46 protein-coding genes, 1 tRNA gene and 1 pseudogene (1 of these 48 running past the window's edge) are annotated in these 42,500 nt (G+C 68.5%); 16 read left to right on the forward strand and 32 right to left on the reverse strand.

The annotated features are described in order from the left end of the window. Window positions 1-233: pseudogene (locus OPU67_RS08305) on the reverse strand (hypothetical protein); the annotation flags it as partial. On the opposite strand from OPU67_RS08305, the gene OPU67_RS08310 reads away from it, so the two are divergent. After that, window positions 219-650, forward strand: coding sequence for a LysR substrate-binding domain-containing protein (locus OPU67_RS08310; RefSeq protein WP_267619072.1), 432 nt, complete (start codon window positions 219-221; stop codon window positions 648-650). The pseudogene OPU67_RS08305 and the gene OPU67_RS08310 overlap by 15 nt on opposite strands. Here the strand turns inward: OPU67_RS08310 and OPU67_RS08315 are convergent. The 8 genes from OPU67_RS08315 to OPU67_RS08350 form a co-directional block, all read right to left on the reverse strand. Next, window positions 617-1,543, reverse strand: a complete 927-nt coding sequence (locus OPU67_RS08315; protein WP_267619073.1) for a DMT family transporter — start codon at window positions 1,541-1,543, stop codon at window positions 617-619. The two genes, OPU67_RS08310 and OPU67_RS08315, sit on opposite strands and share 34 nt — an antisense overlap. Beyond that, window positions 1,540-2,625: an alkene reductase gene (locus tag OPU67_RS08320; protein ID WP_267619074.1), complete on the reverse strand. Its 1,086-nt coding sequence runs from the start codon at window positions 2,623-2,625 to the stop codon at window positions 1,540-1,542. Before OPU67_RS08320 ends, OPU67_RS08315 begins: the two co-directional genes overlap by 4 nt. Further along, the gene (locus OPU67_RS08325) at window positions 2,622-3,203 is read right to left on the reverse strand and encodes a DMT family transporter (RefSeq protein ID WP_267619075.1); all 582 of its coding nucleotides are present in this window, start codon (window positions 3,201-3,203) and stop codon (window positions 2,622-2,624) included. The genes OPU67_RS08320 and OPU67_RS08325 overlap by 4 nt, the downstream gene beginning before the upstream one ends. Next, a complete protein-coding gene (locus OPU67_RS08330; RefSeq protein ID WP_267619076.1) occupies window positions 3,187-3,327 on the reverse strand; it encodes a hypothetical protein in 141 nt (46 codons plus the stop codon). The genes OPU67_RS08325 and OPU67_RS08330 overlap by 17 nt, the downstream gene beginning before the upstream one ends. 90 nt (window positions 3,328-3,417) lie before the next feature. Next, window positions 3,418-4,362, reverse strand: a complete 945-nt coding sequence (locus tag OPU67_RS08335) for a helix-turn-helix transcriptional regulator (protein WP_267619077.1) — start codon at window positions 4,360-4,362, stop codon at window positions 3,418-3,420. 73 nt (window positions 4,363-4,435) lie between these two features. Next, complete coding sequence (locus tag OPU67_RS08340) at window positions 4,436-5,338, reverse strand: helix-turn-helix domain-containing protein (RefSeq protein ID WP_267619078.1); 903 nt, start codon at window positions 5,336-5,338, stop codon at window positions 4,436-4,438. Then, entirely contained in the window at window positions 5,325-5,702 is a 378-nt protein-coding gene (locus OPU67_RS08345; protein ID WP_267619079.1) for a hypothetical protein, read from the reverse strand. Before OPU67_RS08345 ends, OPU67_RS08340 begins: the two co-directional genes overlap by 14 nt. A gap of 120 nt (window positions 5,703-5,822) precedes the next feature. Continuing rightward, window positions 5,823-7,526: a patatin-like phospholipase family protein gene (locus tag OPU67_RS08350; protein ID WP_267619080.1), complete on the reverse strand. Its 1,704-nt coding sequence runs from the start codon at window positions 7,524-7,526 to the stop codon at window positions 5,823-5,825. A 208-nt stretch (window positions 7,527-7,734) separates the two neighbouring features. Here OPU67_RS08350 and OPU67_RS08355 point away from each other — a divergent pair, with 208 nt between their 5' ends. Beyond that, entirely contained in the window at window positions 7,735-9,633 is a 1,899-nt protein-coding gene (locus OPU67_RS08355) for a hypothetical protein (protein WP_267619081.1), read from the forward strand. Window positions 9,634-10,222: 589 nt separating this feature from the next. Here OPU67_RS08355 and OPU67_RS08360 read toward each other — a convergent pair. From OPU67_RS08360 to OPU67_RS08410, 11 genes are all read right to left on the reverse strand, one after another. After that, window positions 10,223-11,377: a methyl-accepting chemotaxis protein gene (locus OPU67_RS08360; protein ID WP_267619082.1), complete on the reverse strand. Its 1,155-nt coding sequence runs from the start codon at window positions 11,375-11,377 to the stop codon at window positions 10,223-10,225. A 66-nt stretch (window positions 11,378-11,443) separates the two neighbouring features. Continuing rightward, window positions 11,444-11,821 carry a response regulator gene (locus OPU67_RS08365; RefSeq protein ID WP_267619083.1) on the reverse strand — a complete coding sequence of 126 codons (378 nt, stop codon included), beginning with the start codon at window positions 11,819-11,821 and terminating at the stop codon, window positions 11,444-11,446. A 102-nt stretch (window positions 11,822-11,923) separates the two neighbouring features. Next, complete coding sequence (locus tag OPU67_RS08370; protein ID WP_267619084.1) at window positions 11,924-12,241, reverse strand: hypothetical protein; 318 nt, start codon at window positions 12,239-12,241, stop codon at window positions 11,924-11,926. After that, window positions 12,241-14,529 (reverse strand): chemotaxis protein CheA, encoded by a 2,289-nt coding sequence (locus tag OPU67_RS08375; protein WP_267619085.1) that lies wholly within the window; start codon window positions 14,527-14,529, stop codon window positions 12,241-12,243. Before OPU67_RS08375 ends, OPU67_RS08370 begins: the two co-directional genes overlap by 1 nt. Next, window positions 14,520-14,954, reverse strand: coding sequence for a response regulator (locus tag OPU67_RS08380; RefSeq protein ID WP_267619086.1), 435 nt, complete (start codon window positions 14,952-14,954; stop codon window positions 14,520-14,522). Before OPU67_RS08380 ends, OPU67_RS08375 begins: the two co-directional genes overlap by 10 nt. Next, window positions 14,951-15,826 (reverse strand): CheR family methyltransferase, encoded by an 876-nt coding sequence (locus OPU67_RS08385; RefSeq protein ID WP_267619087.1) that lies wholly within the window; start codon window positions 15,824-15,826, stop codon window positions 14,951-14,953. The genes OPU67_RS08380 and OPU67_RS08385 overlap by 4 nt, the downstream gene beginning before the upstream one ends. A 2-nt stretch (window positions 15,827-15,828) precedes the next feature. Next, complete coding sequence (locus OPU67_RS08390) at window positions 15,829-16,431, reverse strand: HEAT repeat domain-containing protein (RefSeq protein WP_267619088.1); 603 nt, start codon at window positions 16,429-16,431, stop codon at window positions 15,829-15,831. Continuing rightward, window positions 16,419-17,540, reverse strand: a complete 1,122-nt coding sequence (gene cheB, locus OPU67_RS08395; protein WP_267619089.1) for a chemotaxis protein CheB — start codon at window positions 17,538-17,540, stop codon at window positions 16,419-16,421. The genes OPU67_RS08390 and cheB overlap by 13 nt, the downstream gene beginning before the upstream one ends. 28 nt (window positions 17,541-17,568) lie before the next feature. Then, complete coding sequence (locus OPU67_RS08400) at window positions 17,569-19,170, reverse strand: chemotaxis protein CheW (RefSeq protein ID WP_267619090.1); 1,602 nt, start codon at window positions 19,168-19,170, stop codon at window positions 17,569-17,571. A 41-nt stretch (window positions 19,171-19,211) separates the two neighbouring features. Further along, window positions 19,212-21,176: a methyl-accepting chemotaxis protein gene (locus tag OPU67_RS08405; RefSeq protein ID WP_267619091.1), complete on the reverse strand. Its 1,965-nt coding sequence runs from the start codon at window positions 21,174-21,176 to the stop codon at window positions 19,212-19,214. 1,087 nt (window positions 21,177-22,263) lie between these two features. Further along, window positions 22,264-22,354, reverse strand: a tRNA-Ser gene (locus OPU67_RS08410). Between the two features lie 270 nt (window positions 22,355-22,624). Between OPU67_RS08410 and OPU67_RS08415 the strand changes: the two genes are divergently transcribed. The 4 genes from OPU67_RS08415 to OPU67_RS08430 all read left to right on the forward strand — a co-directional run bounded on the left by OPU67_RS08415 (window position 22,625) and on the right by OPU67_RS08430 (window position 25,859). Further along, window positions 22,625-23,437, forward strand: a complete 813-nt coding sequence (locus tag OPU67_RS08415) for a DUF1134 domain-containing protein (RefSeq protein ID WP_420708982.1) — start codon at window positions 22,625-22,627, stop codon at window positions 23,435-23,437. A gap of 62 nt (window positions 23,438-23,499) precedes the next feature. Continuing rightward, window positions 23,500-24,678 carry an aromatic amino acid transaminase gene (locus OPU67_RS08420; RefSeq protein ID WP_267619093.1) on the forward strand — a complete coding sequence of 393 codons (1,179 nt, stop codon included), beginning with the start codon at window positions 23,500-23,502 and terminating at the stop codon, window positions 24,676-24,678. A 9-nt stretch (window positions 24,679-24,687) separates the two neighbouring features. Then, the gene (locus OPU67_RS08425; protein ID WP_267619094.1) at window positions 24,688-25,236 is read left to right on the forward strand and encodes a GNAT family N-acetyltransferase; all 549 of its coding nucleotides are present in this window, start codon (window positions 24,688-24,690) and stop codon (window positions 25,234-25,236) included. A 122-nt stretch (window positions 25,237-25,358) separates the two neighbouring features. Beyond that, window positions 25,359-25,859, forward strand: a complete 501-nt coding sequence (locus OPU67_RS08430; RefSeq protein WP_267619095.1) for an MGMT family protein — start codon at window positions 25,359-25,361, stop codon at window positions 25,857-25,859. Between the two features lie 7 nt (window positions 25,860-25,866). Here the strand turns inward: OPU67_RS08430 and OPU67_RS08435 are convergent, their stop codons facing one another. The 7 genes from OPU67_RS08435 to OPU67_RS08465 all read right to left on the reverse strand — a co-directional run bounded on the left by OPU67_RS08435 (window position 25,867) and on the right by OPU67_RS08465 (window position 30,482). After that, complete coding sequence (locus OPU67_RS08435; RefSeq protein ID WP_267619096.1) at window positions 25,867-26,253, reverse strand: VOC family protein; 387 nt, start codon at window positions 26,251-26,253, stop codon at window positions 25,867-25,869. Window positions 26,254-26,347: 94 nt separating this feature from the next. After that, the gene (locus OPU67_RS08440) at window positions 26,348-26,971 is read right to left on the reverse strand and encodes a riboflavin synthase (RefSeq protein ID WP_267619097.1); all 624 of its coding nucleotides are present in this window, start codon (window positions 26,969-26,971) and stop codon (window positions 26,348-26,350) included. Between the two features lie 22 nt (window positions 26,972-26,993). Continuing rightward, window positions 26,994-27,977: a bifunctional diaminohydroxyphosphoribosylaminopyrimidine deaminase/5-amino-6-(5-phosphoribosylamino)uracil reductase RibD gene (gene ribD, locus OPU67_RS08445; protein WP_324255361.1), complete on the reverse strand. Its 984-nt coding sequence runs from the start codon at window positions 27,975-27,977 to the stop codon at window positions 26,994-26,996. Next, complete coding sequence (locus tag OPU67_RS08450) at window positions 27,974-28,438, reverse strand: hypothetical protein (RefSeq protein WP_267619099.1); 465 nt, start codon at window positions 28,436-28,438, stop codon at window positions 27,974-27,976. Before OPU67_RS08450 ends, ribD begins: the two co-directional genes overlap by 4 nt. Before the next feature lie 222 nt (window positions 28,439-28,660). Further along, window positions 28,661-29,395 carry a M48 family metallopeptidase gene (locus OPU67_RS08455; RefSeq protein WP_267619100.1) on the reverse strand — a complete coding sequence of 245 codons (735 nt, stop codon included), beginning with the start codon at window positions 29,393-29,395 and terminating at the stop codon, window positions 28,661-28,663. Next, window positions 29,392-29,874, reverse strand: coding sequence for a YcgN family cysteine cluster protein (locus OPU67_RS08460; protein ID WP_267619101.1), 483 nt, complete (start codon window positions 29,872-29,874; stop codon window positions 29,392-29,394). Before OPU67_RS08460 ends, OPU67_RS08455 begins: the two co-directional genes overlap by 4 nt. Then, a complete protein-coding gene (locus OPU67_RS08465; RefSeq protein ID WP_267619102.1) occupies window positions 29,862-30,482 on the reverse strand; it encodes an SCO family protein in 621 nt (206 codons plus the stop codon). The genes OPU67_RS08460 and OPU67_RS08465 overlap by 13 nt, the downstream gene beginning before the upstream one ends. A 161-nt stretch (window positions 30,483-30,643) precedes the next feature. On the opposite strand from OPU67_RS08465, the gene OPU67_RS08470 reads away from it, so the two are divergent. From OPU67_RS08470 to OPU67_RS08490, 5 genes are all read left to right on the forward strand, one after another. Then, the gene (locus tag OPU67_RS08470; protein ID WP_267619103.1) at window positions 30,644-31,204 is read left to right on the forward strand and encodes an ankyrin repeat domain-containing protein; all 561 of its coding nucleotides are present in this window, start codon (window positions 30,644-30,646) and stop codon (window positions 31,202-31,204) included. A 1-nt stretch (window position 31,205) separates the two neighbouring features. Further along, window positions 31,206-31,868 carry a COQ9 family protein gene (locus OPU67_RS08475; protein WP_267619104.1) on the forward strand — a complete coding sequence of 221 codons (663 nt, stop codon included), beginning with the start codon at window positions 31,206-31,208 and terminating at the stop codon, window positions 31,866-31,868. Window positions 31,869-32,104: 236 nt separating this feature from the next. After that, entirely contained in the window at window positions 32,105-32,635 is a 531-nt protein-coding gene (gene ssb / locus OPU67_RS08480; RefSeq protein ID WP_267619105.1) for a single-stranded DNA-binding protein, read from the forward strand. A 167-nt stretch (window positions 32,636-32,802) separates the two neighbouring features. Next, window positions 32,803-33,201, forward strand: coding sequence for a hypothetical protein (locus OPU67_RS08485; protein WP_267619106.1), 399 nt, complete (start codon window positions 32,803-32,805; stop codon window positions 33,199-33,201). A gap of 17 nt (window positions 33,202-33,218) precedes the next feature. Next, a complete protein-coding gene (locus tag OPU67_RS08490) occupies window positions 33,219-33,401 on the forward strand; it encodes a helix-turn-helix transcriptional regulator (RefSeq protein WP_324255359.1) in 183 nt (60 codons plus the stop codon). Between the two features lie 161 nt (window positions 33,402-33,562). Here the strand turns inward: OPU67_RS08490 and OPU67_RS08495 are convergent, their stop codons facing one another. Together OPU67_RS08495 and OPU67_RS08500 are read right to left on the reverse strand one after the other, a co-directional pair. Next, window positions 33,563-34,060: a YceD family protein gene (locus tag OPU67_RS08495; protein WP_267619108.1), complete on the reverse strand. Its 498-nt coding sequence runs from the start codon at window positions 34,058-34,060 to the stop codon at window positions 33,563-33,565. A gap of 32 nt (window positions 34,061-34,092) precedes the next feature. Next, window positions 34,093-34,620, reverse strand: a complete 528-nt coding sequence (locus OPU67_RS08500; protein ID WP_267619109.1) for a ubiquinol-cytochrome C chaperone family protein — start codon at window positions 34,618-34,620, stop codon at window positions 34,093-34,095. A 235-nt stretch (window positions 34,621-34,855) separates the two neighbouring features. Here OPU67_RS08500 and OPU67_RS08505 point away from each other — a divergent pair, with 235 nt between their 5' ends. The 4 genes from OPU67_RS08505 (at window position 34,856) to OPU67_RS08520 (ending at window position 37,814) form a co-directional block, all read left to right on the forward strand. After that, a complete protein-coding gene (locus OPU67_RS08505; protein ID WP_267619110.1) occupies window positions 34,856-35,380 on the forward strand; it encodes an outer membrane protein assembly factor BamE in 525 nt (174 codons plus the stop codon). 44 nt (window positions 35,381-35,424) lie between these two features. Further along, window positions 35,425-35,997, forward strand: a complete 573-nt coding sequence (gene hslV, locus OPU67_RS08510; protein ID WP_267619111.1) for an ATP-dependent protease subunit HslV — start codon at window positions 35,425-35,427, stop codon at window positions 35,995-35,997. 93 nt (window positions 35,998-36,090) lie between these two features. Further along, on the forward strand, window positions 36,091-37,389 hold the full coding sequence (gene hslU, locus OPU67_RS08515; RefSeq protein ID WP_267619112.1) for an ATP-dependent protease ATPase subunit HslU: 1,299 nt from the start codon (window positions 36,091-36,093) through the stop codon (window positions 37,387-37,389). Continuing rightward, a complete protein-coding gene (locus tag OPU67_RS08520; protein ID WP_267619113.1) occupies window positions 37,389-37,814 on the forward strand; it encodes an ACT domain-containing protein in 426 nt (141 codons plus the stop codon). The genes hslU and OPU67_RS08520 overlap by 1 nt, the downstream gene beginning before the upstream one ends. A 21-nt stretch (window positions 37,815-37,835) precedes the next feature. On the opposite strand, the gene OPU67_RS08525 is transcribed toward OPU67_RS08520, so the two are convergent. Next, window positions 37,836-39,803, reverse strand: coding sequence for a prolyl oligopeptidase family serine peptidase (locus tag OPU67_RS08525; protein WP_267619114.1), 1,968 nt, complete (start codon window positions 39,801-39,803; stop codon window positions 37,836-37,838). A gap of 350 nt (window positions 39,804-40,153) precedes the next feature. Between OPU67_RS08525 and OPU67_RS16340 the strand changes: the two genes are divergently transcribed. Further along, entirely contained in the window at window positions 40,154-40,303 is a 150-nt protein-coding gene (locus OPU67_RS16340) for a hypothetical protein (protein WP_324255360.1), read from the forward strand. Between the two features lie 3 nt (window positions 40,304-40,306). Here the strand turns inward: OPU67_RS16340 and OPU67_RS08535 are convergent, their stop codons facing one another. Then, a complete protein-coding gene (locus tag OPU67_RS08535) occupies window positions 40,307-42,160 on the reverse strand; it encodes an ABCB family ABC transporter ATP-binding protein/permease (RefSeq protein WP_267619115.1) in 1,854 nt (617 codons plus the stop codon). Between the two features lie 45 nt (window positions 42,161-42,205). Further along, window positions 42,206-42,500, reverse strand: partial view of a retroviral-like aspartic protease family protein gene (locus OPU67_RS08540; protein ID WP_267619116.1) — the 3' portion only. Its footprint extends 683 nt past the window's final position; only the last 295 of its 978 coding nucleotides appear in the window; the start codon falls outside the window, past its right edge; its stop codon occupies window positions 42,206-42,208.

The following is a 42,500-nucleotide window of genomic DNA, read 5'->3' on the forward strand; positions in this document are numbered from 1 at the left end:
CACCACAGCAGCGCGCTCGCCGCCAGCCAGGCCAGGAACCACGGCCATGCCGGCCCGCGCCGCTTGGGCGCCGGGCGGGCCGTGGGCGCGGTCTGCTCCGCCGCCCAGCGCGCGGTGGCCGTGCGGGTCTCGCTGGCGCGCACCGTCGCCAGCGAACCGGAGGCAAGGACAGGCACAGCGTAGCTCTCCTCCCCCTCGCGCCCCGGCTGGACGATGGTGTGGACCCCCGCCACGCGCGGCCAACAGGCGGCACACCCAGCCGGCCCCGCCCGCGGATCGACGGCCAGCGCGACTGCACGCCCTGCCGGATCGCGAACGCTCAGGCGGTCGCCTACACCCGCTACGAATCGACCACCTGGACCTTCCGCCACATCTCGGGGACCGAGGCATCGGTCACGGTCGGGGGGCGGCTGCGGGTGACGGCGGCGGAAGGGCTGCGGGCTGCGGTGCTGGCCGACATGGGGCTTGCGGTCGTGTCCGAATGGATGTTCGGCCGCGAGATCGCGAGCGGCGCGGTGGTGCGCCTGCTGCCGGAGTGGTCGCTGCCCTCGATCGACCTGTGGGCATTGTTCCCGAGCGGGCGGCTGGCGAGCGCCAAGGCGCGCGCCTTTGCCGATTATGTCGCAGGGGTTATGCGGGAGGCCTCCTGATCGGGCGTTTCGGGCGCGGCGCGGCTGAGGCACCATGCGGTCGCGAAGGCCACCCCGAGAATCATCGCCCCGCCCCCCGCCTGTGCCAGCGACACCGGCTCGGCGTAGAACAGGAGGCCGCCCAAGGCGGTCAGCAGCGAGATGAGCGGGAAGGTGGTCGCTGCCACGCCTGCGGTGACGCGGTGCAGCCCGTGAATGAAGAGCACGGTCGCGACCGCGTGGATCAGGATGCCCGACACGACCAGCGGTGCCAGCACCGTGAGCGATGCGAAGCGCGGCAGTTCGGCGAGCGGCCACAGCGGCGCCGAGAGCCCGACGGTTACCACCGCGACGGTCTGCACCGCCACGGCGAGCGCGATCGGCTCGGCCGTCTGTGCGAAGCGCCGGGTCGCCACGGTATCGAGCGCCGCGGCGCCGACGCCTCCCAGCGTCAGGAGAATGCGCGCCAGCGATGCCTCGTCCCCCGGCCCGGCGGCTTGCGTCACGAGCACCACGCCCAAGGTCGCCACCGCCGACGAGGCCATGGTCAGCCCCGATGGACGCTCGCCCAGCAGCGGCCAGGCGAGCAGCACCACCAGCACCGTCTCGAAGGCGAACAGCAATCCGCTGAGGCTGACCGGGATCAGCGCGAGGCCTGCAAAGGTCAGCATATAGGCGAGGCCCGGCTGGAGCACGCCGGGCCAGGCGCAGCGCCATATCCGGCCGCGCGGCATACGGCCGAGCAGCGCCGCCGCGATCCAGCTGACGATGGTGGCCGAGAGCACCTGCACGAACACCACGGGAAGCGGGGGCAGGGTCTCGACCGCCTGCTTCGACACGAGCACGCCCACTGCCACCGCCAGCGCAGCGGCGATGATCGCGGCGAGCGCGCCGAGGCGGCTGTCGCGCTTCACCCAGCGTAGAACGGGTAGTCGATATACCCGTCCCCGCCCCCGCTGTAGATACGCGCGGCGTTCAAGGGGTTCATCGGCAGGTCCTCGCCTAGGCGGCGCGGCAGATCGGGGTTGGCGATGAACAGCCGCCCGAAGGAAGCCGCGTCGATCTCGCCCGCCTCCAGCGCTGCCCGCGCGCGGGGGCCGGTGTAGCTGCCGTTGGCGATGTAATTGCCGCCGAAGGCCTTGCGGACCACCTGCGGATCGACGATCCGGTCGAAGGGATCGCCGCGCGGGTCGCTCGGCTCGACGCAGTGGAGATAGGCCAAGCCGCGCTTGCCGAGCTGCTCGGCAAGGTAGCCGAACAGCGGTGCGGGGTTGCTGTCGCTCATGCCGTTGATGGTGAGCGAGGGCGAAAGGCGGATGCCCACCCGGTCCGCGCCCCAGACGCTGACGACCGCGTCGGTCACTTCCAGCGTCAGCCTGGTGCGGTTCTCGATCGAGCCGCCATACCGGTCGGTGCGGTGGTTGGTCCCGTCCCGCAGGAACTGGTCGAGCAGGTAGGCATTGGCGCTGTGCACCTCGACCCCGTCGAACCCGGCGGCCTTGGCATTGATCGCGGCGTGGCGGTAATCCCCGACGATGCCGGGGATCTCGCCGGTCTCCAACGCGCGGGGGACCACGAAGTCCTGCGGGCCTTCGTCAGTGAAGGCGTGGCCCTGGAGCCCCACCGCACTCGGCGCAACCGGCAGCCCGCCGCCGGGCTGAAGCGAAGGGTGCGACAGCCGCCCGACGTGCCACAGCTGGAGCATCATCCGGCCCCCGGCGGCGTGAACGGCGCTCGTCACCCCGCGCCAGCCTTCGACCTGCTTGTCGGAATGGATCCCCGGCGCGCCCGCATAGCCCTTGCCCTGCGGCGAGATGTGGGTCGCCTCGGAAATGATCATCCCGGCGGTCGAACGCTGAGTGTAATGGGTCTGCTGGAGTTCGTGGGGCGCGTCGTCGGCATTGGCGCGGGTGCGCGTCAGCGGGGCCATGACGATGCGGTTGGGCGCTTCGATAGCCCCGTAGCGGATCGGCTGGAACAGGGGGTCGTGGGTCATTGCTGGGCTCCTCCGGCAGCAGGTGAGGCGGGCGCCGGGCGGTTCATGGCGACGGCGACGATAAGACCGAGTGTGGCAAGCGCGGCCCCGGCGATTTCGAAAAAGTGAGGTGCCGTGCCGCTCGGAAGGCTGGCGAGCGCCAAAGTCAGCACCGGGACGATGGCGGGGAACAGCCCGGCCCTCGACGCGCCGAGCCGCCGGACCGCGACACCATAGGCGATCACCGCGATGGCGCCGGCGGCAAGGCCCTGGACCGCCACTTGTGCCAGCAGCGTGGCGGGGGGCAGCGCCGCGATGCGGCCGAAGTCGCCCGCGATCAGCATGGCGGGGATGACGAGCAGCGCGGACAGGGTCGAGACGGCGGCGGTTACCGCCAGCGGACCAAGCTCCCAGCGCTTGATGAGGATGGTGAAGCCGGTCCAGCCGAGTCCGGCAGCGACGAACATGAGGTCGCCGATCCACACCATGCCGCCGCCCATCGCGTCGGCTTGGCTGGCAATGACGATCAGGCCGGCGACGATCAGTGCGGTGCCGGCGAGTTTGGCCGGGCCGGAGCGCTCCTTAGGTGCCCAGCGCATTCTGCGACAGCGCGAAGGTCGCATAGAGGTTCGGCACGAAGCCGAGCTGGCCCTTGAGCGCGTCGAACAGGCCCTGGTTTGCGGGGCTGACAGTGTCGCGGGTCGGAACGGTGAAGCTGGTCATGGGACGATCCTTTGTTGGCCCGGCGGGATGCCGTGGCCCACAAGTGCCCTGACCCGGCCCGGACCGGCAGACCGCCCGTGGCGATAGCTTCTATGCCTCCGGGGAATGGCCGGAGGCGGCGTCCGTCGCCGCGGCGCCCGGGAAAGCGGTTTGACAGGCCCGCTGGAGATCGTGCGCGCCCGCGCGGCCGATGGCGATGCGGCGGAACTGGCCGGGGGTCAGCCCCGTCATCTTCTTGAACGCGGCATTGAAATGGGCCTGGTTCGCAAAGCCACAGGCAAGCGCCACCTCGACCAGCGGCACATCGCGCTGCCCGAGGTGTGCGCGGGCGCGGTCGATCCGCATCCTCAGCACGAACTGGTAGGGCGTGACCCCGATATCGCGCTTCATCACCCGGCACAGATGGCCGACCGACATCTCCGCCACCCGCGCCAGATCGAGCACGTCGATCGGCTGGTCGATGTTGTCGCCCACGAAGCGTTCGAGCTCGTCCAGCTTGCGGCGGGTGATGTGGATCCGGCCGGGCGCGGCTGCCCGGTGCGGCGGATCGGACGGGGGGCTGCCGGCGTTGACGCAGGCGATGAAGCTCTTGAGCAGCCCGTCATGGGGAAGCGGCGTTTCGGGGCCGGGCGTGCGCAGGCCATCGGCAAGGTAGCCCGCCACCGCCACAAGATTGTCGCTCGCAAGGCCGATCACCTCGCGAAAGGTGTGGGCGGCGTCCCCTTCTAAGATCGCGGGCAGCGAGGCATCGCAAACGAAGATCGGCACCACCCTGTGCGGGACGGGCGGTAGGCGCAGGTCCTCGTCCCCGTCGAGGCGCAGGATCGAGACCGTTCCGCCCGGCAGCGCCAGCGTCGTCTCGCCAGCGCCACCGAGCCGCTGCGTGATGACGGCGCGGCGGGCGGCGAGGATCAGCCAGCCCCGCGTCCCGGCAGACACGCCATTCGTCCCTGCAGGGGTCGGCCAGCACGCCAGCGCATCGCCGCGTGCAAGCAGCATCCTGACTGTCAATCCGTCCGCGAAATCGTGCTGCATGGTGACCGATCCCTTTGACCCCGTCACCAGCCTACCCGGTCGCGCACGGCAGCGCGTCCATCATCCTATCGGCTTACACGATCCGATCACCGCCGTGGCCGCGCACCGTCGCCTGATACTGCGAAGGCGACATCCCGCACGACTTCCTGAAGGCCGCTGAGAAGTGCTGAAGCGAAGAGAATTCAAGCAGGTGCGAAAGCTCGGTGATCGAGATCGATGTCTCGCGCATGAGCGCCTTCGACCGTTCGATTTTTCGCTCGATGATCCACCGATAGGGCGGCATCCCGAACTCGACCTTGAACACGCGCATGAAGTGCGGGACCGACAGGCCGCTGACGGCGGAAAGCTCCGAAAGCGCGAACTGACTGTAAAGGTTGGCTTCGATGTAGTCCGCCACCTGCTTCATCCGCGCGCGCTGGGGGCGTGCGTCTGCCAGTTGCGGCACCTTGCGGCGATTGATGTTCGACCATGAATGCAGCAGCTCGGCGGCGACGGCATAGCCGACCGAATCCGCCAGCAGGCGGTTCGTGGGCAGGTTGTCCTTCAGCAGCACCGCCCGGCGCGCGACTTTCACAAGGCCCGGCGCGGGGGCGTTCCTGGGGTCGATGAACTCCACCGCACCGCGCCGGAAATCATCGCCCAGTGCCTGTTCGAACAGCGTCTCGGACACCAATATGCGCGCGAACTGGCAGGTCTCCGCGCGGTAGCGGATCGCATAGTCGACCCCGCCCAGTCCCAGATTGGCGGTGCCTGGCGTGCCCCATGCCGCGTAGCTTGTCGAGCCGTGCTGGTTCTCTACCCAGATGCGGCCCGACAGATGCACGCAGACCAGCAGCATCTTGTCCGGAAGGCAGGCCATTACCTCGCTCAGTTCCTCGCGATCGAGGAAGCCGTGGCTGACGATCACCTCGCCGGTGACGCCGATCGTGTCGCTCGCGCCGTAGAGGCCCGGCCAGCGGAGTTCAGGTAATCCCATGCCCCGTCACATCCCCGTCCCGATGCGCCCCCGGGGCCGAGGATGCATCATATCGCGCCCAGAAACGCAACCGGTTTACCCCCAGATCGGCGATCTCCGCAGCGATGGCGGGGATATCCAGCAAAACCGTCGCTGCGAGGTCGCTTTGCCCGGAGACGATGTAAAGCAGCCGGCGATCGCGCGGACCGATGCTCTGCTGGAAGATCCCGGCTGCGCAGCACGCGGACAGAAATGCCTGATCGGCCGCCTCGTAGAAGCGCAGTTCGTCGGCGCCGATACCCGGTTTGAGGGTTACCGTGGCGAGCCAGTTGTTGCAGGCCGTCTCGCCTTCATTCGCCAATCCGCCATCGATGCGCTTGCCCATGTCGGCACCTCGCTTGCCATGAGCGCCTCTGGCACGCCGAGGCACCCCGCGTCTTTCGCGTTCCCGGCATCGTCGCGCGGCGCCGGCGGCCTGCCGCCTAGCGTCACCCAGGCCTGCGCGTCAGTCGGCCGGGCCGGCAGCGGGCACGCCTGCGCTTTCGCCCACGGGCAGGGTCCACCACGGCCCCCCATCCCTTTGCGCCCGCTGCACGCCTGTCAGGAGCAGGCAGCGCATGAAGGTCGGGTCGAACATCATCGCGTTGCGTTTGGGGCACCTGGGGCCGAAATTGACGGGGCCGGGGGCGGCGATCCCCTCCGCGGTGCTGAGATGGATGGGCCCAAGCGGGTTCTGGAGCCTGAGCGACGCGATCGACCCGACCTCGAGCTCGTTGACCATAAGGTCATAGGCGCGCAGCGCCTGCGGCTCGGCGCTCTTGACCGCGTCGACAGCGGGATCCTTCTCCCGGGTCGTCGGGCCATTTCGCAGCACGTAGAGCCCGGGCAGCGCCGCCGCGCGGGCGCGAAGCGCCATGAGGCGTTTGCGCGCGGCAAGCTCCTCCTGCATCACGGATGCGAGCGCCGCCTTGGCCGCCTCGACCTGCGCCGATGCTTCCTCGATCCGCGTGCCCAGCGCGAGCCGCTCGGGCGCGGCGCGCTTCGTACCCGGCGCGTCGCGCCGGGCGAGCAGCTCGGCAAGCTGCGCCTCCAATCCGATCACCACGCCCTGCTGCTGGATCAGCTTGTCCGAGGCGCTGACAAAGGCATCGAGCGCGGGGGCCAGATTGACCGCCTGCGCCGCCTTGGCGCCGACATACTCGGCGAACACCGACCGCCGCACGCCGCCGTCGAACAGCGTGTTGGGCGCAGGGTCGTCAGCGCTGCGCCCCGTTTCGCTGTTCACGACCCGCATCTGCTGGTGGAACACCGGCATCGCCGCCGAGGCGAGGCTGGCCGCCAGCAGACAGCGCGATGCGCGGGCGATCGACAGGTCCTCGCCGGCGCGATCCTGGCGGATCTCGCGGAGCATCTCGTTGACGTCGACCTGCTTGAACTGTCCGTCGGAGGCATCGACGAACCCGATCAGGGCGTCGACCCGCGCGGTATCCACTCCCCGGTAAAGCTCCGCGATGAAGCTCGTCTTCGGCTTGCCCAGCCTGTCCGTGTCGAAAACCTCGGTGAGGTGCCGGCGCAGCGGGTTCGTGCCCGCAACCGAACCCTTGAAGACGGCGCGCACGAAGCCGGTGTTGTCGACAAGGTCGCTCTCCCTGGCGGGAAGGTAGCTCTTGACCAGCTGGCCCAGCGCGGCCGTCCGCAGGTCCTTGGTGCGGCCGGGATCGAGCACGATCATCAGCAGGCTTGCCTGCAAGCCGCCGGTGCTCACTCCGGTGATGGTGCGGATATCCAAGGCATCGAGCTTCGCGAAGTCGATCGCGTCCGGAACGATGTTGCCCGCCGCATCATGGCACGGCAGCGCGCCGCCGTGCCGGTCGGTAACGATGTCGCGCGGACAGGCCAGCCCGAGAAACAGGCCCGCGCCGTAAGCGCCCCACTGTCCGCCGCCCGACAGCAGCAGGATGTTGCGGGGCGGTTCGGCCACAAGGCCCAGCCCGCCCGCCGTGCCCGTGAGGGGCGGCGCGAAGAGATCGTCGATCGCCTTGACGGCGGTGGCATTGGCGGAGCCGGTCGAAGGCGTGGCCTGAGTGAGGATCGCGCCCGGAAGGCCAGGGTCGCGTTCGATGCTCTGGATGACCGAGCCCAGCGACATCGGCTTGGCGAAATCGTCGAACCCGGCGCATCCGACATCCTGCCCCCCGCGCGTCGACATGCAGCCGCTCAGCGCCGCCGCCGCCAACATCGCAATCGTGGTCTTCATCCGCCGCATGGAATGCCCCCCTGTTCCCCTCGCGTCGCCGGTTGTTTTGCCACCCGCACCGCGCGATGCAAGCACAACACATTCCTTGGACGGCGCGCATGGAATTGGTGCAATAGAGGCGCACGCCGCCAGCAGTCGGCGCACATGGGGGGACATACAGATGCCGAGTACGACGCTCGAAACTTTCGCCGCCTGGTCGAACTACCATCTCACCATTGGCGACCAGCCCGGTCCCGGACAGCCGCCGGCAATGACCGTCAAGCAGCAGCGCCGGCTGCACTGTGCCGATGTTGCGGATCTCGCGGTCGAGGAGACGATGAGCCAGACGTCGGCACTGCTGATGGAGGCGCTGCACGATATCGCCAAGATGCGCAGCGAGCAGGGCCCGCTCAACCCGGTCCCCGGGCCGTTTGCCTCGGGCGTGGTGGGGCGCGGCTGGAGCTTCGCGCCGCTGATCGGCACGCCGACCTCGCAGATCGTCGCCGACGGGCTCAGCTGGTTCAGGATGCTGCCCGACGAACTGCGCCCCGCGCAGGGCCCCGCGCGGGGCGCCACGCTGTGCGTGTGCGGCGGGGGCACGCGGCTGCGCGAACTGGTGACCTGGGCCGAGCGCGAGGGCCATTCGATCATCACCAGCGGCACCCATCTCGGGCCGACCATCGCCGGCGGCTTCGGCACGGCCAGCCACGGATCGCGGCTCGGCCACGGCGGCTTGCAGAACCTCGTGCGGGGGATGCACATCGTCACGGGCGAGGGGGACCACGTGTTCCTCCAGCACCCCGACTTCCCCGTGCTGGGCGACGCCGCCATCGCGAGCCTGGTCGCCGAAGTGCGCGCTGACGGCGGGCCTGCGCGCCCCGTCGCCTGCCGCGCGATCACCGATGCGGCGCATTTCGAGAACGCGCTGGTGCACCTCGGCTGCATGGGGATCGTGAGCGCGGTCGTGGTCGAACTGACGCCCAAGGAAGACCTTGCGGTGATGGCGTGGAAGCATCCGATCGACGCGGCATGGCTCGAACGGATCGCCAAGGGCGATTTCCAGGGGATCGCCGACCAGATGAACGCCGACGGCCGCGAGCCCTTGTTCTACGAGCTGACGATCGATCCGCAACCGGGCCCGGACAGCCGGGGCGGGGGCGGGGAGGCCGGGTCGGAGCTGGCGACGCACCTCCTCTACTTCGCGGCAGAGGGCACCGCGCCCCTGTCGATGCCCGGGCGCCGCCCGGTTCCGGCCGATGCCGTCGTCTCTCTCGCCAAGAACCTCTTCGCGCTGTCGCCGGACAAGGGGCCGCACGACTTCCTCGGCGACCCCCTCGAGGGCGATCCCGATCCCGACATCCTCGCCGCGCTCCGGACCCTCCTGCAAGGCGCCTCGAGCATCTTCGAGGAATACCTCGCGCAGGGCGGATTTGCCGCTCCGGCGCAGCCCTTCGACCCGGCGCAGGCGATCAGGCGCGGCAGCTGGGGCGAGATCCACGGCGACGAGATCACCGGCGCGGTTCCCGGCGCGCTCTACAACGCGTCCTTCGCCATTCCCCTCGCCGACGTGCCGGCAGCGGTCCCGGCCATCCGCAAGGCGGTCGCCGGACTGAGCCCCAGCTTCGTGTTCACGCTGCGGTTCCTCAAGAATCCGGCGGGCAGTCTCGCCTTCACCCGCTTTCCCGAATGCGCGGTGATCGAGATCGACGGTCTGTCGCCGCTCATCTGCGACATCGTGCTCGCGGTGTTCCGCAAGCTCGGCCCGGTCGATCCGCGCCTTGAGCGCGGCCTGCAGAAGCTCAGGGACACCCTGCCCACCGCCGCGTCGCTGGTGCGCAAGGCGCTCGATGCGGCAGGGATCGAGCATTCGCTGCACTGGGCGAAGCTGGGCGGTCTCGACGCGGCCAAGGTCGCCGCCGATTTCGGCCCGCGCCCGGACCAGCCCTCGAAGATCGCTGCCTGGCAGGCCACGCGCGAGACCCTGCTGCGCGATCCTGTGGCGCGCGATATGTTCCGCAACGGCGCAGCGGTCCGCTACGGTCTGGTGCCCGGCCTGCCGGGCGAAGATCTGCCGGCCTGAGAGAGGCCTGGTCGGCCATGACAGCGATGCCGCCGCTTCCTCACCGGGTCGCGGACGGCAGCGTCTCCGATCAGATCCCTGCCCGCAGCGCTGCGGGCGGTGCTTGCGGCAAGGAAGCGGTCAGTCAGAGAGGAAGGTGGCGGAGACGGAGGGATACTCGCCCTGCGTGTTGCGCTGATGCAAAAACAGTGACTTAGGCAATCGGAACCTACTGAGATTGTAGCAAAGATTGTAGCATTGGGACCCCATCTTTGGTCTGCTCACGGCAATCTCTGCAAGAAAGCCGACATCCTACTTTCAGTCAGGGCATTGACAGTTCTCGCCCCAGAGGCAGTCGTTCGCGATCGTCAACGAAGACGTCTGCTTCCGCCGAAAGCCGCCGTGCCGCTTTTGGGATTGCGCACGGGCGCTGCTTATGACTGCAGATGGGTGGGGAGCTGCCGGACCAATTTGGAGCGCATGACGGGAATTGCTGCCGTAGATCGCAGCCTTGGCAATGCGTCGCTGCTCGACAAGACCGCCCTGCATGATGCCTCGTTCAAGCCGGATGGGGCTTCGAACAGCGTGGCCACGCTGTTGCGACACAAAGCTAGAACAACTCGATCTTCGGAGCGGCCGAGGCGGCCGGTCCGCCCGCTGATGCGAAGCGCGCGTGAACGAGTCTCTGGCTTTCCATGACATAGTTTTGCTGCTGCTCTTCGAGCAGGTCTGCAACGCTGCGCGACGGGCCGGCGCCTTGGTATGAACAGACCGCGAGCTTCCCGAGTTCCCCAAGGGCACACCCTACCTGCTCCAGGCGTTGGCGTGTCACATCCTCGAACTGTAGTCGCCCGAGCATGTCGGAGAGGGTGCATACGATCTCGCTGTGCCCGGCTTCCATGACTTGCATGAGTTCTGAAAGTCGGGCGCTGACCGTGGCGGCATCATCCTGCGCGCGTTCCAAGTCGCGGACAAGATTGAGGACATCATCTCGATGCCCGCCTTCGCGAGTCGGCAGGGCAGCAACGATCTGTGTTTGCATTCGGTCGGCGAAGAAGTTGATGCTGGCGCTAACCTCGCGCGCGCCATCGGCGGTCTGCGTGGCAAGTGCCCGCATCTCGGTCGCGATCAAACCGAAGGCCGCCCCCATTTCACCGTGGCGGTGGGCTTCCACCGACGCGTTGATGGCAAGGAAGAACGCCTTGTCGGCGACCTGAGAGATCACGTCGAGCGCGCTGCGCAGCTCCTGAAACTCATGCGCCAGAGACTGGAGCCCGGCATAGTTTTCGGTGATCGTGCGGTCCCGCTCGGCCAGCATTCCACCCAGCTGGCTGATGATTGCTCCCGGCACCTTGAGGACATCGCGCATCGTTTCCACGCCCGCAAGCGAGTGACCGATGCGCTCACGCTGCCCGATCGAGAGGCGGTTGATGGCCTCTACCTGCGTGACCACCGCCGTCACGCCTACGGCAACATCCTGCTGCACGCCTTCTATCTGGCCGCGCAGGGTCTCAAGGAAGGTCTGTGCCGCGGCCAAGTCCCTGCGCGTGCGCTCCGGCAGCTCGTCTCGGTGCAGCACTGCCACGTTGCTGGCGATCTTCTGCCAATCGCTGGCACGACGCTTAAACGGTCCAAAGATGGGCGCGGGCGCGGGCCGCTGCCTTTGCCCGAGCACGAAAGCACAGCCTGCGGCGATCATTATCCCGACAATCGCTCCATCGCCTGCTGCCGTCGCTCCCAGACCAGCGCTCGCAAGCAGCAGCATGCCCACGAACCATGGAACCGGGCGAGGAGGGCGTTCGAAAGCCATGGCGCTAAAGCTCCGTCCCGGTCAGGCAGCGGCGGGGAGCACTTGCCGGATCACACCCAGAAGGTCAGGACCGGATAGCGGCTTCACCAGCCAGCCGGTTGCGCCGAGGCTGCGGCTTTCATCGCGCTTGGCCTGATCGCTCTCAGTGGTGAGGGTCAGGATCGGGATGAAGCGGCAGGACGGCAAGGCACGGGCAGCGCGGATGAATTCCAGCCCGCCCATGTTCGGCATGTTAATGTCGGTAATGATTAAATGCGGCCGCAGCCCCCCTTGCAGGATCGCGAGCGCCTGGCTGCCGTCGCTGGCGGACTCGACAGTGAAGCCGTTCATTTCCAGCGTCGCCCGAAGGCTCATGATCATCGTCGGGGAATCGTCCACGATCAGGATTGTCTTGCTCACTGATGATGCTCCTTCTTGGCGCGAGGCCCTTGCCGACGCGGGGCGACGCGCAAACCTAGACCGAGCGACGCGTATGGATCGCCAGCGATACGCTCAGCATGATCACGTAGCGGCCGCAGCCTTGCGACGGCGGCGTGGGGCGCGGGCCGCTTTCTGAGGAGGCGCTTCGGGCGGGAGCGGGACGGGAGCGGGCAGCGCCGCATCGAGCCATAGCCCCAGAGCGGGATCGGCCGGGCGCGCGACAATCTGCGGGGCGAGAGCCATGAGACATTGCAGCACCGCCGCATGCAGCCCGGCGCAGGCGGCAAGATTGGCCTCGCGCGCCCGGCCCGTCACCAGCCATTCGGCCAGATCATGCGCCTCTTCGACCGTGCAATGGCCCTCGAGCACCGCGCAGGCTCTGTCCAATCGCATCGGCATCACAGCATCTCCTTCAGATTGAGCACCAGCAGCACCCGCCCGTCGCCCAGCACAGCAGTGCCAGAAAAGCCGCTCATGTTGGCGAGGATCCCGGAGAAGGGCTTGAGGATGATGTCCATGCTGGTGCCGAAATCGTCGACCACCAGTCCCACCATGGCATCACCAAGCCGCAGGATCAGCACGGATTCCAGAGGGGGGTGATGCGGCTCCATGCCCAGCATTGCCCGAAGGCGCACCAGCGGGATGACCGTATCGCGCAGCACTATCGCCTCGGCGGCCTTGAGGCGGCGGATCGCAGCGGGATCGGCGCGCACTGTCTCAACCACGAGGTCCATCGGCACGCCATAGGCCTGCCCGGCAAGATCGATGGTCAGCACCCGCGTCACCGCCATCGACAGAGGCAGCCGCAGGCGCACGGTGGTGCCCTCGCCGTGCTGGCTGCGCAAGGTCACCTCGCCGCCCAGCCGTTCGACGACGCTGCGCACCGCGTCCATCCCCACCCCGCGTCCCGACAGGTCGGAGATAGTCTCGGCGGTCGAGAAGCCGGGGAGGAACACCAGCTGCACGGCCTGTTCGTCGGTCAGCTGCGCGGCGCGTTCGGCATCGATCAGCCCGCGCTCGATCGCCTTGGCACGCACGCGGCTCGGATCGACCCCGCGGCCATCGTCGCTCACGGCGATCACCACGCTGTCGCCTTCCTGCGAGGCGACCAGCCGCACCGTCGCGACCTCGGGCTTGCCGGCTGCACGCCGCGCCGCTCCGCTCTCGATCCCGTGATCAAGGCTGTTGCGCAGGATGTGGGTGAGCGGTTCGGCAAGCGCCTCGATCACGTTCTTGTCGGCCTCGGTTGTCTCCCCCTCGACCACCAGCTGAACCCGCTTGTCCTGCTTGCGGGCGATATCGCGCACCAGCCGGGGGAAGCGCTTGAACAGGTCGGAAACGGGCATCATGCGGATACCCATGACCGCGCCCTGCATCTGCCGGGTGATCCGATCGATGACTGCGTACTTGTCCTTGATCTCGCGGGCGAGCTCGCGGCTGCCGAAGCGGTTCTCGGCATCGCGGGCGAGGAAGGGGAGTGCGTTCTTGGCGACCACAAGTTCGCCCACGAGGTTCATCAGCATATCGATCCGCCCCTGTTCGACCCTGAGGGTGCGCTCGGCGGTATCGGGGCGGGAGGGGCCTGCGATCGGGGCGGCATCGCCCGGCGTGTCGGCGACGACGGCGGCGGCGTCATCGGCGGGCGGGCCGGGTGCCAGCAACGCCGCGACGGCGACGGCAAGGGCCTCTGCGTCGGGTGCATCGCCAAACGGCACGGGACGGCCGAGCGCTGCGCACAGGTTGCGCAAGGTCGCCGCGATATCGTCCACCTGCCCCGCGCGGGCAGGCTCGGCGAGGGCGCGGCGCTGGGCCTCGACCAGTTCGGCGGCGAGTGGCGGGAGCGCGGCGGCGGCGGGCCCGGCGGCGGCGGGTGAGGGCGCCACCTCGTCCAGCAGGCCGATAGTCACCGCATCGGGCATGTAGCGGAAGTGCTCCTCCACCGCCTCGACCGGGGCGCAGGAGGCAAGGCGGATGCGCAGGTTGCAGACGTAGGGATCGAACAGCGGCGCAGCGGGCCAGTCCTCGCGCGGGGCGATGGCGAACCACACCAGGCCGGGCAGCGTCCGGGCGACATGCAGCGGGTCCTCGCCGCTGAAGAAGCAGGTGGCATCGGGGCAATACTCCACCGTCACCAGCGGGCCATCCTGTCCACCGGCGTCACGGATCGCGGCGACTTGCGCCTCGGCCCAGTCATGGCGGATGCGCCCGCCAGCCGCCGCGGCAGGCTGCGCGGGACCGTCGGTCTGCTCCAGCCGCAGACGGTAAGCCCCGGCAAAGCGCCGTGCGATCTCCATTGCCGTGGGCGGCAATGCGCCGCCCTGCTGGAACAGCCCGATCCACTGGCCGACATGGTCCAGCCCCTCGAGCAGTTCGTCGGCCGCCGCACCGTCCATCCGCACCCGGCCTTCACGCATCGCGCCGAGCAGGTCCTCGCCCGCATGGACGAGATGCACCAGCGCAGGCAGATCAAACAGGCCGGCCGCCCCCTTGATCGAATGCACGGCGCGGAACAGGGCGTTGATCGCCCCCTGATCGCCGGGATCGCGTTCCAGCGCCAGCAGGGCGTCCCCGGCCTCTTCCAGCAGAGCGCGGCTTTCCTCGACAAAACTCGCAGCAAGTGCGGCCTGTTCTGCCCCGACCTGCAGCGTGGGCGGCGGGGACGGGGATTGGGGCGGCTTCAGCGGCATGGCACACCTGTCATCAGTTGGACCGTGGCAATGAAACGGTCCGGATCGATCGGCTTGGGAAGGTAGAAATTTGTCCCCGCCCGATAGGCGCGCGCGATATCCTCACCCGCCTGTTCGGTGCTGAGCATTACCGCCGGGATCGCGCACAGCTCCGGCCGGCGGCGCGCCTCGGCAAGGAAGGTGTAGCCGTCCATCTTCTGCATGTTGATGTCGACCACGAACAGGTCGAAGCGCTCCTCAAGCGCCTGTTCTAGCGCTTCGAGCCCGTTTATCGCCTCGGCGACGGCAAATCCCGCAGGGGTTAGCAGGCTGGTGCAGAACAGGCGCACGGTCAGGCTGTCGTCAATCACCAGCACCCGACGCGGTGACGGGTTGGCGGCAGCATCGGCGGGCGCATCGGCAAGCAACTGGGGCATCGTCGTCATGGCAGCGGCCTTTGGTGAACGAGGGCTTCGGGGAACTTGCGGGGGCTGAACAGGGCGGACACGCGGCTCATGCTCTCCGAATGGCCGAGCGCGATGAAGCCGCCTGGGTTGAGCGCATCATAGAACAGGTCGGCCGCCCGGCGGCGCGACAGGTCGTCGAAATAGATCAGGAGGTTGCGGCAGAAGATCACGTCGATCCGCCGCATCCGCGCCATCGCCAACGGGTCCGAGACGTTGATCAGGCCGAAATCGACCGATTCACGCAGATCGGCGATCACCTGCCAGCGATCATCGCCGACCGGGCGAAAATAGCCGTCGCGGATGCGCGGGGTGACGCGGTGCATGCTGCGCGCGCCGTAAATGCCCTCACGTGCCTCGGCGAGAGCGCGGCTGTCGATGTCGGAAGCGATGATCTCGATATCGAAATCGCTTGCCCTTGACCAGTTCTCTAGCACCGCGATCGCGATCGAATAGGGCTCCTCCCCGGTCGAACAGGGGATCGACCAGATGCGGATGCGATCACGGCGCGGGTCCTTGCGGTCGGCGATCTCGTTGAGCATGTGCCGGGTCAGGCAGTCGAGCTGGTAATCCTCGCGGAAGAAATAGGTCTCGTTGACCGTCATCGCGTTGATCAGCGCCTGCATTTCGGCGCCGTCGTGCTCGAACTTCACCAGCGAGAGATATTCGCGCAAGGATGCGCAGCCGGTCGCCGCGATCCGTTCTTGAAGGCGCTTGTCGATGAAGTAGCGGCGGCTGGCATCGAGGCTGATGCCGGTCTTGCGATAGAAGAAGTCGCAGAACGCGATTACGTCCTCGACCACCAGGGCCGGTTCGGCGCCCTGGTTTGCGCGCAGGGGGGACGAGGTGGCCACGCCTAGGCGTCGTCGAAACGGCGCAGCGCGATCTCGATCGCGAATTGCAGCTGCGGCTCGCCCGCAAAGCGCGCCGCCATGGCGCAGAGGGCAGCGCGCGCGCCGGCTGCGATCGATCCGCCCAGCGCCTCTGCAATATGGGCGCAGACATTGGCGTCGCCTTCCCGCTCGGCAAGGGCGATAAGCCATGCGGCAGCCTCGGGTGCGGGAAGATCGGCGGCGAGCAGCACCGCGAAGCTGCGGATGTCGGGATCGACCTCCCGACCGAGGGTATCGAGCAGTGCGGCGGCGTGATCGGGCATGGCGGCAAGCGTTTCGAGCGCGCCGTTGCGCAGCGCGGGGTCGGGATGGGACAGCAGGCCCGCCGCAGCTTCGGCGGCGGCGCGGGTGCTGATCGCCGCGAGGGCGAGGAACGCGGCCTGCCGGACGCTGGCATCGGTCTCGCCATGGAGCAGGTCGGCGAGACGCGCTGGGCCGCCGGGATCGCCGACGAAGACCTGCACCGCCTGCCGGCGCAGCCCCGGGTCGGGATCGACGAGGCTGGCGACGGTCACCATGTGGGCGGGTGCTTCGGCACTGCGGCTTCCGGCTTTCAGCAGGCCCATGACGCGGCTCCCCCTGTCGTGGCCCGCGCAAGGCTGCGGATGCGCGCCTGCGCCACCCGTTCGAGCCGCGCGGCGATGGCATGGCCGGGGAGCACCTCGCTGGCCCCACCGCACTCGACCAGCGCGCGCGGCATGCCGTAGACGACGCAGCTCTCCTCGCTCTCGGCGATGGTGTAGCCGCCGCGCCGTTTGAGCTCCGCCAGTTCCGCCGCGCCGTCATCGCCCATGCCGGTCAGCTGCACGCCAATCAGCGAATCCGCAGTGACGGTCTTGAGCGCGCTTTCGACCAGCCGGCTGACGCTGGGATGCCAGGTATGCGCGCGCGAGGACGGGACCATTGTCGCCACCAGCCGCTCGTCGCGCGCTTGCACGATCATGTCTGCATCGCCGCGCGCAAGATAGATCGTCCCCGCCTCGAGCACGGTATGGCGCCGCACTTCCTCGACCCGCATGGCGCAGCACTGGTCGAGCCGCTGGGCGAAGTGGCGGGTGACGCTGGCGGGCATATGCTGACAGACCAGCACCGGCATCGGATAATCGCCCGCGAGCGCGGAAAGAATCTCCTCCAGCACCGCCGGCCCGCCGGTCGATGCGCCGATCAGAGTCAGCGCCTCGTTGCCCGGGCCATAGCCCCCGGCACGCGCACGCGGTTGGACCGGCGCGCGCATGATCGCGTCGCGCCGCGCGGCGAGCCGCTGGCGCAGGCCGGTTGCGCGCCGGATCCGCGCGCCCGCCGCCGCCGTTACCTTGGCGATGATCACGTCCTCCTGCTCGCGCAAGCCCGTCGAGACCGTGCCGCCCGGCTTGTGCATGAAGTCCACCGCCCCGAGCGCGATCGCCTCAAGCGTTGCAAGCGCGCCTTCCTCGGTCAGCGAAGAGATCATCACCACCGGGCGCGGCATCTCCGCCATGATCCGGCTGAGGCAGGTGAGCCCATCCATTTCGGGCATGTTGATATCCAGCGTGACGACATCGGGCGCATCCGCCGCGATCCGCACCAGCGCCTCCGCCCCGGTCCGGGCAGTCGTGACCGTGCAGCCGCCGCGCGTCAGAATGTCGCCGATCTGTCGGCGCATCAGGGCGGAATCGTCGACCACCAGAACCTTCATGCTGTGCGTCCCCTTGCGTCAGGTCCGTTCAGGCCGCTGCGGCGACCGGATCGATCGCAAGCAGTTTCTCGGTATCGAGCAACAGGATCATCCGGCGCGCCTCGGTCAGGTTGGCGACGCGGCGGATCATCCGACGGTTGGCATCAGTGGTCTCGGGCGCGGGCTTGATGAAGCGGTGGTCGATGCGCATGACCTCCGCCACGGAATCGACGATGAAGCCGGTCTGCACCCCGTCCATGGTGAACACCACGATGCGCTGGCGATCATGGTCCTCGCACGGCGGCAGGCCGAAGCGCGCGCGCTGATCGACCAGCGGGATCACCTCGCCGCGCAGGTTCATCACGCCGCGAATGCAATTCTCAGTGCGCGGCACCCGGGCGAGATCGTCGGGAACGCGGACGATCTCCTGCACCGCGGCGATATTGACCCCGAATTCCTCGCTCTCGAGGCGGAACACCACGAATTGTTCCTGCCGCCGCGTTTCGGCGGCGGTGCGGTTGGCGGGGCCGGTCATTGGCACATTCCTTCGGGCGAGGTGATCCTGCGCGCTCTCGAGCGCATGCGCGATCGCGGGCTGATCGAACATCGCCTCGGCCGAGAGGATCGAGACGAGCCGCCGACCTCCGTCGAGGCGGCAGATGGCGGTGATTTCTGCAAGATTGCGGTCAGCGGCGAGCATCGCGGGCACCGCATCGATGCCGCTCTGGCGCACCCGCAGGACTTCGTTGACCTTGTCGAGCAACAACCCGACCAGCAGGCCCTCGCCCACGGAGACGACCGCGACCCGGTCCTGTTCGCAGGCGGTGCCCTCAGGCAGGCCGAACAGGCCGCGCAGACTGACCACCGGGAGCAGGCGATCGCGCAGGGCGATCAAGCCAACCACGCTCGCGGCCGCCTTGGGGACCGCAGTAATGCGCTCGGGACACTGCACGATCTCGCGCACCGACTGGATCGGCAGGGCATATTCCTGCCCGGCGACCTCGAAGCTGACGAGCTGGATTTCGGGGTCGGATGCGATGTCGGCGCCAGTGTCGCAGGCACTTCGCAGCGTCGCTACCCCGGTATCATGCGCGGCGAACCCGTCATGCGTCGTCGGCCCGCTTCCGGCGAGTGCGGCATATTCCTGCTCGATCAGCCGGGCGCTATCGAGCACCATTACAAGGCCCAGCGCGCCTTCATCCTTGATCACGCCCTGAAGCAAGTCGGAGCGGATGGTCTTTTCGGCCTCTTCGCCATCCTCGATCCGCGCGGCATCGACCGCGATGACGCTGATGACCCGGTCGACGACGATGCCGATCGGCTGGGCGTGATCGAGCACCACCACGCGGGTCGCATCGTCGGGCGCGGCCGGTTCGCTGCCGAACAAGCTGCGGGCGGCGACTACGGGCAGCACCGTGCCCCGCAGATTGGCGAGCCCCTCCAGACTCGGCGGCGCCAGCGGCACGCGCACCACCTCGGGCATTCGGATGATTTCCTTCACCTCCTGCAGCGCCACGCCGAATATCTCTCCGGCCACGGTGAAGACCGTGAACTGGCGCTGGCGGGCGGGGCTGACCGCTTCGGCGGAAGTGTCGACGGGCGGGGTAACTTCGCCGGCCGCAGTGTCCGGCACGATCCGGGTATGTTTCATCGGGGAGCCTCCCTGTGGCGGGCTGGATTAGGGGCCCGCGATCAGGCGGCGGATTGCAGCTCGTCGGCCATCGAGGCGACATCCTCGATCGCGACGGCGAGATCCTCGGCCCCTTCGCTCTGCTGCTTGGCGGCGCTGGCGGCTTGGGCAGCGGCCTGATCGGCCTGGGTCGCGGCGGCGGCGATCTGGTCGATCCCGGTCTGAACCTCGATGACCTGGCGCAGCATCTCGCCCGTGCTCTCCTGGATCGCCCGGTTCCCGCTCAGCACCTCGTTCATGTCCTCGGTGACCCGGGCGAGCGCCACGGTGATCGCCTTGTTTGTCTCCACCTCGTCGAGCGCCGCGCGGCTGATCGTGTCGAGATCCGCCGCGACATTGGCGATCTGTTCCTGAATGGTGCGCACCAGATCCTTGATCCGGTCGGCGTTTTCGGAGGATTCCTCGGCAAGGTTGCGGATGTCGTTGCTGACCACCGCAAACCCCTGACCAAACTCGCCCGCGCGCGCCGCCTCGACCGAACCGTTGACCGCGAGCATGTTGGTCTTGATCCCGACCGTGGTGATCGCCTCGACGATCTTGTCGATCCGGCGCGAGACCTGTCCTAGCTGGCTTACCTGCCCGCGCAATTCGGCATTGCTGTCGACCGAGCTGGCGACGCCTTCGATCATCTGCTCGACAGCGCCGCGGCTGCGCGCGATCAGTTCGGACACCGCCTCGCCGCGTTCCAGCCCGGTGGTGGCGGCATCGCTCGAAAGCTGCGCGCCCTTGCGGATCTGTTCGATCGCCGCGCCCGACTGGTTGGCGGCCGCCGCAGCGGTGCGTGCGCCGCCCGCGATCTGGTCGATGGCGACGAGAATCTGGCTCGCCGAACGGTTGATCTCCTCGACCGCCGCCGACAACTCCTCGGCTGCTGAAGCCACTTCCTCGGCGCTCTTGCGCACGTCGGTGGAGTTCTTCATTTCCTCGGCGACGTCTGACAGGTTCTGCGCGGTGACATCGCATTCGCGCAGCGCCGAGGCCTGCTGGTCGAGTGTGGCGACGACCTCCTCGCACGCCGCCGATTGCTCGGCCGCCGCGCTCGAGATCGCCTCGGAGCCCTTTTGCGCCTCGATCACCGCGGTTTGCGATTCCGCGCTCAACCGGGCGATTGTTTCCGCGCCGGTCAGGATCACGTCCATGTCGCCCTGCAGCTGGGCCAGTTGTTCGGTGACCTCGGCGCCTTTCCCGGCCTCGCTGCGGGCCGCTTCGGCCGAGGTGAGAATGCCGGCGGCGATCGCTTGCACCTCGGCCTGGATCTGGCCGACCAGCAGTTGGATTTCCGAGGCGCTCTTCTCCGAGGTTTCCGCAAGGGTGCGCACTTCGTCGGCGACCACGGCAAAGCCCTTGCCATGCTCGCCCGCCCGCGCCGCCTCGATCGCGGCGTTGAGCGCGAGCAGGTTGGTCTGATCGGCAATCCGCGCGACTGCCTTGACGATCTCGCCGATATTAGTCGCCTGCGCCTCGAGATCGCTGACGGTCTTGACGGACGTGGTTTGGCGCTCGGCGGCGGTCCTGAGAGCTGTTACCGAACCCTCGATACGGCTGCGGTTCTCTACCAACAGGGCCTGAAGCGCGCGGGTGCGTTCGAGCGAGGCCTCGGCGGCGCTGCGGCTGTCGCCGACCAGCGCGCTGATAGCGGAAACATTGTGGAGCGACTGCTGCGAGGCGCTGGCCGACTGCTCGGCCCCGGCGGCGATCTGTGCCATCGCCGACTGGAGTAGCTCAAGCGCCTGCGTCGCCTCGGCCACGCCGCCAGCGAACTGGGTGCTGGCCGCAGAAATGCGCTCGGCAGCCTGCTGCTGGCGGGCATAGGTGCGTGCGGCACGCTTGCGGGCATCGGCCTCGCGGGCGGATACCGCCTCGTCGGCCTTCGGTTTGCCGCGCGACTTGGCCGCGAGGGCCCGGTCGGCCAGCATCCCGTCCGGTGCCGTGCTGCCGTTGAGATTTTCCTTTTTGACAAGCGCCATCGTCGAACTCCCGAAACCTGTCCGGCCCGATGACTGACCTGAAGTAGGTCGCTCTCGCCCGACATGGCCGGGTTTAGGACTGCTTTGCGTAGCAATCGTGGGGATAGGAATGGGTGTCTCTGCGGAGATCGCACATTAGCCCGGCTCAACCACAATTGCCGGATGCTCAGCGCGGGTGTGCGTTCCCGGCAATCAATTCCGACGAAAAGCAGAGTCCCGATGTGCGCTGGTTTCGTCGGAGGCCGGGCAGGACCGGCAGAACGATAGCATAAGCAGCTCATCCGCGCCCCATCAGCGCGCTGCGGCTTTCATGAGGTTCCAGTTCGCAACCGAAGGTCCGGCATGGGGTCGCTTGCTGAATTTCGGCTTTTGGCAGAACCCCTGTCGAAGCTGACCGACCGGTATTGGCGAATCCAGTCATTCGGTATGTCGATTGAGAACGGCGGTTAAGTCCCACGTTTGGCCGCACCCGGTTGATGAGCGACCCGATGAAATTGCCAGTCGGCCATTCGTTTCACCGCTATAGCCGGAGCCAGCGTTCATCGATCTCGCGCAAGTGGCCCGCGCCATAAGGTGGGGGAAGCTCCCTGATGGGGATAACCTCGGCGTCGAGGTATCTCATGGCACGTATTTGCTCGTCGGCCTCTGATCCGCTCCCTGGTCCAGACGCTGATGAGGCAGCCTCCACTTCGACAAGCCATGCCCGGACCGCCCGCTCCATGTCCTCGCGCTCCGCACGCGCGTCACCCGCATGAAGTCCAGATGCACCTTTGGCTGGTTCCGCTTGCCCCGTGCCTCTTCGATCCGCCGGTTGCAGAATTCGTTGTGCATAGTGGCAAGGGCCTTGGCGCGGCCCTCTGTGACGTCGCCAAGGCTGCGGACATGCTCACGTATACCCCCGAAGGCAGGCCGGGCATCGACTGGGATGCTCCGGCGGAAGGCTCTGCCCCCGCCGGTAGAGGTGCTTTGCAACCCGTTGCATCGAGTTCGGCTTGGATTGTTTTGTAGCAGGCATTGTGGCAACCGTAGCCACCGCAAGTGGCGGTTTTCTAGGCTTTTCTGCTAGATCAATGCCTTGCGGGGCCGGTGGCGGAGACGGAGGGATTCGAACCCTCGGTACCCTGATAGAGTACGGTTCCTTAGCAGGGAACTGGTTTCAGCCACTCACCCACGTCTCCGGGCACAACGCTTGGCTGCGAGGGCGGCGCTATAGTCGGCCCTTGGGCCAGCGGCAAGCCGGGTCCGACAAAAAAGCGGGCGGGCACCGGGCGGACGCCGCGCCGGGTGCATGGTTCGGCACCGGTTCAGCCTTGCCGCCATAGGCAGCAGCCAACGCTTCGTCGCAATTCCGATTCGCTCCGGCGACGAGCGGTTGCACGGCGCGGGCGCAGGGATTCTCCTCGATGCGCATAAAACCGGGGCTGACCGATGCTGCGAGAGGCTGCATGATGAACCTGATGAAAGCCCGTATCCCCGATTGGCGCCGCAGGCTCGCCGGCCTTGCGATGGGGGCCTGCGCGGCCCTGTCGCTCGGCGGGCCGCTGGCGGCACAGGATCTCGAGAAGGTCGATCCGGACGCGGCGATGCGCGAGGGCGGGATCGATGCGGACCTGTCGAACCCGCGCCCCCCGGCGCCGCTGCCCGCCCCGGTGCCCGAGCCTGCTCCGTCGCCCGTTCCCGCGACACCCGCCCCGGTCGATCCGACCGCCAACTGGAGCGAGTATTCGCCCGCCGCGACCGCCGCCCCTGCGGCAACGCCCGCCGCCGCCGCCACCTCCGACACCTATGGCGAGGACGATCTCATCGGCGCGGCCGAAGGCGTGTTCGGCAAGGGCGCCGAAGGGCTCGCCAAGCTGATCGAGGATCTGCTCAAGAAGCAGGGCCGCCCCAACGGCTACATCGTCGGGCGCGAGGCGGGCGGAGCCTTCATCATCGGCGCACGCTACGGCTCGGGGACGCTCCACCACAAGGTCGAAGGACAGCGCCGGGTGTACTGGACCGGGCCCTCGGTGGGCTTCGATGCCGGAGCCAACGCGGGCAACACCTTCGTGCTGGTCTACAACCTGTTCGACACCGAGGACCTGTTCAACCGCTTCCCCGCGGGCGAGGGGCAGGCCTATCTCGTGGGCGGCCTCAACGCGAGCTACATGCGGCGCGGCGACGTGGTGCTGATCCCGATCCGGGTCGGCGCGGGGCTCAGGCTCGGGATCAACGCGGGCTACATGAAATTCTCGCGCGAACAGAAATGGGTGCCGTTCTGATCGGCTGACGGCGAAAAACGCGGTTGCCGAGCGGCGGGCGGCGCGTCATGGCCCGCTCTATCATGCTCGAACGACTCAGCCCCCAGGCGCCCGATGCGCTGCTCGCCCTGATCCGCCTCCACGCTGCCGATCCGCGGCCCGACACGATCGATCTCGGCGTCGGCGTGTATCGCACCGAGGATGGCGCGACCCCGGTGTTCGCCGCGATCAAGGCGGCCGAGCAGAAGCTTCTCGAGACACAGGACAGCAAGTCCTACCTCGGACCCGAAGGGGACATGGGCTTCGTCAATGCGCTGATGCCCTACATCTTCGGCGCCGCCGCGCCGACCATGGGCGGGCGGGTGCAGGGGATGCAGACCCCGGGCGGCACCGGCGCGGTGCGTCTCGCGCTGGCGATGGCGGGCAAGGCCGGGGTCAGGCGCGTCCACATGGGCGTGCCGTCCTGGCCCAACCACGCGCAGATCCTCGCCGATCTGGGCATCGAGCCCGCCCCCTTCGATCACGCGAAGCCTGACGGCACCGCCAATCTCGAGGCGGTGCTTGCCGCGATCGAAGGCGCGGGCGCGGACGAGGCGGTGCTGCTCCACGCCTGCTGCCACAACCCGACAGGCATCGACTACACCGCCGACCAGTGGGCCGCGATTGCCGAGGCTTTCTCGCGGAGCGGCACCTTCCCGATCATCGATTCCGCCTACCAGGGCCTCGGCCACGGGATGGAGGAGGACGCGGCCGGGATGCGCGCCGTCCTGGCGCAGGTGCCCGAGGCCTTCGTCGCGCACAGCTGCGACAAGAACTTCGGCCAGTACCGGGACCGGGTCGGCGCCTTCTACGTCATGGCCAAGGAGCCGGGCGATCTCGAAACCGCTTTCTCGAACGCCAATGCGCTGGCCCGCGCGGCGTGGTCGATGCCGCCCGACCACGGCGGCGCGGCGGTGCGGATCGTGCTGCGCGACGTCGATCTGACCCGCCAGTGGCTCGCCGAGCTCGACACCATGCGCGCCCGGATGCGCGGGGTGCGCGACGCGCTCGCAGCGGCGGGCACGGCGGGGCGGATCGACCTCACCCCGCTCGGGGCGCAGAACGGGCTGTTCTCGATGCTGCCGATCACCAAGGAGGAGGTCGCCAAGCTACGCGAGGAGCACGGCATCTACATGGCGGCCTCAGGCCGCATCAATATCGCCGGGCTGACCAAGGCGAACCTGCCCAAGTTCATCGCCGCGCTGGCGGCGGTCGCGCAGTAGGGCACGCCGATGCTCGACCGCCAGCCCGTGCTGGAGGACGAGCACGTCCGGCTGCGCCCCCTGCGTGCCGCCGACTGGGAGGCGCTGTTCGCGGTCGCCTCGGACCCGCTGGTCTGGGAGCAGCACCCCGCGCACGACCGGTGGAAGGAGGAGGTGTTCCGCCCCTTCTTCGCGGATGCGCTCGCCAACAGGGGCGCGCTGATCGCTTCGGACGCGAAGACCGGCGCGGTGATCGGCTCCTCGCGCTTTCAGGGGCTGGAGGAAGCGGACGGCGGCTCGGTCGAGATCGGCTGGACCTTCCTCGCCCGCTCGCACTGGGGCGGCACCTACAACTACGCGATGAAGCGCCTGATGCTCGCCCACGCCCTCGCCAGCGTCGCCGAGGTGCGGTTCCTCGTGGGCGCCACCAACACCCGCTCGCGCCGCGCACTGGAGAAGATTGGCGCGGTCCTCACCCAGAGGCGCGAGGACCGGGTGATGGCCGATGGGGCGGTGATCGAGCACCTCACCTACGCGATCACGCGCGAGAGCTTCGCGAGCGGGCCGCTGGCCGGCTGACGGGGCAGCGCGCCGGCCAACACGGCCCCGCACACCGGATCACAACGGGAACAAAGCGCGCTTATTCTCCCTGCCTTGGCCCCACGATAATCCTCGCGCGAATCGCAATCGGGAGAGCCGCCATGGCCAAGCGCAAATCCGCCATCGACCACCTCAACAGCGGGCGGGAGCCGCATATCGTCCACATGATCCCGCCCGGTGCGCCCGGCTTCCGCGAGGCGGCGGGGGGCGCGATGGTGGTGTCCTCGCCCGCCGAGGTCGATGCGCTGGTGCGACGGTTGCGACCAGGGGAGGTGGCGACGCTCGACACGGTGCGCGCGGCGCTCGCGCGGCGTCATGGCGTCGCGGTCGCCTGCCCGGTGTCGACCGCGATCTTCCTCAACATGGCCGCCCGCGCCGCCGAGGAGCGCCGGATCATGGGCGTGCCCGACGAAGAGCTCACTCCGTGGTGGCGGGTGCTGAAGAAAGGCGGGTTCCTCAACCCCAAGTTCCCGGGCGGCACCGCAGCCCAGCAGGCGCTGCTCGAGGCCGAGGGCGTGCGCGTCTCGCCGCTCCGGCGGCAACCGGCAGTGTTCGACTTTGCCGAACGCGCGCCCACCGAGCCGCTCGAGGAGCGACCCTGAGCCCCACTCATTCCGCCGCTTGGCTAAGGGCGATGCGGTTGCCTTCGCTGTTGGCGATCTCGGCGACGAAGCCGGCCGCGCCGATGTCCTTCTTCGGATAGAGCACGTCGCCGCCCGCAGCTTTGGCGCGGGCGATCACGGCGTCGATATCCCGGACATCGAAGTAGAGGATCGCGCCGTCCCGGGTGGGCTTGTAGACATCCCCCTTGGCGAGCGCCCCGCTCGCGCCCGGACGCCCATCGGCGCGGGGGAAGAAGGCCATGTCGTAGCCGTCGACCATCCGCCGCTCGAGCGTCACCGCGAAGACCGCCTCGTAGAAGCGGACCGCGCGGTCCAGGTCGGCGACGGGGATCTCGAAATGGACGACGGGGTTGATCGTATCGGACGGGGTCATGGCCGGGGCTCCTTCGGCGCCGGGGGCGTCGGCGGGCGCGGGCTGGCACGCGGCGACCAGCAACGCGCCCGCGATCCCGCACGCTCGCATCGCTTCACCGCAGTCCGGCGAGGCTCTGCATCCGCTTCAGGTAGCGCGCCAGCACGTCGATCTCGAGGTTGACCATGTCCCCCTTGGCCAGATCGCCGAGGGTGGTCACGGCCGCGGTGTGAGGGATGATGTTGAGCAGGAAATCGCAGGTCCCGTCGGGCCGGTCGCGCACATCGTTGACGGTCAGCGAGACGCCGTTGACGGTGATCGAGCCCTTCTCGGCGATGAAGGGGCTCATCTCCGCGCGCGCCCGGATCGCGACGTGCCAGCTGTCGCCGTCGCGGGCGACCTTCACCACCTCGCCCACCGAATCGACGTGGCCGGTGACGATGTGCCCGCCGAGCTCGTCGCCCAATCGCAGCGAGGGCTCGATGTTGAGCCGCGCGCCCGCCTCCCACATCCCCGCCACGGTGCGGCTGACGGTTTCGTGGCTGCAATCGACCTCGAACCATGCGTCCCCGGCGCTGCCGCCGCGCTCGACCACGGTGAGGCACACGCCCGAGCAGGCGATCGAGGCGCCGATGTCGATCCGCGCCGGATCGAGCGGGGCCGCGATGCGCAGGCGCAGGTCGCCGCGCTGTTCGGCGGCGGCGATGGTGCCGATGGCGGTGACGATGCCGGTGAACATGGGCGGGGGTTCCTGAAGGGAGTTATCGCATTCGCAGATAGGCTGCGAAGCTGTCGCTGCCAAGCTGGCGGCGCTGCGTAGCGGCCCAGCGGCCATGCGCCTGCGCCAGCCCCGCGAGGCGCAGCGCGCCGAGCGCCCGCTTGCCTTCGCCGATCAGAATGGGGGCGGTGTAGAGGTGGAGCTCGTCGACGAGGTCGTCCGCGAGGAAGGCGGCCGCCGTTTCGGCCCCGCCTTCGACGTAGAGGTACTGCACGCCGTCGAGGCTCGCGATCGCCGCGGGCGAGCCGAGCGTGGTCGCCCCCTCCGGGGACGGACCGCGGGTGAGCACCACGCGCTGCGGGGAGCGGCCCTCAAGGCCCGGCAGGCGCACGTCGAGGCGCGGCGCGTCGGCGCGCCAGGTGCCGCCGCCCACCAGGATCGCGTCGTGCTGCGCGCGCTGCGCGTGGACATGGGCGCGCGCGGCCTCGCCGGTGATCCAGCGGCTGGTCCCGTCGGCGAGCGCGATGCAGCCGTCCAGCGAGGTCGCGAGCTTGAGCGTCACCCACGGGCGCCCGGCCCGCTGGCGGGTGAGGAAGCCGGCAAGACTGGCGGCCGACGCGGGATCGTCGAGCAGGCTGACGGCGATCCCGGCGTCTTCGAGCCGGGCGATGCCTGCGCCGCAGGTGCGCGGGTCGGGATCGCGCTGGCCGATGACGACACGGGCCGGGCGGGCGGCGGCGACGAGGTCCGCGCAGGCCGGCCCGCGCGCGCTCGCATGGGCGCAGGGTTCGAGCGTGACGTAGAGCGTGGCTCCGGCGAGCGCATCGGGCGCAAGGCCGGCAAGGGCGACCGCCTCGGCATGGGGCCGCCCGCCAGCCTGCGTCCATCCGCGCGCGATCACCCGGCCCTCGCACACCACAAGCGCCGCGACACCGGGATTGGGCCGGGAAAGCGGGCGCGCGCGTATGGCGAGCCGCGCGGCGGCCGCCATCCAGTCGCGGTCGGTGGGGACGGCGTGCGCGGCTATTGCCGGGCGCCCTGCTCGGCAAGGCGGCGGGCGTTGTCCTCCAGCGCCTGCCGCTTCTTTGCCTCGGCGGCGGCGCGTTCGGCCTCGGCCTCGCGCTCCATGCTCTCGACGTCGAGCCCGGTGGCGGCGCCCAGCGCCTTGTACATCTTGCGCTTCTCGGCCTGGATGCGCGCGGCCTCGGCCTCGCGCAGGTCCTTGATCTCCTGGTTGGCGCGGTTCTCGGCCATGATCTCGGCGTCGCTGCGCCCGTCCTCCAGCGTGGTGATATACTCGATCCGGGGCCGCTCGGGCGGAGCGTAGTATTGCTGGTCGAGCGCCCAGGCGAGGATGCCGGCGACCGGCAGCACCGAGAGCGCGAGGATCGGCCAGCGATAGGGGACGGGGCGCCGGATGTAGTCCCAGAGATCGGCAAGGCCGGGAGCGGGATTGAAGCGCGACTTGGCGAGCGAGGAGCGGGGCATGGCGGCAATATAGGGCGCGCGGCGGCGATGGGGAAGGGCGGTGCGGCGGGGGGAGGGGCGAGGGGGGAGGGGGCGAGGGTGCGGGGCGAAAGTGCGGGGGAGGGTGAGGAGGGAGCCTCGCTGCGCTCGGTGCCCACCCCTTGCCCCTCCCGCAGGCGGGAGGGGGATGGCCGGTGCCAGGGACGCCTCCCCTCCGCCTGCCGGAGCGGGCGCGGTGCTGTTCTAGCCGAAGCTCGCGTAGAGCGAGCGACCATGTTCCTTGAGCCACCTGTCCGCCGCCGCGATCTCGCCTTCGAAGATGCGGGCGAGCAGCGCGTGGAAGGCGGGGGAATGGTCGAAGTGGACGAGGTGCGCGACTTCGTGCGCGACCACCGAGCGGCGCACGTGGTCGGGGGCCTGCACCAGGCGCCAGTTGATGCGGATGCGGCTCTTGTCCGAGCACGAGCCCCAGCGCCGCTGGGCGCGGGTAAGCGCGATCGGCACGGGGGCGAGCCCGGCGGCGGCGCAGTAGTCGTGCATATCGGCCTCGGCGAGCGCGAGCGCCTCGGCCTCGAGCCAGCGGCGTATGCGCGTCTCGATCCCCGCCTCGGGTCCGCCGATCCGCAGGGCGTCGCCCTCGCGCGCGGGGCGGCGGGGCGCGCGGGCATCCCAGGCGATCCGCAGGCTCCGGCCCCGGTAGCGCACCTCTCCCCCCGGCCCGGGCGCGGCGCGGCGGGGGAGCCGGGCGAGCTGTTCGGCGAGCCAGCCGGCCCGCGCATGGGCGAAGGCGATCGCCTCGCGCCCCTCGGCCCAGGCGGGCAGGGTGATGCGCACCTCGCTGCCGTCGGGCGCGAGTCGCAGGGTGAGGCGCCGGGCAGTCTTCATCCGCTTGAGCACGATCGGCACCTGCCGCCCGCCAAGCTCGATTTCCGGTTCGAGCGCGTGCCGGAGCGAGGCGCCGCGCAGCCAGTCGATCATGTCCCGGCCTCCTCGCTCTCCCGATCCCAGCCGCGCCGGGGGGCGGGCCAGTGGGTGACGTGGTGCTCCATGGGGCCGGCATTTACCTCGCTCACCACCCGGCCCACCACCGACACCCCGGCCCGGCGCACCGCATCGCGGTCGCCCGAGATCAGGTAATGCCAGCCGGGCAGCGGGCGACCCTCGTTCCTGAGGCGGTAGGCGCAGGTCGCGGGCAGCCAGCCCACCTGCTCGACGATCCGCAAGGTCAGCCGCAGGCAATCGGGGACGAAGGCCTTGCGATTGCGATAGTCCGAGCATTGCGCCGTGCGCGTGTCGAGCAGGCGGCAGGCGATGTTGGTGTCGACCACCTCGCCGGTATCCTCGTCCTCGAGCTTATGCAGGCAGCAGCGCCCGCAGCCGTCGCACAGCGCCTCCCATTCGGGCCTTGTGAGCTCGCCCAGGGGCAGCTCCCAGAAGCGCGCCCTCAGCTCACCCATCGCTTGAGTTCCGCCGCGACCGCATCGGCGCCCTTGTCGGTCGGCAGAGTCGCGATCGGCGCGCCGTCGGGGCCGAACAGGAAGACGATGCGCGAATGGTCGACAAGGTAGCCGCCGCCCGGCTGCGCCTCGCCCTTGCCATAGGCGACGGCGAAAGCCTTGGCGGCCGCCGCGATCTGTTCGGGCGTGCCGGTCAGGCCGACCATGTCGGGCGAGAAGGCGGCGGCGAATTCGCCGACCACCTTGGGCGTGTCACGCTCGGGATCGACCGAGATGAAGATCGGCACGATCTTCTCCGCCGCTGCCGGGTCGGTCGTGCCGAGGCGCTTCAGCCCCTGCGCGATGCGCTGCACGTCGGTCGGGCAGACGTCGGGGCAGAAGGTGTAGCCGAAATAGACCACCCGGTACTTGCCCGAAAAATCGCCCCAGCGCACCGTCTGACCCTGGCTGCCGGTCAGGGTGAAGTCCCCGCCGATCCGCGCCCCGGCGAGCGGCGGCTCGGGCTTGGCCGGGGCGTCGCTCCCGCACCCCGCCAGGACCAAGGCGGCGGCGACGGCGATCCCCAAAGCGAAGGGGCGTGCGGGCGAAGGCTTGTTGATGCGGTTCATGCTCTGCTAACTGGCTCACTGCGAGGGCGCATCGGCGTGTCGCTTGCGCCCTCTCACCCGGCAAGGTGTGACAGGTAATGCGAAAGGATCAAACCGTGGGCCGAGTTGTTTTGCGCAAGTTAGGGACTGTCGGCGCGATTGCCAGCGCCCTTGCGCTGGCCATGCCCGCCGCCGCGCAGTTCCAGTCGGAAGGGTACAAGTTCCTCGAGGCGGTCAAGGACCGCAAGGGCGAGGATGCCACCGATATGCTCAACAAGCCGGGCAACCAGCTCATCAACAGCCGCGACATCACCAGCGGCGACACCGGCCTGCACATCGCCGTCGCCCGCAGCGACGGGCTGTGGGTGCGCTTCCTGCTCCAGCGCGGGGCCGATCCCAACATCCGCAACAAGCGCGGCATCGCCCCGCTCCAGCTCGCCACCTCGCTCGGCTTCGTCGAGGGGGTCGAGGCGCTGATCGGCGGCGGGGCCAACATCAACGTCGCCGACCAGACCGGCGAGACCCCGCTGATCGCGGCGGTCCACGCGCGCAACGTGCCGCTGGTGCGGCTGCTGCTGGCGCGCGGCGCCGATCCCGACCGCAACGACAATTCGGGCCGCTCGGCGCGCGACTACATGAAGCTGATCGGCGCGGCGAACACGCTGCTCAAGGCCGAATTCGACGCCGCCGACAAGAAGCGCGCCGAAGCGGGAACCAAGAAAGACTACGGGCCTTCGTTCTGACATGACCGACCATGCCGACATGACTCTCGACGAGCTGCGCCTCGCGCTCGCCCCGGACATCGCGGCGAGCGCGATCTTCGACGGGTGGAATGCGACCGCGCTCACCGCCGCGGCCGAGATGGCCGGGGTCGACCCGGACATCGCCAAGCTCGCCTTCCCCGGCGCGCGGCCGATGGACATGATCGAAGCATGGATCGCTTCCGTGGACGCGGCGATGGAGGCCGAATGGCCGGCCGAGCGGCTGGCGGCGCTCAAGATCCGCGAGCGGATCCGCACCCTCGTCGCCTTCCGGCTGGAAGCGGTCGAGAACATCGACGAGGCGGTGCGCCGGGCGCTCGCCGTCATGGCCCAGCCGCAGAATGCGGCCAAGGGGCTGAGGCTCGGCTGGCGCTCGGCGGACATCATGTGGCGCCTCGCCGGGGACACCGCGACCGATTACAACCACTACACCAAGCGCGCGATTCTCGCCGGGATCTACTCGGCGACGCTCGCGGTGTTCGTCAATGACGACAGCGAGGGCAAGGCCGACACCTACGCCTTCCTCGATCGCCGCATCGACGGGGTGATGAAGTTCGAGAAGGCCAAGGCGCAGTTCCTGAACAAGGACCGCGAGCTGCCGAGCCTGACGCGCTTCCTCGGCCGGCTGCGCTACCCGGCGCGGTAGGCGCCCACCGTCACGCCAGCGCAAGCTGAGGCCTCGGGCGTCGAGCGCTGCGCCCGGAGCCATTGGGTCCCCGCTTTCGCCGGGGTGACGAGAAACACAGGCGCGATCGTCTCTATCCGTGCAAAAGCCGCCACATCGTGGTGCGCCCGCCCCCGCTCTTCCCTATTGCCTCTCCCGGATTCGGAGCGCATTTTGCGGGGCCGGGGTCAGGACATTGGCGGGAAGGACAAATTTCGATGGCGGGTTCGCTCAACAAGGTCATGCTGATCGGCAATCTGGGCGCCGATCCGGAAATCCGCACCTTCAACAACGGCGGCAAGGTCGCCAACCTGCGGATCGCGACGTCCGAGCAATGGAAGGATCGCCAGACCGGTGAGCGCAAGGAAAAGACCGAGTGGCACACCGTCGCGATCTTCTCCGAGGGCCTCGTCGGGGTGGTCGAGCGCTATCTCAAGAAGGGCAGCAAGGTCTTCGTCGAGGGCAAGCTCCAGACCCGCAAGTGGCAGGACCAGAACGGTCAGGACCGCTATTCGACCGAAATCGTCATCCAGGGCATGGGCGGCACGCTGACCATGCTTGACGGCGCGGGCGGCGGTGGCGGTGGCGGTGGCGGCGGCATGGGTGGCGGCGGCGGCGGCTATGGCGGCGGCGGACGATCGGGCGGCAGCTGGGATCAGGGCGGTGCCGGTAGCGGCGGCGGTTCGGGCGGAGGCGGCGGCTTCGGCGGCGGCGGCTACGACGATCTCGACGACGATATTCCGTTCTGACGGGATCGGCCGTTCCGATCGCTTTGGCAGCGACGCATTCACCCAAGGCCCCGCGAGCGATTGCGGGGCCTTTCTCGTTGAAGTCGGGTCGGGATGTAAAAACAGTTTGACATTTGTCCGGAAATGTAAAAACCTTTGAACATCGTTCTCGGTTGTTCGGGGTTTGCATGATGACACATCGCATGAAGTTCTGGCTGTTCGGCGGCCTCACCCTCGCCGCGGTCATTGCCGCAGGCACGCTGTTCGGGCGGATGTTGCCGGCCACAGGCGGCAGCGATCAGCCGTTCCGCGTCTATCCGGTGGTGCTCGCCCTCTATGCCGCGGTTCTGGGCGTGGCCTGGCTGTGGTGGAAGCGGACCGACGATCTCCAGCAGCAGGGGCAGTTGATCAGCTGGTACTGGGGCGGAAGCTGCGGGGCGCTGGCGATGCTGGCCTACCTGATGACCTTCCTCGGCCGCACGAGCGACATCACGCTCGGCGCCTTCTACATGGTGATGGCCCAGGTGGTCGGCTTTGTGGCCGTGTGGCTGATCTGGGTGGTGCGGGGACGGGGGCACGCCGAGTGAGGAACTGCCTGCGCGAGATGCGCAAGGCCCGCGGTCTCAATCAGGCCGAGCTTGCCGAGCGGCTGGAGATCTCGCGCCAGACGGTCATCGCCATCGAGGCCGACAGGTACGATCCCTCGCTGCCGATGGCCTATCGCATGGCGGCCTTCTTCGCGGTGCCGGTGGAAGCCTTGTTCTTCAACCCGTGGAAGGCGGATTGAGCAGTGCGGGGCACCCTGCGCCAAGCCTTACCAGGCTGGCCTCGGGGCTGCCCAGGCCCCCGCCAGCCCCCGCTTGACCGGACCTACACCCCTGCCAGACCCCCGCCAGACCCACGTCAGGACGATGTTTCACGTGGAACATCGCGCCTCAAGATTCGGGCCTAATCCTTCTTCAGACCTGCCAGCAGATTGGCCAGCGGCCCCAGCTGTTCGCCCTCCGCCACGATCCCCGCCGCCGCCCGCGCCGCATCGGCATCGGGCCCCTCGGCATAGGGATCGATCGCCAGGCCGAGGGTCTGCGCCACCGCCTCGCCAAGATCGAACATCTCGCCCGAATAGGCGATCTCGTCGCAATCGTCGGCTTCGAGTTCGATCTCCTCGTCCTCGGTGGCAGGACGTTGATGTTCCTCGACGAATCGGAGGTCGACAGGCTCGTCGATGGTGACCGGGAAGTCCTCGCCCGAAATGGCGCAGGGCTGCATGACCCGGGCCGCCAGCCGCCCGGTGGCGCGGATCGCGCGGGGCTTCTGCTCGAGGGCGACGGTCGCGACGAGGCTCTCCACCGCGCCGAGCCCGAACCTTTCCGCGAGCGCGGCGCGCTCGGCGGGCGAGGCCTCGATCACCACCGGCCCTGCCGGCAGCGGCCGCGCCCGGACCATGCGGGAAAGCTCGGAAGGGGGCAGGGAGGGGGTCACCAGATGGCACTCGCGGACAGCATCTCGGCGTCGGAGAAACGCTTCAGGCGGTTGAAAAGTTTCATCAATCGCTCGGCCACCGCGCGCGCGGCGGCGGCCTCCTCGGCACCCTCGGCGAAGGTCACGTTGCGCGCCACGGCGGCGGTCAGCCGCTCAAGGTCGCCCTCGTTGAACGCCACCCGATAGGCGCCGAGCCGTCCGCCCAGCACGCTCATCAGCTTGCCGATCCGCTTGCCGACGACGACGTCGTTGACCCCGAATTCCCTGAGCTGCCCGTCCATATCCTCGACGAACAATTCGGCCAGAAGAGCGCTTTCCGCGCGCAAATCAGAGGCTTCCAGCCGCACCATCACCGCGCTCAGGACCGCGCTGATCATGTCGAAGCGGCCCGCAACCGAATCCGCGACCCGGGCGGTCGCATAGTAATCGGCATCGCGCGCCAGCTCGATCACGCGGTGCCACAAAGGGCGCACGCCCTCGCGCGGGTCCGGGGCGGTGCCGAGCAGGCGGGAGAGAAGGGACATGATGTCAGAGCCTTTCGCAATCAGAACGCCATACCGCCGCCGCGGCACGCCTTGCGGTCACTACGCCGAGGCACCCGCGCCGGATGCGTTCAAGCGCGGTTCAACCCGCTGCCGCCAACCGCTTTGCCGATATGGTGCGTTGCAAGCTTGCGCCTAGACCCTTAAAGCACCTCGCCCAAGGGACAAGTGCGCAGCACCGCGCGCAAGCAACGAAAGCGAACACGGATTGGCGCAGATGAAGGCTGACAGGCACGGGGCACGCGCAACGGATCGCGCCGCAGGATGGCGTGGCGGCGCGCTGCTGCTCGGCGCGGCGGCACTGGTGCTGCCGGGCTGCTCGGCGATCCAGGAATCGCGCGGCTATATCGTGGACCCCACGCTCACCTCGCTGGTGCAGCCGCAGATCGACAACAAGCAGTCGGTCGAAAGCACGCTGGGCCGCCCGACCTTCGTCAGCCAGTTCGGCAATCCCACCTGGTACTATGTCTCCAGCATCACCGGCCAGCGGCCCTTCAGCCGCCCGAAGATCCGCCAGCACTCTGTGCTCGCGGTGCAGTTCGATGCGGCGGGACGGGTTGCCAAGGTCGATCGGTCGGGCATCGAGAACGTGGTGTTCCTCGATCCGAACGGGAACAAGACCCCGACGCTCGGGCGCGAGCGCGGGTTCCTCGAGGATCTGTTCGGCAATATCGGCCAGGTCGGCGGCGCGGGCCTGCCGGGCGGCGCCGGTGCCCCTGGTAGCGGACCGAACGGGCAATAGCGCCCGCGCTTGATCCCGGCGCGACGCGCGCCATATCTGCGCGCATGACAAGCGATCCCTCGGCCCACGGCTCAAGTTTTCACGGCCTCGTGCAATGGCACGGCACCACCATCATCGGCGTCCGCCGGAACGGCACCACCGTCATCGCCGGTGACGGGCAGGTGTCGATGGGCAACACCGTGATGAAGCCCAACGCACGCAAGGTTCGCCGCATCGGCGACGGCAGCGTGATAGCCGGCTTCGCCGGTGCGACGGCCGATGCCTTCACCCTGTTCGAACGGCTCGAGAAGAAGCTCGAGCAGTATTCCGGCCAGCTGATGCGCGCGAGCGTGGAGCTTGCGAAGGACTGGCGCACCGACAAGTACCTGCGCAATCTCGAGGCGCTGATGATCGTCGCCGACAGGGACACGCTGCTGGTGCTGACCGGCAATGGCGACGTGCTCGAGCCGGTGGGCGAGATCGCCGCAATCGGCTCGGGCGGCAACTTCGCCCTCGCCGCCGCGCGGGCGATCGCCGACTACGAGCAGGATGCCGAGACCATCGCGAGGAAGGCGATGGCGGTGGCCGCCGAAATCTGCGTCTTCACCAATGGCAACCTGACGGTCGAGACCGTTTAACCCAGCTCCGTTCGTGCCGAGCGAAGTCGCGACACCGACGCAATGGCCTCTCGACTTCGCTCGAGGCGAACGAAAAATTCGGATACTTCTCATATGGACAACCTCACCCCCAAGGCGATCGTCGCCGCATTGGACGAACACATCATCGGCCAGGCCGAGGCCAAGCGCGCGGTCGCGGTGGCGCTGCGCAACCGCTGGCGGCGTCAGCGTTTGGGCGCCGACCTGCGCGACGAGGTGACGCCCAAGAACATCCTGATGATCGGGCCGACGGGCTGCGGGAAGACCGAGATCAGCCGGCGGCTGGCAAAGCTCGCCGAGGCCCCGTTCATCAAGGTCGAGGCGACCAAGTTCACCGAGGTCGGCTATGTCGGCCGCGACGTCGAGCAGATCGCCCGCGACCTCGTCGAGGAGGCGATCCGGCTCGAGAAGGAGCGCCGCCGCGAGAAGGTGCGCGAGGCCGCCAGCCAGGCGGCGATGGACCGGCTCCTGAACGCGCTGGTGGGCGAGAACGCCTCCGAGGCGACCCGCGAGAGCTTTCGCCAGCGGATCGTCCAGAACGCCATGAACGATGTCGAGGTCGAGATCGAGGTGCGCGACACCCCTGCCGCGCCCTTCGATATGGGTCAGATGGGCGGCCAGATCGGGATGATCGACCTCTCGGACATGATGGGCAAGGCCCTGGGTCGGAAGAACACACGCCGCCAGAAGCTGCGCGTGCCCGATGCCTGGGACCGGCTCGTCGACGAGGAGGCCGACAAGCGGCTGGACCAGGACGATGTCGCGCGCGCGGCGCTCCAGAATGCCGAGACCAATGGGATCGTGTTCTTGGACGAGATCGACAAGATCGCCGTGTCCGATGTGCGCGGCGGAAGTGTCAGCCGCGAGGGCGTGCAGCGCGACCTCCTGCCGCTCATCGAGGGGACGACGGTCGCGACCAAGTACGGGCCGATGAAGACCGACCATGTGCTGTTCATCGCCAGCGGCGCGTTTCATGTGGCGAAGCCTTCCGATATGCTGCCCGAGTTGCAGGGCCGCCTGCCAATCCGGGTGGAGCTGCGCGCGCTCACCGAAGCGGATTTCGTGCGCATCCTTTCGGAAACGCGCGCCAATCTCGTGGCGCAATACAAGGCGCTGCTGGGAACGGAGCAGGTCACGCTCGATTTCGCCGATGATGCGATCCCCGCGATCGCGCGGATCGCGGCGCAGGTGAATGCCGGGGTCGAGAACATCGGTGCACGGCGCTTGCAGACGGTGATGGAGCGGCTGCTCGAGGAGATCAGCTTCGAGGCCGAGGATCACGTCGGCGAGACGATTACCATCGATGCTGCCTATGTGGAGGCGCGGCTGGCGGGCCTCGCCGGCAACACCGACCTTTCCAAATACATCCTGTGATGGGCGGTCCGGTCGGCGACCTCGCGGGGATGCTGGCCGCGATGGCGCCGGTGCTCGACAAGTGTCGCTGGACCTTCGCCCTGGTCGAGGGCGATCCGCCCGCCGATGCCTTCGCGTTGATCCACGAGGATGAGGGCACGACCGCGATCGTGCCGGAGGAGCACGGCGCATTCGGCCGGATCACCCTGACGGTGCACTCGGCGCTCGAGGGCGTCGGGCTGACTGCAGCGGTAGCGACGGCGCTCGCGGCGCGCGGGATCGCCTGCAATGTCGTGGCGGGGTTCCATCACGATCACCTGTTCGTGCCGTGGGAGCGGCGCAGCGAGGCGCTGGAGCGCTTGCGCGAACTCGCGCAAGCCGCGGCCGCTGGCGGGAGCCCCTCGGCTGCGCCTTCGGGGTCCACCACCCCCAACCCCCTCCTCTGAAGAGGAGGGGGCTCTCACGGCTCACTCGCCCAGCAGGTGCTTCTTCCAGAAGACGAGCTGCGCGAGGAACGAATAGTCCTGGTTCGCCTTCTTGGCGAAACCGTGGCCTTCGTCGGCGGCGACGAGGTGCCAAGCCTCCCCGCCACGCCCGCGGATCGCGGCGACCATCTGATCGGCCTCCGATTTCGGCACGCGCGGATCGTTGGCGCCGGTGATGACGAACATCGGCTTCGTGATCTCGTTCACCCGGGTGAGCGGGCTGATCTCCGTCAGCTTCTTGCGCTGCTTGGGGTCCCGTTCGTCGCCATATTCGACCCGTCGCAGGTCCTGCCGGTAGGGATTGGTGTTTTCCAGGAAGCTCACGAAGTTGCTGATCGCGACGGTGCATTGGGTCGCGGTGAGCTTGTCCTTCAGTTGGACGGCTGCGGCATAGCACATATAGCCGCCATATGAGCCGCCGGTGAGGCCGATCTTGGCCGGGTCGACGCCCTGGTCCTTCCTCACCGCGTCGATCAGCGCGGCCATGTCCTTGACCGAATCCTCGCGCTTGAAGGGTCCGTTGTCGAGGCTGACGAAGGTCTTCCCGTAGCCGGTCGAGCCGCGCACGTTGGGGTAGAAGAGACCGATGCCAAGTTCGTTGAGATAGTAGTTGCCGCGCCCCTGGAAGCCGGCGGTGCTCTGCCCCTCAGGCCCGCCGTGGACCGAGACGATCAGCGGGCGCTTGCCCGGGAACTTGGCGGGATCGGGGAGATACAGGAGGCCCGAGACCTCGAGCCCGTCGAAGCTCCTGGTGGTGACGATCCGCGGCTCGACATTGACACCCGCATCCAAGCCGCCCGTCTCGCTCTGCGTCCAGCGGGTCAGCTGCATGGTCTTGGGGTCAAGCGACCACACGTCGGCCGCGCTCTTGGCGCTGCTGAACGAGAAGCCGATTTCCCCCCACGGCGCATATTCAAGGCCGCCGATCTGCCCGGCCGGGAGGGCATCGACCCTGGTTACCCTGCCGCTCGCCACGTCGAGCAGGCGCAGCCGGTCGGAGCCCGCCTCGTTGACCACGTAGGCGATGGTGGTGCCATCGGGGGAGATGTCGAAGCCGTCGACGTCCCAGCTCTCCTTCGTCACCGGGGTGAACTTGCCGGTGGCCGGGTCGAGTCGGCCGAGGCGCTGGAAGTCCGAGCCCTGATCGCTCGTCACCCAGACGGCGCCGTTCGGGGCAATCCTGAGGCCGCCATAGGCGATCTCGGCCCTCGGATCACCGATCGGCGTCATCGCGCCGGAGGCAAGGTCGAGCCGGTAGAGGTCGACGTCCTGCACCGAGTTGTAGTCGGCAACGAAGGCCTGCGTCTTGTCGGGTGCGAAGCCGATGATGGCCCAGCCGCCGCCCTTGCTTTCGTGCACCATGCGCGTCGAGGCGGGATCGCGGGGGTCCATGACGTAGAGGTCCGAATCCACCCCGTTGCGGCGGGTCGAGCTGAAGCCGACGAGCTGGCCGTCGTTGCTCCAGGCGCCCGGCTGGTTGCGGCTCTTGCCGTCGGTGAGGAGAGTGAGGCGGCCGTCCTTCAGCGTATGGAGCTGGTAGTACTCGTCCCCGCCGCGATCCTTGGTGACGAGGATCACGTCGCCTTTCACCGGCGCATAGGAGCCCGAGACCGGCTCGGCCTCGAAGCTGATCTGGCTGCGCGCGCCCATCGGCTGGGCGACGCGGTGCAACTGGGCGACGTTGCCGAAGCGGGTGCTGATCAGCACCGCGCGGGTGGTCTGGTCCCAGCCGGCGAAGCCCGCCCCGCGCGCCTCGAGATAGGGCCGCGCCCTCTCGGCGAGGGTGAGCGGGATCGCCGGCATCTGCTCGGCGGTCAGCGCCGCGGGGAGCGGCACGGTCGGCACGGGAGCGGGCGCGGCGGGCACCGGGGCCGGTGCGGGCGCGCTCTGGGCAAAGGCGGGAAGGGCGGCGCCGGCAAGCAGCACGCCGGCGAGGGTGGAACGAAGCATGCGGATATGTCTCCCCTGGATGGCGCCCGGCCCGCAAAGGATGGTGCGGCGGGCGCTGCCCGGCGATCTCGCAATTGATCGCACGGGCACGCCAGCGTAGCTTCGACCAAGGGCCGAGCCAAGTCTGCCAACCGCGTGTCCGGAGGGAATGCGATCATGCCGAGCGGTCGCTGTCACTGCGGTTCCGTCGTCTATGCCTTCGATGGCGAGCCGGTCCGCGCCTAAATCTGCCAATGCAGCGACTGCGCGCGCTGCGCGGGGGCGCATGCGGTCGGCTGGCTGGCGGTGAGAACTGAGGGCTTCCGCTTCTGCGGCGCCTGCGGGCGGGGCTGACCTACGTCAACGAGGATGTGCTGCCGGGGATCGTCGACATCCAGATCGCCACCCTCGACGAGCCCGACGCCTTTCCGCCGCGCGAGCTGATCCAGTGTGCCGACGCGCCCGCATGGGCCGCGACGCTGCATGAGCTGCCCCGCTTCGCGCGCTTTCCGCCCGGCTGAAGCCTATTCGGCGGCTTCGGCCTCGACGTCGTCCTCGCGCCGCTCGTTGGCCTGCCGCGCCCACATCTCGGCATAGAGCCCCCCGCGCTTGAGCAGCGCCGCATGGTCGCCGCTCTCCGCCAGACGCCCGTGGTCGAGGACGAGGATGTTGTCGGCATCGGCGATGGTCGAAAGGCGGTGCGCGATGGCGAGCGTGGTGCGGCCAGCGGCGATTCGTCTGAGGGTCGCAAGGATCTCCTGCTCGGTGCGCGTGTCGAGCGCACTCGTGGCCTCGTCGAGCAACAGGATCGGAGGGTTCTTGACGAGCGTGCGGGCGATCGCGACGCGCTGCTTTTCGCCGCCCGAAAGCTTCAGGCCGCGCTCGCCCACCATGGTCTCGTATCGTTCCGGAAGGCGGTCGATCAGCGGGGTGAGAGCGGCATCGCGCGCGGCTTCTTCGACACGGGCCTGGTCGGCGCCCTCGCAGCCATAGGCGATGTTGTAGGCGAGGCTTTCGTTGAACAGCACCGAATCCTGCGGAACGATGCCGATTGCCGCGCGAAGGGATACCTGCGTGACCGAAGCGATATCCTCGCCGCCGACCAGCACGCGCCCGGAGAGAGGATCGTAGAAGCGGAACAAGAGCCGCCCGATGGTGCTCTTGCCTGCGCCCGAGGGGCCGACGATGGCGGTGGTGCTGCCGGCGGGCACCTCGAAGCTCAGACCGTCCAAAATGATCCGCCCCGGATCATAGCCGAAGGTCACGTTGTCGAAGACGACGGTCGGCTTCTTCACGATCAGCGCGGGCGCGCCGGGCCGGTCCTCGACCTCGATCGCGGTGTCGATCAGGCGGAACATCTCGGCCATGTCGATGAGGCCCTGGCGGATGGTGCGATAGACCCAGCCGAGCACGTCCAGCGGGCGGAACAGCTGGATGAGGTAGGTGTTGACCAGCACAAGGTCGCCAACCGTCAGCGTGCCCTCGCTCCACCCCCAAACGGTATAGGCCATCGCGCCCGCCACCAGCGCGTTGGTGATCGCGCCTTGTGCCATGTTGAGCAGGCCGACCGAATTCTCGGACTTGATCGCCGCCTCGGCATAGGCGCGGGCAGCCTGGCTGTAGCGGGCCTCCTCGCGCTTCTCCGCGCCGAAGTATTTCACCGTCTCGTAGTTGAGGAGCGAATCGACCGCGCGGTGCAGCGCCTTCCCGTCGAGATCGTTCATCTCGCGCCTGAGCTTCGTGCGCCATTCGGTGATCGCGCGCGTGACCCAGACATAGGCGACGACGGTCAGCGCGGTCGCGGCGACGAGCTCGATGCCGAAGTTGATGTAGAAGATCACGCCCACTGCGATCAGCTCGATGATGGTCGGGGCGATGTTGAAGAGGAGGAAGTAGAGCATCTGGTCAATGCTCTTGGTCCCGCGCTCGATGATCTTGGTGACCTCGCCGGTGCGCCGCGCGAGATGGAACCTGAGGCTGAGGCGGTGGAGGCGGTGGAACACGTCCTCGGCAAGGTGCAGCGTCGCGACCTGGCCGACTCGCTCGAAGGCGATGTTGCGAAGGTTGTCGAAGGCGACCGAGGTGAAGCGCCCCAGCGCATAGGCTGCGACGAGGGCGAGCGCGACCACCACGCCTTCACGGCCCGTCCCCGACATCGCGTCGACCGCGCCCTTGTAGGCGAAGGGCAGGGCGAGCGTCACCGCCTTGCCCGCGAGCACCAGCGTCATGGCAATGACGATGCGGGTGCGCAGGCCCGGATTGTCCTTTGGCCAAAGATAGGGGAGAAACCGCTTCAGGGTTGGCCAGCTCTCCACATCACGCGCGCGAGTTTTTTTAATGGTTTGATCGGCTGGCGTGGTGGCGGTGTCTGGCGGCATCGCCGCAATGTGGGCGCGGGGGCCGCGCCCCGCAAGGCGCGCCGGTCAGAAGCGGGGCGAATAGGAATGGCCGCGCCGCGCTTCGCGAAGCGCGCGCTCGACGTCGGCGGGCACGTCGAACAGGATCTGCTGCCGCCCGAAATCGATCGCCACACGGTCGAACAGCGCGAGGTGCTGCATCCCGAGCGAAAGCACCGGTCGGTCTTGCAGTCCGAGTGCGGCGAAGGCGGGCGCGTCGGCGAAGGTCAGGGGCACTTCGGTCAGCGACAGCCCCTTGATGGTGAGCGATCGCACGAAGGCGAGCTGACCGACGATATCGACGCCGTTGACATCGGTGGTG

This window comes from Erythrobacter sp. WG (assembly GCF_026586795.1).
Classification (GTDB): Bacteria; Pseudomonadota; Alphaproteobacteria; order Sphingomonadales; family Sphingomonadaceae; genus Erythrobacter.

Excerpts from the sequence above, each read along its gene's own strand:
- OPU67_RS08380 (WP_267619086.1), bottom strand. The coding sequence starts at position 14,954 with ATGACGACGATGCCCCAGTTGCTTGCCGATGCGCCCGCCGATGCTGCC.
- OPU67_RS08420 (WP_267619093.1), top strand. The coding sequence starts at position 23,500 with ATGCTCGAACGACTCAGCCCCCAGGCGCCCGATGCGCTGCTCGCCCTG.
- OPU67_RS08460 (WP_267619101.1), bottom strand. The coding sequence starts at position 29,874 with ATGGGTGAGCTGAGGGCGCGCTTCTGGGAGCTGCCCCTGGGCGAGCTC.
- OPU67_RS08405 (WP_267619091.1), bottom strand. The coding sequence starts at position 21,176 with ATGGCGCTTGTCAAAAAGGAAAATCTCAACGGCAGCACGGCACCGGAC.
- OPU67_RS08375 (WP_267619085.1), bottom strand. The coding sequence starts at position 14,529 with ATGCCGCTGAAGCCGCCCCAATCCCCGTCCCCGCCGCCCACGCTGCAG.
- OPU67_RS08485 (WP_267619106.1), top strand. The coding sequence starts at position 32,803 with ATGATGACACATCGCATGAAGTTCTGGCTGTTCGGCGGCCTCACCCTC.
- OPU67_RS08520 (WP_267619113.1), top strand. The coding sequence starts at position 37,389 with ATGGGCGGTCCGGTCGGCGACCTCGCGGGGATGCTGGCCGCGATGGCG.
- OPU67_RS08335 (WP_267619077.1), bottom strand. The coding sequence starts at position 4,362 with ATGCAGCACGATTTCGCGGACGGATTGACAGTCAGGATGCTGCTTGCA.
- OPU67_RS08390 (WP_267619088.1), bottom strand. The coding sequence starts at position 16,431 with ATGGGCCTGCTGAAAGCCGGAAGCCGCAGTGCCGAAGCACCCGCCCAC.
- cheB (WP_267619089.1), bottom strand. The coding sequence starts at position 17,540 with ATGAAGGTTCTGGTGGTCGACGATTCCGCCCTGATGCGCCGACAGATC.
- OPU67_RS08495 (WP_267619108.1), bottom strand. The coding sequence starts at position 34,060 with ATGGTCCGGGCGCGGCCGCTGCCGGCAGGGCCGGTGGTGATCGAGGCC.
- OPU67_RS08370 (WP_267619084.1), bottom strand. The coding sequence starts at position 12,241 with ATGCCGATGCGATTGGACAGAGCCTGCGCGGTGCTCGAGGGCCATTGC.
- OPU67_RS08360 (WP_267619082.1), bottom strand. The coding sequence starts at position 11,377 with ATGCTGCTGCTTGCGAGCGCTGGTCTGGGAGCGACGGCAGCAGGCGAT.
- OPU67_RS08400 (WP_267619090.1), bottom strand. The coding sequence starts at position 19,170 with ATGAAACATACCCGGATCGTGCCGGACACTGCGGCCGGCGAAGTTACC.
- hslU (WP_267619112.1), top strand. The coding sequence starts at position 36,091 with ATGGACAACCTCACCCCCAAGGCGATCGTCGCCGCATTGGACGAACAC.
- OPU67_RS08325 (WP_267619075.1), bottom strand. The coding sequence starts at position 3,203 with ATGCGCTGGGCACCTAAGGAGCGCTCCGGCCCGGCCAAACTCGCCGGC.
- OPU67_RS08455 (WP_267619100.1), bottom strand. The coding sequence starts at position 29,395 with ATGATCGACTGGCTGCGCGGCGCCTCGCTCCGGCACGCGCTCGAACCG.
- OPU67_RS08465 (WP_267619102.1), bottom strand. The coding sequence starts at position 30,482 with ATGAACCGCATCAACAAGCCTTCGCCCGCACGCCCCTTCGCTTTGGGG.
- OPU67_RS08330 (WP_267619076.1), bottom strand. The coding sequence starts at position 3,327 with ATGACCAGCTTCACCGTTCCGACCCGCGACACTGTCAGCCCCGCAAAC.
- OPU67_RS08535 (WP_267619115.1), bottom strand. The coding sequence starts at position 42,160 with ATGCCGCCAGACACCGCCACCACGCCAGCCGATCAAACCATTAAAAAA.
- OPU67_RS08320 (WP_267619074.1), bottom strand. The coding sequence starts at position 2,625 with ATGACCCACGACCCCCTGTTCCAGCCGATCCGCTACGGGGCTATCGAA.
- OPU67_RS08350 (WP_267619080.1), bottom strand. The coding sequence starts at position 7,526 with ATGTCGACGCGCGGGGGGCAGGATGTCGGATGCGCCGGGTTCGACGAT.
- OPU67_RS08500 (WP_267619109.1), bottom strand. The coding sequence starts at position 34,620 with ATGTCCCTTCTCTCCCGCCTGCTCGGCACCGCCCCGGACCCGCGCGAG.
- OPU67_RS08440 (WP_267619097.1), bottom strand. The coding sequence starts at position 26,971 with ATGTTCACCGGCATCGTCACCGCCATCGGCACCATCGCCGCCGCCGAA.
- OPU67_RS08425 (WP_267619094.1), top strand. The coding sequence starts at position 24,688 with ATGCTCGACCGCCAGCCCGTGCTGGAGGACGAGCACGTCCGGCTGCGC.
- ssb (WP_267619105.1), top strand. The coding sequence starts at position 32,105 with ATGGCGGGTTCGCTCAACAAGGTCATGCTGATCGGCAATCTGGGCGCC.
- OPU67_RS08525 (WP_267619114.1), bottom strand. The coding sequence starts at position 39,803 with ATGCTTCGTTCCACCCTCGCCGGCGTGCTGCTTGCCGGCGCCGCCCTT.
- OPU67_RS08505 (WP_267619110.1), top strand. The coding sequence starts at position 34,856 with ATGAAGGCTGACAGGCACGGGGCACGCGCAACGGATCGCGCCGCAGGA.
- OPU67_RS08355 (WP_267619081.1), top strand. The coding sequence starts at position 7,735 with ATGCCGAGTACGACGCTCGAAACTTTCGCCGCCTGGTCGAACTACCAT.
- hslV (WP_267619111.1), top strand. The coding sequence starts at position 35,425 with ATGACAAGCGATCCCTCGGCCCACGGCTCAAGTTTTCACGGCCTCGTG.
- OPU67_RS08415 (WP_420708982.1), top strand. The coding sequence starts at position 22,625 with ATGAACCTGATGAAAGCCCGTATCCCCGATTGGCGCCGCAGGCTCGCC.
- OPU67_RS08450 (WP_267619099.1), bottom strand. The coding sequence starts at position 28,438 with ATGCCCCGCTCCTCGCTCGCCAAGTCGCGCTTCAATCCCGCTCCCGGC.
- OPU67_RS08490 (WP_324255359.1), top strand. The coding sequence starts at position 33,219 with ATGCGCAAGGCCCGCGGTCTCAATCAGGCCGAGCTTGCCGAGCGGCTG.
- OPU67_RS08475 (WP_267619104.1), top strand. The coding sequence starts at position 31,206 with ATGACCGACCATGCCGACATGACTCTCGACGAGCTGCGCCTCGCGCTC.
- OPU67_RS08345 (WP_267619079.1), bottom strand. The coding sequence starts at position 5,702 with ATGGGCAAGCGCATCGATGGCGGATTGGCGAATGAAGGCGAGACGGCC.
- OPU67_RS08430 (WP_267619095.1), top strand. The coding sequence starts at position 25,359 with ATGGCCAAGCGCAAATCCGCCATCGACCACCTCAACAGCGGGCGGGAG.
- OPU67_RS08340 (WP_267619078.1), bottom strand. The coding sequence starts at position 5,338 with ATGGGATTACCTGAACTCCGCTGGCCGGGCCTCTACGGCGCGAGCGAC.
- OPU67_RS08470 (WP_267619103.1), top strand. The coding sequence starts at position 30,644 with ATGCCCGCCGCCGCGCAGTTCCAGTCGGAAGGGTACAAGTTCCTCGAG.
- OPU67_RS08435 (WP_267619096.1), bottom strand. The coding sequence starts at position 26,253 with ATGACCCCGTCCGATACGATCAACCCCGTCGTCCATTTCGAGATCCCC.